At 60.6% G+C, this 54,837-nt stretch carries 57 protein-coding genes and 8 pseudogenes (1 of these 65 only partly in view); 36 read left to right on the plus strand and 29 right to left on the minus strand.

The features are described from left to right. Positions 1-414 precede the first annotated feature (414 nt). Together NKJ94_RS23580 and NKJ94_RS23585 are read right to left on the minus strand one after the other, a co-directional pair. Positions 415-789 carry a hypothetical protein gene (locus tag NKJ94_RS23580; protein ID WP_352528337.1) on the minus strand — a complete coding sequence of 125 codons (375 nt, stop codon included), beginning with the start codon at positions 787-789 and terminating at the stop codon, positions 415-417. A gap of 123 nt (positions 790-912) precedes the next feature. After that, complete coding sequence (locus NKJ94_RS23585; RefSeq protein WP_352528339.1) at positions 913-1,605, minus strand: winged helix-turn-helix transcriptional regulator; 693 nt, start codon at positions 1,603-1,605, stop codon at positions 913-915. 135 nt (positions 1,606-1,740) lie between these two features. Between NKJ94_RS23585 and NKJ94_RS23590 the strand changes: the two genes are divergently transcribed. Beyond that, the gene (locus tag NKJ94_RS23590) at positions 1,741-2,913 is read left to right on the plus strand and encodes an acyl-CoA dehydrogenase family protein (RefSeq protein WP_352528341.1); all 1,173 of its coding nucleotides are present in this window, start codon (positions 1,741-1,743) and stop codon (positions 2,911-2,913) included. A gap of 12 nt (positions 2,914-2,925) precedes the next feature. Then, positions 2,926-3,903, plus strand: coding sequence for a carbon-nitrogen hydrolase family protein (locus tag NKJ94_RS23595; RefSeq protein WP_352528343.1), 978 nt, complete (start codon positions 2,926-2,928; stop codon positions 3,901-3,903). A gap of 651 nt (positions 3,904-4,554) precedes the next feature. Here the strand turns inward: NKJ94_RS23595 and NKJ94_RS23600 are convergent. Continuing rightward, positions 4,555-4,870: pseudogene (locus NKJ94_RS23600) on the minus strand (damage-inducible protein); the annotation flags it as partial. 240 nt (positions 4,871-5,110) lie between these two features. Between NKJ94_RS23600 and NKJ94_RS23605 the strand changes: the two are divergent. From NKJ94_RS23605 to NKJ94_RS23625, 5 genes are all read left to right on the plus strand, one after another. After that, positions 5,111-5,776: a DUF6088 family protein gene (locus NKJ94_RS23605; RefSeq protein WP_352528345.1), complete on the plus strand. Its 666-nt coding sequence runs from the start codon at positions 5,111-5,113 to the stop codon at positions 5,774-5,776. Next, positions 5,773-6,027, plus strand: a complete 255-nt coding sequence (locus tag NKJ94_RS23610; protein ID WP_502904215.1) for a nucleotidyl transferase AbiEii/AbiGii toxin family protein — start codon at positions 5,773-5,775, stop codon at positions 6,025-6,027. The genes NKJ94_RS23605 and NKJ94_RS23610 overlap by 4 nt, the downstream gene beginning before the upstream one ends. Positions 6,028-6,634: 607 nt before the next feature. Next, positions 6,635-8,155, plus strand: a complete 1,521-nt coding sequence (gene ltrA / locus NKJ94_RS23615; protein WP_352528347.1) for a group II intron reverse transcriptase/maturase — start codon at positions 6,635-6,637, stop codon at positions 8,153-8,155. Continuing rightward, positions 8,148-8,861 (plus strand): nucleotidyl transferase AbiEii/AbiGii toxin family protein, encoded by a 714-nt coding sequence (locus tag NKJ94_RS23620; protein ID WP_352528349.1) that lies wholly within the window; start codon positions 8,148-8,150, stop codon positions 8,859-8,861. Before ltrA ends, NKJ94_RS23620 begins: the two co-directional genes overlap by 8 nt. Then, complete coding sequence (locus NKJ94_RS23625) at positions 8,858-9,034, plus strand: hypothetical protein (protein WP_352528351.1); 177 nt, start codon at positions 8,858-8,860, stop codon at positions 9,032-9,034. Before NKJ94_RS23620 ends, NKJ94_RS23625 begins: the two co-directional genes overlap by 4 nt. Here the strand turns inward: NKJ94_RS23625 and NKJ94_RS23630 are convergent. From NKJ94_RS23630 to NKJ94_RS23640, 3 genes are all read right to left on the minus strand, one after another. Beyond that, positions 9,031-9,594, minus strand: a complete 564-nt coding sequence (locus tag NKJ94_RS23630; RefSeq protein WP_352528353.1) for an alpha/beta hydrolase — start codon at positions 9,592-9,594, stop codon at positions 9,031-9,033. The two genes, NKJ94_RS23625 and NKJ94_RS23630, sit on opposite strands and share 4 nt — an antisense overlap. Positions 9,595-9,607: 13 nt before the next feature. Beyond that, the gene (locus NKJ94_RS23635) at positions 9,608-9,982 is read right to left on the minus strand and encodes a hypothetical protein (RefSeq protein WP_352528355.1); all 375 of its coding nucleotides are present in this window, start codon (positions 9,980-9,982) and stop codon (positions 9,608-9,610) included. Between the two features lie 104 nt (positions 9,983-10,086). Next, positions 10,087-10,548, minus strand: a complete 462-nt coding sequence (locus NKJ94_RS23640) for a phasin (RefSeq protein WP_352528357.1) — start codon at positions 10,546-10,548, stop codon at positions 10,087-10,089. Between the two features lie 909 nt (positions 10,549-11,457). On the opposite strand from NKJ94_RS23640, the gene NKJ94_RS23645 reads away from it, so the two are divergent. The 7 genes from NKJ94_RS23645 to NKJ94_RS23675 all read left to right on the plus strand — a co-directional run bounded on the left by NKJ94_RS23645 (position 11,458) and on the right by NKJ94_RS23675 (position 16,740). After that, a complete protein-coding gene (locus NKJ94_RS23645; RefSeq protein WP_352528359.1) occupies positions 11,458-12,501 on the plus strand; it encodes a radical SAM protein in 1,044 nt (347 codons plus the stop codon). A 29-nt stretch (positions 12,502-12,530) separates the two neighbouring features. Continuing rightward, positions 12,531-12,761, plus strand: a complete 231-nt coding sequence (locus tag NKJ94_RS23650) for a hypothetical protein (protein ID WP_352528361.1) — start codon at positions 12,531-12,533, stop codon at positions 12,759-12,761. Between the two features lie 14 nt (positions 12,762-12,775). Then, a complete protein-coding gene (locus NKJ94_RS23655; protein WP_352528363.1) occupies positions 12,776-13,021 on the plus strand; it encodes a hypothetical protein in 246 nt (81 codons plus the stop codon). 90 nt (positions 13,022-13,111) lie between these two features. Continuing rightward, on the plus strand, positions 13,112-13,321 hold the full coding sequence (locus NKJ94_RS23660) for a hypothetical protein (protein ID WP_352528365.1): 210 nt from the start codon (positions 13,112-13,114) through the stop codon (positions 13,319-13,321). 120 nt (positions 13,322-13,441) lie between these two features. Beyond that, the gene (locus tag NKJ94_RS23665) at positions 13,442-14,581 is read left to right on the plus strand and encodes a TOMM precursor leader peptide-binding protein (RefSeq protein WP_352528367.1); all 1,140 of its coding nucleotides are present in this window, start codon (positions 13,442-13,444) and stop codon (positions 14,579-14,581) included. Between the two features lie 26 nt (positions 14,582-14,607). After that, positions 14,608-15,921 carry a YcaO-like family protein gene (locus tag NKJ94_RS23670; protein ID WP_352528369.1) on the plus strand — a complete coding sequence of 438 codons (1,314 nt, stop codon included), beginning with the start codon at positions 14,608-14,610 and terminating at the stop codon, positions 15,919-15,921. A gap of 21 nt (positions 15,922-15,942) precedes the next feature. After that, on the plus strand, positions 15,943-16,740 hold the full coding sequence (locus tag NKJ94_RS23675; protein ID WP_352528371.1) for a SagB/ThcOx family dehydrogenase: 798 nt from the start codon (positions 15,943-15,945) through the stop codon (positions 16,738-16,740). A 52-nt stretch (positions 16,741-16,792) separates the two neighbouring features. Here the strand turns inward: NKJ94_RS23675 and NKJ94_RS23680 are convergent, their stop codons facing one another. Beyond that, the gene (locus NKJ94_RS23680; RefSeq protein WP_352528373.1) at positions 16,793-18,739 is read right to left on the minus strand and encodes a S9 family peptidase; all 1,947 of its coding nucleotides are present in this window, start codon (positions 18,737-18,739) and stop codon (positions 16,793-16,795) included. A gap of 926 nt (positions 18,740-19,665) precedes the next feature. Here NKJ94_RS23680 and NKJ94_RS23685 point away from each other — a divergent pair. After that, a complete protein-coding gene (locus NKJ94_RS23685; RefSeq protein WP_023722567.1) occupies positions 19,666-19,884 on the plus strand; it encodes a KTSC domain-containing protein in 219 nt (72 codons plus the stop codon). 809 nt (positions 19,885-20,693) lie between these two features. On the opposite strand, the gene NKJ94_RS23690 is transcribed toward NKJ94_RS23685, so the two are convergent. Further along, positions 20,694-21,203: a hypothetical protein gene (locus NKJ94_RS23690; protein ID WP_352528456.1), complete on the minus strand. Its 510-nt coding sequence runs from the start codon at positions 21,201-21,203 to the stop codon at positions 20,694-20,696. A gap of 89 nt (positions 21,204-21,292) precedes the next feature. On the opposite strand from NKJ94_RS23690, the gene NKJ94_RS23695 reads away from it, so the two are divergent. Next, positions 21,293-21,511 carry a hypothetical protein gene (locus NKJ94_RS23695; RefSeq protein ID WP_352528375.1) on the plus strand — a complete coding sequence of 73 codons (219 nt, stop codon included), beginning with the start codon at positions 21,293-21,295 and terminating at the stop codon, positions 21,509-21,511. Between the two features lie 30 nt (positions 21,512-21,541). Here NKJ94_RS23695 and NKJ94_RS23700 read toward each other — a convergent pair whose 3' ends face one another. From NKJ94_RS23700 to NKJ94_RS23710, 3 genes are all read right to left on the minus strand, one after another. Continuing rightward, positions 21,542-21,703 (minus strand): hypothetical protein, encoded by a 162-nt coding sequence (locus NKJ94_RS23700; protein ID WP_352528377.1) that lies wholly within the window; start codon positions 21,701-21,703, stop codon positions 21,542-21,544. Between the two features lie 31 nt (positions 21,704-21,734). Then, positions 21,735-21,911, minus strand: a complete 177-nt coding sequence (locus NKJ94_RS23705) for a hypothetical protein (protein ID WP_352528379.1) — start codon at positions 21,909-21,911, stop codon at positions 21,735-21,737. Positions 21,912-22,149: 238 nt separating this feature from the next. After that, positions 22,150-22,362 carry a DUF982 domain-containing protein gene (locus tag NKJ94_RS23710; protein ID WP_352528381.1) on the minus strand — a complete coding sequence of 71 codons (213 nt, stop codon included), beginning with the start codon at positions 22,360-22,362 and terminating at the stop codon, positions 22,150-22,152. 1,074 nt (positions 22,363-23,436) lie between these two features. On the opposite strand from NKJ94_RS23710, the gene NKJ94_RS23715 reads away from it, so the two are divergent. Then, positions 23,437-23,562 carry a hypothetical protein gene (locus NKJ94_RS23715; protein ID WP_352528383.1) on the plus strand — a complete coding sequence of 42 codons (126 nt, stop codon included), beginning with the start codon at positions 23,437-23,439 and terminating at the stop codon, positions 23,560-23,562. Positions 23,563-23,765: 203 nt separating this feature from the next. On the opposite strand, the gene NKJ94_RS23720 is transcribed toward NKJ94_RS23715, so the two are convergent. Then, on the minus strand, positions 23,766-23,966 hold the full coding sequence (locus tag NKJ94_RS23720) for a hypothetical protein (protein WP_352453889.1): 201 nt from the start codon (positions 23,964-23,966) through the stop codon (positions 23,766-23,768). A 92-nt stretch (positions 23,967-24,058) separates the two neighbouring features. On the opposite strand from NKJ94_RS23720, the pseudogene NKJ94_RS23725 reads away from it, so the two are divergent. Beyond that, positions 24,059-24,664, plus strand: a pseudogene (locus tag NKJ94_RS23725) (protein-L-isoaspartate(D-aspartate) O-methyltransferase); the annotation flags it as partial. 664 nt (positions 24,665-25,328) lie between these two features. Here NKJ94_RS23725 and NKJ94_RS23730 read toward each other — a convergent pair. Then, a pseudogene (locus NKJ94_RS23730) lies at positions 25,329-25,680 on the minus strand (transposase); the annotation flags it as partial. Between the two features lie 96 nt (positions 25,681-25,776). Here NKJ94_RS23730 and NKJ94_RS23735 point away from each other — a divergent pair. Then, complete coding sequence (locus NKJ94_RS23735) at positions 25,777-25,962, plus strand: hypothetical protein (RefSeq protein ID WP_352450409.1); 186 nt, start codon at positions 25,777-25,779, stop codon at positions 25,960-25,962. 2 nt (positions 25,963-25,964) lie between these two features. Next, positions 25,965-26,195: an RNA-binding protein gene (locus tag NKJ94_RS23740; RefSeq protein WP_352528385.1), complete on the plus strand. Its 231-nt coding sequence runs from the start codon at positions 25,965-25,967 to the stop codon at positions 26,193-26,195. Between the two features lie 495 nt (positions 26,196-26,690). On the opposite strand, the pseudogene NKJ94_RS23745 reads toward NKJ94_RS23740, so the two are convergent. Beyond that, positions 26,691-27,059: pseudogene (locus NKJ94_RS23745) on the minus strand (transposase); the annotation flags it as partial. A 58-nt stretch (positions 27,060-27,117) separates the two neighbouring features. Here NKJ94_RS23745 and NKJ94_RS23750 point away from each other — a divergent pair. The 4 genes and pseudogenes from NKJ94_RS23750 to NKJ94_RS23765 all read left to right on the plus strand — a co-directional run. Next, a pseudogene (locus tag NKJ94_RS23750) lies at positions 27,118-27,240 on the plus strand (IS6 family transposase); the annotation flags it as partial. Between the two features lie 303 nt (positions 27,241-27,543). Beyond that, complete coding sequence (locus NKJ94_RS23755) at positions 27,544-27,981, plus strand: hypothetical protein (RefSeq protein WP_352528387.1); 438 nt, start codon at positions 27,544-27,546, stop codon at positions 27,979-27,981. A 94-nt stretch (positions 27,982-28,075) separates the two neighbouring features. Next, positions 28,076-28,821 (plus strand): annotated as a pseudogene (locus NKJ94_RS23760) (DUF3363 domain-containing protein); the annotation flags it as partial. A 25-nt stretch (positions 28,822-28,846) separates the two neighbouring features. Then, positions 28,847-29,194, plus strand: coding sequence for a DUF3363 domain-containing protein (locus NKJ94_RS23765; protein ID WP_352528446.1), 348 nt, complete (start codon positions 28,847-28,849; stop codon positions 29,192-29,194). 816 nt (positions 29,195-30,010) lie between these two features. Here the strand turns inward: NKJ94_RS23765 and groL are convergent. The 4 genes from groL to NKJ94_RS23785 form a co-directional block, all read right to left on the minus strand. Next, positions 30,011-31,654: a chaperonin GroEL gene (gene groL / locus NKJ94_RS23770; protein WP_352528389.1), complete on the minus strand. Its 1,644-nt coding sequence runs from the start codon at positions 31,652-31,654 to the stop codon at positions 30,011-30,013. Positions 31,655-31,719: 65 nt separating this feature from the next. Further along, on the minus strand, positions 31,720-32,976 hold the full coding sequence (hemA, locus tag NKJ94_RS23775; RefSeq protein WP_352528448.1) for a 5-aminolevulinate synthase: 1,257 nt from the start codon (positions 32,974-32,976) through the stop codon (positions 31,720-31,722). 173 nt (positions 32,977-33,149) lie between these two features. Next, positions 33,150-33,392 carry a hypothetical protein gene (locus NKJ94_RS23780; RefSeq protein ID WP_352528391.1) on the minus strand — a complete coding sequence of 81 codons (243 nt, stop codon included), beginning with the start codon at positions 33,390-33,392 and terminating at the stop codon, positions 33,150-33,152. A 65-nt stretch (positions 33,393-33,457) separates the two neighbouring features. Next, a complete protein-coding gene (locus NKJ94_RS23785) occupies positions 33,458-34,063 on the minus strand; it encodes an SCO family protein (RefSeq protein WP_352528393.1) in 606 nt (201 codons plus the stop codon). Between the two features lie 196 nt (positions 34,064-34,259). Between NKJ94_RS23785 and NKJ94_RS23790 the strand changes: the two genes are divergently transcribed. The 9 genes from NKJ94_RS23790 (at position 34,260) to NKJ94_RS23830 (ending at position 43,512) form a co-directional block, all read left to right on the plus strand. Beyond that, positions 34,260-34,958: a carboxypeptidase regulatory-like domain-containing protein gene (locus NKJ94_RS23790; protein WP_502904216.1), complete on the plus strand. Its 699-nt coding sequence runs from the start codon at positions 34,260-34,262 to the stop codon at positions 34,956-34,958. A 90-nt stretch (positions 34,959-35,048) separates the two neighbouring features. Beyond that, positions 35,049-36,194: a metallophosphoesterase family protein gene (locus NKJ94_RS23795; protein WP_352450402.1), complete on the plus strand. Its 1,146-nt coding sequence runs from the start codon at positions 35,049-35,051 to the stop codon at positions 36,192-36,194. Between the two features lie 11 nt (positions 36,195-36,205). Beyond that, a complete protein-coding gene (locus NKJ94_RS23800; RefSeq protein ID WP_352450401.1) occupies positions 36,206-36,667 on the plus strand; it encodes a c-type cytochrome in 462 nt (153 codons plus the stop codon). Between the two features lie 146 nt (positions 36,668-36,813). Beyond that, positions 36,814-38,256: a cbb3-type cytochrome c oxidase subunit I gene (locus NKJ94_RS23805; protein WP_352528450.1), complete on the plus strand. Its 1,443-nt coding sequence runs from the start codon at positions 36,814-36,816 to the stop codon at positions 38,254-38,256. Then, positions 38,253-39,917 carry a cbb3-type cytochrome c oxidase subunit II gene (locus NKJ94_RS23810; RefSeq protein ID WP_352528397.1) on the plus strand — a complete coding sequence of 555 codons (1,665 nt, stop codon included), beginning with the start codon at positions 38,253-38,255 and terminating at the stop codon, positions 39,915-39,917. The genes NKJ94_RS23805 and NKJ94_RS23810 overlap by 4 nt, the downstream gene beginning before the upstream one ends. Before the next feature lie 151 nt (positions 39,918-40,068). Then, positions 40,069-40,293, plus strand: a complete 225-nt coding sequence (locus tag NKJ94_RS23815; protein ID WP_352528399.1) for a hypothetical protein — start codon at positions 40,069-40,071, stop codon at positions 40,291-40,293. Positions 40,294-40,447: 154 nt separating this feature from the next. Beyond that, positions 40,448-40,570, plus strand: a complete 123-nt coding sequence (locus NKJ94_RS23820) for a hypothetical protein (RefSeq protein WP_352450399.1) — start codon at positions 40,448-40,450, stop codon at positions 40,568-40,570. A 30-nt stretch (positions 40,571-40,600) separates the two neighbouring features. After that, on the plus strand, positions 40,601-41,329 hold the full coding sequence (locus tag NKJ94_RS23825; RefSeq protein ID WP_352528400.1) for a sulfite exporter TauE/SafE family protein: 729 nt from the start codon (positions 40,601-40,603) through the stop codon (positions 41,327-41,329). A 56-nt stretch (positions 41,330-41,385) separates the two neighbouring features. After that, positions 41,386-43,512: a heavy metal translocating P-type ATPase gene (locus NKJ94_RS23830; RefSeq protein ID WP_352528452.1), complete on the plus strand. Its 2,127-nt coding sequence runs from the start codon at positions 41,386-41,388 to the stop codon at positions 43,510-43,512. A gap of 8 nt (positions 43,513-43,520) precedes the next feature. Here the strand turns inward: NKJ94_RS23830 and NKJ94_RS23835 are convergent, their stop codons facing one another. The 4 genes from NKJ94_RS23835 to NKJ94_RS23850 are packed head-to-tail and all read right to left on the minus strand — an operon-like array spanning position 43,521 to position 45,980. Further along, positions 43,521-44,789, minus strand: coding sequence for an NAD(P)/FAD-dependent oxidoreductase (locus tag NKJ94_RS23835; protein ID WP_352528402.1), 1,269 nt, complete (start codon positions 44,787-44,789; stop codon positions 43,521-43,523). A gap of 6 nt (positions 44,790-44,795) precedes the next feature. After that, positions 44,796-45,137 carry a c-type cytochrome gene (locus NKJ94_RS23840; protein ID WP_352528404.1) on the minus strand — a complete coding sequence of 114 codons (342 nt, stop codon included), beginning with the start codon at positions 45,135-45,137 and terminating at the stop codon, positions 44,796-44,798. A 54-nt stretch (positions 45,138-45,191) separates the two neighbouring features. Beyond that, positions 45,192-45,518 (minus strand): thiosulfate oxidation carrier complex protein SoxZ, encoded by a 327-nt coding sequence (gene soxZ, locus NKJ94_RS23845; protein WP_352528406.1) that lies wholly within the window; start codon positions 45,516-45,518, stop codon positions 45,192-45,194. 15 nt (positions 45,519-45,533) lie between these two features. Beyond that, a complete protein-coding gene (locus NKJ94_RS23850) occupies positions 45,534-45,980 on the minus strand; it encodes a thiosulfate oxidation carrier protein SoxY (protein ID WP_352528408.1) in 447 nt (148 codons plus the stop codon). Between the two features lie 283 nt (positions 45,981-46,263). On the opposite strand from NKJ94_RS23850, the pseudogene NKJ94_RS23855 reads away from it, so the two are divergent. The 3 genes and pseudogenes from NKJ94_RS23855 to NKJ94_RS23865 form a co-directional block, all read left to right on the plus strand. After that, positions 46,264-46,606, plus strand: a pseudogene (locus NKJ94_RS23855) (sulfite exporter TauE/SafE family protein); the annotation flags it as partial. 537 nt (positions 46,607-47,143) lie between these two features. Further along, entirely contained in the window at positions 47,144-48,463 is a 1,320-nt protein-coding gene (locus tag NKJ94_RS23860) for a DUF2130 domain-containing protein (RefSeq protein WP_352528410.1), read from the plus strand. 223 nt (positions 48,464-48,686) lie between these two features. Further along, positions 48,687-49,154, plus strand: coding sequence for a Ros/MucR family transcriptional regulator (locus NKJ94_RS23865; protein ID WP_352528412.1), 468 nt, complete (start codon positions 48,687-48,689; stop codon positions 49,152-49,154). Between the two features lie 102 nt (positions 49,155-49,256). Here NKJ94_RS23865 and NKJ94_RS23870 read toward each other — a convergent pair whose 3' ends face one another. The 7 genes and pseudogenes from NKJ94_RS23870 to NKJ94_RS23900 form a co-directional block, all read right to left on the minus strand. Then, the gene (locus NKJ94_RS23870) at positions 49,257-49,682 is read right to left on the minus strand and encodes a DUF309 domain-containing protein (protein ID WP_352528414.1); all 426 of its coding nucleotides are present in this window, start codon (positions 49,680-49,682) and stop codon (positions 49,257-49,259) included. Between the two features lie 433 nt (positions 49,683-50,115). After that, the gene (locus tag NKJ94_RS23875; RefSeq protein WP_352528416.1) at positions 50,116-51,372 is read right to left on the minus strand and encodes a CapA family protein; all 1,257 of its coding nucleotides are present in this window, start codon (positions 51,370-51,372) and stop codon (positions 50,116-50,118) included. A gap of 69 nt (positions 51,373-51,441) precedes the next feature. Then, on the minus strand, positions 51,442-52,287 hold the full coding sequence (locus NKJ94_RS23880) for a transporter substrate-binding domain-containing protein (protein WP_352528418.1): 846 nt from the start codon (positions 52,285-52,287) through the stop codon (positions 51,442-51,444). A 1-nt stretch (position 52,288) separates the two neighbouring features. After that, on the minus strand, positions 52,289-52,660 hold the full coding sequence (locus NKJ94_RS23885) for an alanine racemase C-terminal domain-containing protein (protein WP_352528420.1): 372 nt from the start codon (positions 52,658-52,660) through the stop codon (positions 52,289-52,291). 107 nt (positions 52,661-52,767) lie between these two features. Next, positions 52,768-53,454, minus strand: a pseudogene (locus NKJ94_RS23890) (alanine racemase); the annotation flags it as partial. Beyond that, positions 53,444-54,175, minus strand: a complete 732-nt coding sequence (locus tag NKJ94_RS23895; protein ID WP_352528422.1) for an ABC transporter permease — start codon at positions 54,173-54,175, stop codon at positions 53,444-53,446. The pseudogene NKJ94_RS23890 and the gene NKJ94_RS23895, both read right to left, overlap by 11 nt. A gap of 11 nt (positions 54,176-54,186) precedes the next feature. Then, positions 54,187-54,837, minus strand: the 3' portion of a protein-coding gene (locus NKJ94_RS23900) for an ABC transporter permease (RefSeq protein ID WP_352528424.1). Its footprint extends 9 nt past the window's final position; only the last 651 of its 660 coding nucleotides appear in the window; the start codon falls outside the window, past its right edge — the gene reads right to left on this strand; its stop codon occupies positions 54,187-54,189.

The raw sequence follows: 54,837 nt of genomic DNA on the forward strand, positions 1-54,837 counted from the left end.
GCCGTAGAACAGCTCCTCCTGCATCACACTTTGCTCGCCCATCATCGACTCAATCTCCTCTTACGACGAAGATTGAATCAGTGCTTCAGGACTGCTGCAACCCAGACTTTTTCAACACAATCGACCCTTCTCTGCCCTTCGTTCGGAGCACTTCTACGGCGAGCTCTGACCCGTTCCAGTCGCTCTCGCCATACATGCTGAACGACTGCTGTACGCCGCCAATCGGTCGCTGAGATCATCGCTGTGTGCGCCAAAAGCTGCCGTCGCCCTCATATAACAGGCCACTTGCTGGCCTGATTTCGGCGATCGGACGGACCTGCCGCCCTTCCTCGAAGTATTCAAAGTCCGTCTGTTGGCCGCTACAGCCGCGCTTGGACGCAATGGGCAAGCATCGCCATATCTTCCGATCCGACGTCACTGACCACGGATGAATTCCAGTGGCATTGGCTTGGGGGGGGTCGAGCCGGGCGTAACGCAGGTTTCGCCGTTGCCTTTGTCGATCCTCAGAAGGCCGTCCACCAAGGTGTAGTAGCAGCTCCAGCGCACACCACCATCAAGCGAGGAGAGCTTGATCTCGCCCTGGCTGCCCAATTCCCAATAGAGGCGCAACGTCGCGAAATAGCGGTAGCCGAAGACGCCGTCATCGTGAAAGGTGATGATCCGACCGGAGCGGTCGGTGGGTGTCCAGATGCCGAGCAGGCTCGCCCGCTCCTCAGCCGTCGCCGACGTGCCACAGCCGCCAAGCGCCGCCGCCAGCGACAGCGACACCAACCACCTGATTGATGCCATAGGTCTCTCCAAGCCCTTCGTTTGCATCATGTCGCATGCCGCCGCGCCTGCATCGAGCGGACGCACGGCCGCTTCGCACTTGGTTGGCCGGGAATTAGCTGAAAGCGCCCCTTTGGCCAATCTCTACGGCACCCGCCGAGGCTCGTGGACGAATGCGCTCAGTCCAAGCCATTGCTGCATTGATTGCGCGAGCGCCGGGTCGCCTTCGATCTGCAACTGGCCGTTGGCGGCTTCCTGCTTGATCGTCGTCAGCCCCATCCAGATTGCCGTCATGGAGCGCAGCGAACTCGTTACGAGAAGATCAAGTTCGTGGCCGGGATCGAAATTGCAGAGGTCAACCGTGCCTCCTTTGGTCACGAGCCACCAGTTTTTTTGGGAGGGTGGAAGCTCGGAATACAGAAACTGTATCATACACCTCCGCTCGGGCAGCAGCTTCACGTTGAGGCTACGACGCATATCCCACATGAGTAGGGACGGGTCGAGGTTCTTCAGCGAAAGCCGGGACTCCATCCAGCGCTGCGCCCATTTGCCGAGCCCCATGATCAAGGGCCGTAGTTCCTCCCCGGCCTCGGACAGCCGATATTCGACGGAGCCGTTGGCCCTCGGCCAGGTGACTACGACGCCGGTGGCCTGCAGTTCCTTGAGGCGCTTGGAGAGCAGGGCGGGGGACATCTTGGGCAGCCCGCGCCGCAAGTCGCTGAAGCGGGTGCTGCCGCAAAGAAGCTCGCGCACCACCAGCGTGGTCCAGCGACTGCACAGGATTTCTGATGCCATCGAGACGGGACAGAACTGGCCGTAACTTCCGCGCTCTTCCATGGGCACCCCGCAACTCGGCCGTTCGAGAAGTTACCGCACATCGAGGCTTTCGGAAATAGCGGGCAGTACAGATGCTGAACTAGAACGTCCGGCCACTACCGACGATCCTTCAGCCTCCTATAGATGGAGGATCTCATGTCACTGCACGCAACACTAAGCACCTCGGCAGGTTCACCTACGGTCGACACGGTCAACGAGGCCAGCGACGTCGTTGCCATAGCGCAAGGCCTTGCGCCCAAGCTCGCCGCCCGCACTGCCGAATTTGACGAGAACGATCGTTTCGTGGCCGAGAATTACGTTCTCCTGAAGGAGGCCGGTCTGGTTGAGGCTGGCGTCCCCCGCGAGTTGGGCGGCAAAGGCGCCGGAATACCGGAACTTGCCAACATGTTGCGCATGCTCGCCCAAGCGTGCGGATCCACCGCTCTTGCCTTTTCGATGCATACCCATCAGGTCGCCATTCCGGTTTGGCGCTGGCGCCACCAGAAGATCGCAGCGATAGAACCCCTTCTGAGACGGGTCGCCGCTGAGCGACTGATCTTGCTCTCAAGCGGCGGCTCCGACTGGATCGGCGGTTCCGGCAGGGCGACCAAGGTCGATGGTGGCTATCGAATATCCGCGCGCAAGGGCTTCACCTCCGGCGCCGAGGCTGGAGATCTGCTGATGACCGGTGCCGTGGTGGAAGGAACTAACACGGTGATCCACTTCGCCGCCCCGATGAAGGCCCCGGAAGTGCGCGTTGAGCAAACGTGGAAGGTGCTGGGAATGCGCGGTACCGGTTCGAATGACGTGGTCATCGACAACCTGTTCATACCCGAAGCGGGTGTTGCATTTTCGCGCAGTGCCGGAGAGTGGCATCCGGTGTTTCAGATAATCGCCACGATCGCATTCCCGCTGATCTACGCCGTCTATCTCGGTGTTGCAGAGCGTGCGCGCGACCTTGCGGTAGATCTGGCGAAACGCAAGGCACCGACACCCCACAGTCTCGACCTCGCAGGTCGAATGGAGACCTCGCTCCGCGCCGCGCGCCTCGCTCACCGCTGGATGCTGGAAACGGTCGACCTGAATGCCCCTTCGGCAGACACCGTCAATGAAGTGATGATCGGCCGTTCTCTCGTCGCCGATCATGCGATACGGACCGTCGAACTCGCGCTGGAACTAGGTGGCGGCATGGGGTTCTACAGACGGAATGGGCTAGAGCGTTGCTTTCGCGACATCCAGGCCGCCCGCTTCCATCCGCTCCAGACTGGGCCGCAGGCTCAGTATGCGGGCGCGATGGCGCTGGGGCACCCCGTCGCCACCATCTTCTAGAGAGTCTATGCGATGGACACCAGGATAGCGATCTCGCAGAAGCCGCCGGTGCTGCTCGACCTCGAAGCGACTTACGAGCGCGCAATCGCATCAATCGCCGAGGCCGCGGCAGAGGGGGCGAAGCTCATCGTTTTTCCCGAAGCCTATCTGCCCGGTTACCCGACCTGGATATGGCGGCTGCGCCCGGGCGGTGACATGGCGCTTGCCAATTCCCTTCATGCAAAGCTCCGCCGCAACGCTGTGGACATCTCCGCCGGAGGCCTCGACCGGCTACGGGAAGCGGCGGCGCAGCACGGGATGATCGTCGTCATGGGACTGAACGAGATCGACTCCCAGTGCAGCGGATCGACCCTCTATAATACGGTCGTGACGATTGGGTCTGACGGCTCGATCCTCAACCGCCATCGCAAGCTGATGCCGACCAATCCCGAGCGGATGGTATGGGGCTTCGGCGACGCCAGCGGCCTTCGCGTCGTCGAAACACCGATCGGCCGCGTCGGCTCGCTGATCTGTTGGGAGAGCTACATGCCGCTCGCTCGCTTCGCGCTTTATGCCCAGAACATCGACATCTATGTTGCGCCCACCTGGGACAGCGGCGAGACTTGGCTTGCAACCATGAAGCATATCGCTCGCGAAGGTGGCTGCTGGGTATTGAGCACCGCGACAGCCCTGGAGGCCACCGATATCCCGGAAGATTTTCCTGATCGCAGCAAGCTCTTTGCCGAGGACGAATGGATCAATCCGGGCGACGCCGTAGTGGTGAAACCTTTCGGCGACGTTGCTGCTGGCCCGCTGCATCGGGTGAAAGGAATTCTCTATGCCGACCTAGACGTAGACGCGGCCCGCGCCGCACGAAGATCGCTCGACGTGGCCGGACACTATGGCCGCCCAGACATCTTCAGACTGGAGGTCGATCGAAAGGCGAGGCTTGCTGTACATTTCGACGATGGCACGCACGATCTTGAGCTTGGACGCCCTCATATGCCCTGATAGCTGATCTTCTCTAACGCTGTGGAAGGTCAGCATCGGGGCCAGTCCACGACCTTTCAGCAGGTTGAATATCTGCAATCTTCGCAGCGTACACAGAAGTTGCCATACCGGCCCCTAACACGTCATTCAGTGATCGATTCAGCGACGGCCGCTGATGGCGCTGCTTGCTCGTTCCGATCGAGCGGGCGTAGGGCAAAAACCACCCGACCCGGTCCTTTGACGGATCGTGTCCGCATGCTGAGAAGCTGAAGCGCACGTCGCCTCGATCGCGCCATTTGCCGAAATTCCGGGCGCTTCTTTGAAGCCGACGTTCGCGGTACGGCCGAAGTCAGATCCATTTGCGACCTTTGACTGCCCTGCTCGGTACGGGGCCCCAACAGGACGAAGCAAGATCACCGATTCGACAAGTCCACGGAGTGATTGATCAAAACGCTTGCCTGTATGGTGTGACGCCGTCAGCCGCATCCGGTCGCTTTCTGACGGCCGCGAGAGGCAATATACAAGGGGAATAATATCGCTTGCGAGGGAGGCTTCATGGACTGGCAAGAGGGACGGATCGATTGGACGTGGGACGGCAAGTGCGTCTCGACCGGAACGACCCGATATGGCGAGGGCCCGGTCATCCTTCTGTTGCCGGCCCTAAGTTCGATCTCGACGCGGCGCGAGATGCGACCGCTCGATCGCAGGCGCGAAAAGATCGGGCCGGGTAACGCACCACAGCACCTTGCCCACCGTGCGCGGCAATACCGGCAGCGAAGAGTGCCGCGGCTGCGCCATCGACGGAGCCATTTCCACCACCCGCGACCTCGTGCAGACCGCCAAAAGCCAACCCGCCTCCCGGCAGAATCCTGTCGATCGCCGCCACTCCAAACGGCAAAACCGTGCGGGCACGCGCGTTGCTGCCTTCGAGGCGCGCGATGCGTTCTCGAAGCTCGGAAATGGCAGCAGGGGGCGCCGATACACTCATCTGACCCTTGAAACGCGGAAAGCCTGTGATATGTTCTACATTTGTTCTCGTCCTGGCTAAGAGTCAACCGGGATGGTGTCGTGCCCCTGCGGAAGGAGGCATTCGATTCTCGGGCCATATCCTCAATGCGAAAATGCGAGTTCCATTTTTGGAGTTTGGGCGCCACGGAGTGTCCGAAAATTGTAGCATATTTCGGACTCATATGTTGTTTTTGTCCGAAACTTGTAGCATATTTCGGACATGCCCATAGTTGAGCTCGATACCGATCTTCGCTCGCGCCTGCTTGCCCGCATTGAGTCCAGACCCGACGAGGTCTGGACTCCCGGCGACTTCGCCGATCTCGGCGCGCGCGCCGCCGTGGACAAAACCCTGCAGCGCCTGGCAGCCGCCGGGGAGCTGCGCCGGATCGACCGAGGCCTCTATGACCGGCCGCGCACGAACAACCTGACTGGCCGCGCCACCGTGCCGGATTATCGCGCTGTGATCCGCGCCGTCACGCGCCGCGATCGGGCGCGCGCCGTCATCGATGGTATGACGGCCGCCAACGACCTCGGCCTGACGACCGCCGTCCCCGCCCGGATAGAAGTGCTGGTCGATGCGCGGTTGAAGCCAATCAAGCTCGGCACGCAGGAAATCCACTTCAAATACGCTGCCCCTAGCCGCCTCTATTGGGCGGATCGGCCGGGGATGCGGGTCGTCCAGGCCTTGCATTGGCTGCAGGACATGCTGACCCAGAAGGGCGAACGGAAGCGTATCCAGGCGACGTTGCGCCGCCTGTTTGCCGACCCCAAGCACGGCGAGGCCATTCGCGAGGATCTGCGCGCCGGTCTCTCCGCCGTGCCGATCTGGATGCAGGAGTTCCTCCGCGAAATCCTGAGGGCGGACCCGCACGAGGCGAAGCCATGAGCACCGATGCTTACCGCCAGATCATCGCGGCATCCCCACGTGACCGGCTCGACCTGTTCCTCGCCACGGCCAATCGGATCGGAGCTCCGGCAGGCAATGTCGAAAAGGATTTCTGGGTCTGCTGGACCCTCAATTCGCTCTACCACGAACGGCCTGCGGGGGAGCCACGGCTGCTTTTCAAGGGCGGGACGTCGCTGTCAAAAGGCCATGGCCTCATCCAGCGTTTTTCCGAGGACATCGGTGCGCCGTGACGGCGCGGGAGGTGAAGTATGACTTAGGGATCACCTCCCAAACTTGCTGATTTTCGACCGGCGGCTGTAACGCCGCCCCTCTACAGAGAACAGTAGATGGAAGGGGGCCGCAAAGCTCGACCGGGTGTCGCCGGTTGGGTGTCATAAGCAGAGCGGCCTTAACTGTACCGGATGCGCCCATCGAGCGCAGGTCGGGCTACCGCAGTGCCCATGGCGAGATAACGAAGTGAGCGTTGGAAGCCTCTATATCCGAGACCGTCTCCAAATCGCGCGATGGCGTGGGAGGCAATATAACGCGAACAGAACTGGCGCGGCTCAATGTTCCTCGCTGGTGAATGCGAACATAGCATTCGAGATGGGAGTGGTTCTCTTTGGCCCATCTCCCGCGTCGCAAGGGGTATAGCTCACCGCCTAACGGCACAAAGGTTGAAGATCGGAACACGGGAACTCAGCTCGCCTGCCCAGATCGGAACTGGGCTAGCCGCGACGACCGGAGAAGGACGAGTCTGAGGGCGGAGCTTTCGTAGTAGTCGGAGCATGGGAAAGCCATGCACATGGCGAAGGGAAGCAGGAAGACGATAGACTTGTATGACGGAGAAAATGGTCCATGGACATGGATCGTCAAGCTGACGAGGCTTGGATACTCAGCGTTCAACGCAAACTCTATCAGTGGAGTCAGGCAAATCCTGACGACAAATGGCGGGACATGTGGGGTTGGTTAACCGACATCCGCACGATCCGCTGTGCTTGGCGGCGCGTGGCCTCTAATCGAGGCGGGCGCACCGCTGGGGTCGACGGGAGGACCGTAGGGCGCATCCGCGCTAAATGGGGTGAAGAGCGCTTTCTGGAAGGATTGCAGGTTGAGTTGCGTCTCGGCGCATATCGGCCCAGCCCTTCGAAGCGCATCCTTATCCCAAAGGCCGGAAAACCAGGACAACACCGACCCCTGGGCATTCCTACGATCAAGGACCGCGTCGTACAGGGCGCGGCCAAACTCTTGTTGGAGCCTATCTTCGAAGCGCAGTTTTGGCATGTTTCCTATGGGTTTCGGCCCGGAAGGAGCAGCCATGGCGCTTTGGAGTACCTCCGCCGAGCCACCCTGCCGTTTAAACGCGATCAGGACAATCGACGGAGCCGGTTGCCGTACCCATGGGTTATCGAAGGCGACATCAAAAGCTGCTTCGACCAGATCTCGCACCACCAATTGATGAATCGGTTGCGCTCTCGCGTAGGTGACCGTCGGGTGACGCGGCTGGTCGGGCGGTTCTTGAAGGCCGGCGTACTGGCAGAGGATCAGTTCCTCCGTACAGACAATGGCACGCCTCAAGGCGGAATCATTTCACCGTTGCTCTCCAATATCGTGCTTAGTGCGATCGAGGAGCGTTACGCGAGGTGGACGGATCACCGCACGAAACTCTATCCTCATCGCAAAATCGACGGGGTTACAGCGGCCCGAAGTGCACGGGGCAGCGACCGGAAAGCCGGTCGATGCATATTCTTACCCGTGCGCTACGCCGACGACTTCATCCTGCTGGTATCAGGAACAAGGGAGGAAGCCTTGGCGGAGAAATCCGCTCTGGCTGAATACCTGCGTGAGACCACGGGACTGGAACTGTCGCCGGAAAAGACAAAGGTCACGGCCTTGATCGAGGGGTTCGATTTTCTCGGATTCCGCCTCGGCGCGTATTGGAACAAATGCTATGGCTTCGGCACACGCGTTCAGGTTCCAAAGCACAAGGTCGCCGATCTGCGTCACCGGATCAAGCAACTGACAAAGCGGAATACCACGCTCGTCAGCCTTGAAGAAAAGCTCCAAGAGATCAATCCCATCCTACGGGGATGGGCGAATTACTACCGCTACTGCGCCTATGCCTGCGATGTATTTACCAGTCTCGACTGGTACGTCGGAGACCGAATATGGCGTTGGCTGCGGTACAAGCGCCCAAAAGCGTCAGCGCATGAACTCCTGGCCTCTCGTGGGCCTAGTCAGTTGCGGTGCACGCGCACGGTCTGGCGGGACGGATTCACCGAGCAATTTCTGCTCGCAATGACCCCGAACTGCCGATACCGCCTCGCCTGGATGGGGACGCCTGAGTTCGCCATGTCTTCTGGAGAGCCGGATGCGTAACGAAAGGCGCAAGTCCGGTTCGGGAAGAGGCGGTGAGAAACCGGTCGCCGAGAGGCGACACGGCGCTTGCCGCCTACTTTTACACGTTACCGTGTTCCGCGACGATCTCGACGAGGCTGCCTCCGTCGAAGAGCTTGAGGGACTGTCGAACAAGAAGCGCCGCGCCAAGCTCGACGCCATCCGGGACGCCTGCCGTGCGTATATCACAGGCCCGCTGCGAGACTTCCTCACCGCTCAATTTGCCGACATCACGAACGGCGCCGGACGGGTGGAGCTCGACGAAGCCGATGCCGATGGTCAGACCCTGCTGCTCTGGTATCCCGAGATCGAGCCGCGTGAGGGCGCCTATGTGCGACCGGCCATACGCCTCGAATCCGGGGCGAAATCGGCGCTCGATCCCAACCGCCCGATCGCGATCACGCCCTATGTCGCGGAGGAAGCAGCAGGCATTGATCTCACTGTCGCCGACGTGACCACGATCGAGGCGACCCGCACCTTTTGGGACGAGGTGGTGATCGCCCATGGATTGCGCCGTTGGTACGAGCGGCGCGGCGAATTGCGGCAGGCAGGTCAGCGGGTGTCCCGGCACTATTACGACCTGCATTGTCTTCTCGGATCCGAGACCGGAAAGGCCGCGCTCGCTGATCTCAACCTTGGCGCCGATTGTGCGGCATGCGCGAATGTTTTTCCACCGTCCCGACTATGACCTCGCCTCAGCAGTCCCGGCAGCTTCGCGATCGCGCCCGCTTCAAGATGGTGGACGCGCTCACGCGCGACTATGCCAACACGGCGGCCATGATCTTCGGCACTCCGCCGAGTTTCGATGACATTCTGGAATCAGCGCGGCAGATTGAGCAGGACATCAACACCCATTCCTAGTCGCCTGGCCACGTCGCCGGGGCATCATCAAGGCGTTGTCGAGCAAATGGTCTGCTACGGCCGCGATGGCTTTCGCCGTCCTCGCGCTCTTGGCTGGTCTGTTCCAGGCACGTGGCGCCAAATCGAGCGCCTCCGCGCCCAACCCGTGTCGGCAGACGGTCCATGACGAAACGGACGACTTCCGCCGCGAGCTCCAAATCCTCCACCGGGGCGCCTCCGAACCCGCCATGCGGCATCGCCTCGAAGACGTGGAGCTCCACCGGGGCTCCCGCGCGTCGTAGCTTGCGGTGAAGTCTCACAGCGTTGGAGAGGAACAGGTCGCGGGTTCCGCTTTTGCAGGAACGTCGGCGGATAAGCCGGGTGAGCAGCCGGCCCCGGCCCGACATGGCGTCGCCCTGTATCTGCTCGGAAAGGCGCTCCGAATCGCGCTGGCGGATGTCCGCGGCTGCCTCCTCGACATCGACCTCGGCAAAACCCAAAGCACAAAGGCCTTCCGCTCCCATCAGATAGGCGATTGTCTCGCGGATCTGATACTCGACGCCCGTACGGATGAGCTCCACGGCATGTCCGCGATCATAGCTTCGCACCAGCAGTCTGGCCTGGAGATTCGTGCTGCGCCACTTCCACGATCTGCATCGCGGCCTTCGGATCGTCGATGCAGACCATAATTGCAGCCGCCTCTCTCGCACCGGGATGGCGCGCAGAACGTCCAGTCGGACGCGCCATCGCCGAAAAAGACCTTGAATCCATATCGGCCCGCATCGCGGATCGCCTGAAAGCGCCGTCAGAATCAAGCCGAGCACGCACCGGGTCAAGATCCAGCCGAACCAGGCACACGCCCCCGCGGACGGCAACTGCCCGTTGCGCGCCGCCACAAACGAGGCCCTGGCCGGGCTCGTTGCTCGCCGCCGTCAGATTGTACGGATGATCGCAGCCGAGGAGAAGCATGCCCGCACTACCATGGCAACTAGGCACCAAACACCAGCCAGCCAAAAGGAAAAAGACCGGCTGGAGAAGCTGTTGTTTCGCGATTTCCGATCGCTTAGACTCAATTAGGCGACTTTGAGATCTTTCATCGCCTTTTCAACGACATCCTTGATCGGCCTCGATACATCTTCGGCAGCCTTGGTCGTCACGGCCTGAAATTCCTTGGCCTGCTCGACGGTCTGTTCGACCTGATTGCGCAAGAAGGCAGTTTGCAGCTCGATGAATTCGGAGAGCGACTTCACGGCAACCAGGGCTTCGAGGTGCGAGAAGCCGGCTTCGGCATTGGCGCGCAGAGCAGCAATTGTCTTCAGCGACAACTCGTTGCCGACGGTCTTGGCGGTTTCGAAGCTCGACTGCAGAGCCTTCTGGGTCGTCTCGGTGCCTGACGCAAATTTCGCATAGGCTTCTTTCGACTGCTCGACGCCCTTTTCGGCGACAGCGCGGACCTGGTCGGCAGCCTTCGACGCGTCGAAGGCGGGGAATGCGGTATTTTCAACGGTGTCAGCGGTCTTGGCCATAGTTTCCATCCTTTCCGGTGGACGGCCTTTCACAAAAGCCGTCTCGTTCATTTACGAAACTGACGTTACGGCATTTATAGTGCATTGCAATATTTTTGTGCGACGCACCATCCCTCGTCCAGCGTTCCGAGGGGGCATGCATGCGGAGGGTAATGGACGCCCCTCGACCCTCGATGAGATTCGTATGTCAGCTTTGCACGATTCAAACGCGACGCTGACCCTAGACAGCGATCCGGAAAGAGAGAAAGCTGCCGACCCGTCCAATCGGCTGTTGCGGGAAAGGATTCGACTGCTCCAGGCCGTCATCGACAAAGTCCCAGGAGGCATATCCCTCTTTGATGATGACCTACGCGCGCACACCGACTACATGGCTTCGGTCACTCCGGTGCGAAGGAAGTCATCCTGTCCAATGCCAGCCATTTCGCCATGCTTCAGGCGCCGGACGAATACAGCCAGGCTGGGCTCGATTTGACTGACGCCAAGTAACGGCGGCGTCTTTATGCCACGAGCATCCGATTTCGGCTGTCGCGGAGGGTGAATCCAGCCTCGTCTAAGGCGACCAGGCGAGACACCTGCGGCGGTAGGCTGACCCGGCGGGGCGCCTCCGACGCGCTTCGCAAATGCGCGGTCCGTGGCGATGACTTCGGGGCCGGCCCTGCCCAGTCAAACTCCGCCTGCTCGAAGTGAATTAACTGCCTGCTTAGCGTTCATGCGCCAGTCGTCGCTCTGAGGGAAGCTGTTAACAATTCCGAAACCATACCGTTAGGCAAGATTTATCTAATATTGATGATTCAAATCTCTTCATGTATCTTGACTTGGCATATTTCTCATTTTTGACGTTGTCTAATGCAACGCCATATGCACCTTTGAAATCCTTATAGAATATTGACGGCGCCGCCTGCCGTTGGAGCGAGTCGTATGACCATCGGCCACGCACACGCGTGCCCCGAAGTCCTGGGGCTATTGTTGACTTCCAAGTGCAACATTTCTTGCAGGCACTGCTGCAACGATTCTCATCCTGCTAAATCGGAATCGGCTTCGTTCGAGCGGATCGCCCGTTTGATCGACGAAGCCGCGGAGGTTCCGTCGATCAGAGAAGTTGGAATAAGCGGAGGTGAACCATTCCTATACCTAAGGCTCTTGAAAGAGATCATCTCCCACGCCCGCACCTGCGGATATACGTCCTCCGTGACCACTAACGGATTTTGGGGCGGCTCGCCAGGAGCGGGCTTGCAATTGGAGGGGCTCAGGGATGCAGGGCTCGGCGCCGTCAACATCAGCACCAGCCAGTTCCATCAGGAATTCCTACCGCTTAGCAGGATTGTCGGCGCGGCAAAGACAGCACTGAATGTCGGACTGAAGGTAACCGTCAACGTGGTTTCAACGTCTACTACGGAGATGGACGACGTCCGCGGCGCATTCTATGAATTGGGACAGATGGTGCGGTTTGTCGTCATGCCTTGCCTGCCGGCTGGCCGCGCGTCGACGAATGTGGAACAACAAGAATTCCCTGCGGATTTCACTTCGCCATTCGGCAACTGCCGGGAGCATTTCAAAAAGCTTGCAGTCGACCTTTCCGGCGATGTGTATCCGTGCTGCTCGCCTGGTGGCTTTACCGAGCCTCTGCGTATGGGAAATGAGCATCGCTCTACGCTTGGCGAGATCGTGAAGGCATCGGACCAGAACAAGCTTCTCGCTGTCCTGGAATCCGTCGGGCCGGGATTTTTCCTGCCCTTCTTGCGTGAGCAAGACATTGGTCACGAGATTCCGGAACGTTTCAGCGATCAGTGTCATCTATGCCATTTCATGCTGTCTTCGCCGAAATACGCCGAGAAGGTGGCCGAGTGGGCGGAGCTGCTGGTGAGCGATCTGGCCGCGCTCCCCGAAACCGAGCGGCCGGCCGACAATTCAAGATTGGCAGGCTTGAAGGAATTGAGGGCGCAATTGGTGCTGCCCAACTAGCATCACGGTCACTATCCGGGGAGGGAGCGATGTCGGATACAAGATCACCTGGAATACTGTCACAGCTGGGCCTTTCGGCAACGGACCGCGAGAAAGTGGCCGAGGTCACCAGCGATCTAATCGCAATCCACGTCTACCGCGAGCTGCAAATCCGCAACGATCTGGCGAAGGTGGCTGGATGCTCGATTATCGGCAACTGCTCCAACGGAAGCTGCGACATCATCGGCAATTGTTCGTCGTCTTCCAAGGACATGCTGTGACGGAGGACCATTGGATGAGCGACACGCGCGCACTGGTCGAGGAGAGCCTTTCGACCATCGAGATTGGTCGCCTTGGCGACGACAAACTCATCGACCTCCTGACGCAAATCATTGATCAGGAGGTTGCGCTGATCGTGCGCGAAAATCTTGACGACCGCAAACCGGCGACACCTGAGAAGGGAGAACCGCCAAGTCGACTGTCCGCCGTCGCTAATCAGCGCGCGCGGTCGAAACCGGGTGGCCGAAGGCCGGGAGGCTGAAGTCATTTTCGCACTCAACAATCAAGGGAGGGCTCGCACAACCATTCTGGAATAACGCTGAAATTTAACTCGTAACATGGGAGACGTAATATGGCTGACAGATCATTGAGCCTTGCAAGTCTGAAACTGAGCGTTGAACAACGGGAGCAGGTCGCCGAAATCGCTGGCGATCTGATCGCGGTTCAAGTCTATCGCGAGTTGCAGCGGGCGGGCGATCGGGCCGCCGATTCCGGCTGCAACATTATAGGCAACTGCTCGAGTTCCTCAAAGAGCGCGCTGCTCGAAACCATCGCAAGATAAGGTGCGTCAGGCGTGTGAAGGCATCCCCTTCGATCGGGATGCCTTCCATTCCGACGCTGACGGGCCCTCGCGTGATCACGCGGCGGTCGCTCGACACCCTTTCCATCTGGGAGCGGCACTATGGACAAGCTTTCATCCATCCCGTCCTTTCCTCGCCTCCAGTATGGCGTCGAGATCGTTCCCGTTGAGGAAGGAAAAGTCCTCCTGCGCTCGTTTACGGGAAGTGTGATGCTCTCTGGTGATTTCGTTGCGGTCGTTCTTCCGTTGCTTCTTCCACTGCTCGACGGAAAGCATGGGATCGAAGACCTGGCGGCCGAATTCGACGAGACATTGCGGCCGGAGATCGAAGACTTCCTGACGTTGATTCAACACAAGGGTTTCCTGGGCAAGGCAGCACGGGACGGGCGAGAAGATGACGCGGTCATGCTGTCTGGTGAGGACCGCGCGTACTGGTCCCTATATGGCGCGAGCGCCAGTGAGGCGGCGAGACGACTGGCCCAATCGACCGTGGTGATTGCGGGCCTTGGGGACGTCGGTAAAATCGTTGCGACCATGCTCGCCGCCTCCGGCGTCGGGACTCTCGTTCTTGTCGAGGGCGCCACGCCTTCCCAATCGAGCGGCCGCGAAGAGGCTGAAGCGTCGGAGACAAGGAAGACCGAACTGTCGCTGCGCAAGCAGTACGCGTCTCGTGTCGTGACGATCCCGACGACTATCGACGACGCGGCCGGCTGGGAGGAGACGGTCGCGGCCGCAAGCGTTGTTGCGGTCATAAGCGACACCATGTCGATGGGCGGCTACGACCGAGCGAACGAAGTATGTATCAAGCATGGCGTGCCATGGGTTTCGGCAAGGATCGATCGACAACGCGCTATCATCGGCCCGTTCGTCATTCCGAACCAGACCGCTTGCTTCGCCTGTTTCGAGGCCCGCAGTCGCGCCAACGCGGATCATCCAGAAGATCACGAGGCACTCTACCGTCACTGGAAAAAACTCAACGGCAGACGCGACATGTGGCCGTCCCTTCTCCCCTTCGCGGGGATCGTAGGAAATTTCGTCGCCTTGGACTTGTTACGTGTCCTTGCGGGCGAGCATCTTTCAGCAGCGGCGGGGCGCATCATCAACATCGACCTTCTGACAATGGAACGCAGCGTCCATGAGGTGCTGAAGTTGCCGAGATGCCCGGCATGCTCGCGGTTGAGGGACCGCAGACCAACCAAGATTTGGGACATCATCCCAACCGAAACGCGGTCAGTCGGCTGAGCACGGCAGCATCCGGAAAAATACGAATGCAGCTTCACCACCACTTGCCATCGCCGATCGAGGATACTCTGCGCAAGGCGCTTAGGCTTGTCGATGATGAGACAGGGATCATCAAGATCCTGCACGAGGCGCCATGCGCCCCTGACTCGCCAAGGATATTTGGTTGCGGAGCGCTGTCCAGCGACTATAGTCGTTTCGGATTTCCCTCCGAAAGCCCGATCAGCGGCTCCACGTCACTCGTGCGCGACCAGGCGCTTGTCGGGGCGATCGGCGAGGCGGTCGAACGTTATTCTGCCGCCTATGTTCCCTACGACGAGATTATTTATCGCCCCACCAGCGCCGTCTCCGCTACTGCGGTTTCACCTTGGTCGCTCTCGCTATACGACGAAGTCCAGTTAGCACGGCCTGGTTTCGGCTATTGCGCCCTGCGGCCCGATGACACGATCGGCTGGGCCATGGGCTTCTCGCTGGCGCGCAAACAGCCGATCCTCGTTCCGGCATTCGCGGTCTATCAGCCGTACATAGGTCGCACCGGAGAAGCGCCGGTGGTGCAACAGATCACGACGGGTTTGGCCTGCGGCAACACGGCGGAGGAAGCGATCCTCTCGGCCATTTGCGAGGTCGTGGAGCGCGACGCCGCGATGCTCATGTGGCTTCAAAGCCGTCGTCCACCGAAGGCTGTCATCGACTTGCGGACCCCACAGCTGGTGCGGGAGACGCTTGACCGCTTCGGATCGATCGCAGATCACGTCACCTTGCTAGACGTCACGACCGATCTTGCGATTCCCGCCTATGTTGCCGTATCCGATATACCCATGGCCGGAAAGCGCGGCGCTACGTTTTCCTCATGCGCTAATCTGGTTGCCAGTCGCGCGGCCGTTGGTGCGCTCACCGAACTGGCGCAATGCCTGTTATGGGTGAACAGCCTTGTCGACAAGGGGGCGCATCTGCCCAGAGCTTCGCTCGAGGAGATTGCGCAAATCGAGGAGCACGTCCTATGGCCTCTCTTGCCGGAAAACCGCCGGGCCTTCGAATTCATCCTTTCCTCCTCGCGTGAGACCGAGATACCGCAAGACCCTGACGGGCCTACCGACATACTCGATTCGATTACACACTGTGTCGAACGCATCGCGCGCGGCGGGCTGGACGTCATTGCAGTCGATGTGACCTCCCCGGATATTAGAGAGTGCGGGCTGCATGTATTCCGGGCGATCATTCCAGGTGCGCAGCCGCTCTATTTTGGCAGCGGCCTGCACAGGATCAGTGTTCGCGCCATTAGCGCCGAGTATGCCGATCGCGCGAACAAGCGGATCAACCTCCACCCGCATCCTTTCCCCTAGTCGATCTCGCAAAGGTGACAAATGCCCGATCCTCATGGGACTGACATATCCAAAATCCGGAACCGGCTTTTAGGTGAACGCAACCTGTTCTCCGTCTCGGAGCTGTTTCATGAGAACAGCAGGATCAGCCGATCCTCGCCGCGGATTGCTCAGAGCGCGCAATCTGCTCTCGTCGCCCCGGCGGGATTCAAGCGATACATCTATGCGCCCCGCATTGCCTTGCCCGATCCACGCACGGCTGAGAGGGACAGCATTTGGGACAACATGGCGTCGCGCCGATCGGTGCGCAGCTACTCGGGTCAGGAGATTGATCTCCAACGTGTATCGGACCTCGCGTTTTACGCGCTGGGCACCACTGAAAAGGGAGCGAGACGCTGCGTACCGTCAGGCGGCGGGCTCTATCCACTCGAACTTTATGTGGTGGTCGCTCGTGTGGAGCAGTTGCCATCCGGTCTTTACCACTACGATCCGCGCTCGCATGCCCTGTGCGAACTTGGCAGAGTGGACTGCATGGCATCGGTGAAGAAAGCAGTGTTCATTCCCGAGGCGGTGGACAACGCTGCGGCCGTCTTCGTTCTAACGGCGGTATTCGGCCGCTCCAAGATCAAATACGGCGAGCGGGCTTATCGTTTTTCGCTATTGGAAGCAGGTCATGTCATGCAGAACATCTGCCTCGCGGCGACCGCGCTTCGCCTTGGCGTATGTCCCGTAGGTGGCTTCATCGACGACGAGATGAACGATCTGCTTGACGTTGACGGCGTTGAGGAAGCGGTCCTCTACGCTGCGCTCGTCGGCTCGCTCGACAAGGTCGGCGGCTGAACATCGCCATCTGTTGTTACGGGCGCTTTGATCTGTTTTGCGCATTCAGGAATTAGAAAAGCGGCCCTAACCACTCGCCGCCGATCTCGATTGTGAGACTTGACGCTTCCAGATCATCACCCAGCATCTCGCGTGAGCCACCCAGATGATAAGCTAGGAATTGCTCCACGACAGCCATCAGAGCGATACGGTTGCGCTGACCTAGCAGGAAATGGCCTTCATCGGGGAAAGTGATCAAGGTCACCGGCACGTTCCTTCGGAGCAGAGCGAGCGCGACGTTCCTTGACTCGGCCGGATTGACGCGAACGTCGCGAAGTCCTTGAGCAATCAACATTGGACGGACCATTTGCTCAACATGAACAAGTGGCGAGCGTTCCTGGAGCCATTTTCGTCCCTCCACGGTCGCGGGGTCCGCTAACCGGCGTAGGATCATGGCGAACCAGTTGTGCCAGTAAGGGGGTATTTTCGCGATGAAAGACAGCAGGTCCGAAGGGCCGCAGATATCGATGAAGCAGTTGTAGAGATCGGGACTCCTCGCTGCAGCCATCAGGGCGGCATAGCCGCCATAGCTTGCTCCAAGAAGCCCGACCCGGTCAGGATCCGCGATACCCTCCTTGACCGCCCATGCCACGCCATCGTCCAGGTCATCTTGCATGCGGCCGCCCCACTCGCGATCAGCCGCATTGGTGAAGGCTTTGCCGAAGCCGGTCGAGCCCCGGAAATTGATGCTCAGTACCGCATAACCGCGGCTCGCCAGCCATTGATGCAGGGGCGAAAACCCCCAGGCGTCGCGGTCGTAAGGCCCGCCATGGACGACGACAACCAGCGGCCGGCGGCGAGCGCGGCCGGCCGGGACTGTGACATAGGCGGGCAGCGTCAGACCATCTCTCGAGCGTATCGCGACGGGCAGCATCGCCCTCAGCGGCATGCCTTCAAGGTCGTCCCGCTCGGGGAAGAGCTGAAGCGTGCGCCGCTTGGCGCGATCGAATATTCGCAACTGTGCGGGAGCGTCGCTCGCCTCGAGGCGGATCAGCATGCGCCGCCTCCCGGCGCTGACGCCCACGATCACCAGATCGAGGCCGGCAGCGTCCTCGAGCTGCCGCGCGAGGTCAGCTGCAAATTTCTCATCGATAGGGTGCCAGCGGCGCCTTGCCGCGAGGGCAGCTGCGGCAAGAGGCCAGCCTGTGTCGGGATCATAGACGACTTCCGCGATATCGGCCTCGCTGTCGGTAGCCAGAACCGTCAATACTGCAGTTCGGGCATCGATCGCGACGAGGGCAGTGCGATCGCGATTGCGCGAATCGAGCAGGAACACCACGTCACCGTCGGCACTCAAGCCATCTATGTGCGTGGTCAAGGAATCCTCTGGAGGGATATCAAGAAAGGGAACCCATCCTCCATCCCCTTGCCGTTTGAGGACTTCGATCGACCCGTCCTGCCGCACCCGCTCGCCGAAGCAGACTTTGAAGTCGGCGTCAGCGTGCAGCCGGCTGAAATCGGGATTCTGGAACACTGTTATGCGCTGACCGGTCGCTACGTTGACCCGAACGAGGTCAAAGCTTTCCGGATCCCTGTCGTTTACACTGAACAGGATGTCGGAAGGAACACGTCGCGAGCTGCGATTGAAAAGCGTTCGCGTACCGCCACCGGGCGTCAGCGTGACCTCCGCTCCCGCGTCCACATCGATGCTGAAAGCCTGATAATTCTCATCACCGGCATGATCGCGAAAGACGACGACATGCCGTTCGTCCGCCGCCCAAAACAGCGCCGGCGAAACTGGGCGAACAGGTCCACCGGTCAGGCGTCTGGCGGAAGCCGGATCGAGCGCATCCGCTACCATCACGCTCAACATCCCGTCCTCGTTCTGGAGCCAAGCGATCCGGGTGCCGTCGTCGCTCAGTCGCAGATGCGATCGCAGTGGGTCGGCAAACGCGACCTTTCGTGTCAGCAAAGCGGTGCGTCGCCTATGACCTGGAGCAATTTCGCGTTTATTGGCCACGCTGCACAGTCGCCGACGCGGGCGGAACCGCACCGGCCCTAAGTGCCCCCTGCCCAATCTGAGTCCATGGATGACCGGTTACGTTCAGGGCCAGTTCCGACAGCAGCCAAAGGATCGTCCGGACAAGCGCCACATCCAGAACGGGAGTCGCGAGATCCGCCAACGGCTCCGGGATGGTGAAATGGCCGTTGAGGCGGTGTAGGAAGGTTGCGGTCCCGGTGTCGATCATGAAATGGCGTGGCCGACCGTGGTTGAAGAACAAGAGGACAGATGCACCGCGCACAGCAACGTACGCGATAGCCATAGGCCCTCGGGAACGGCCGGCAAAAGCGATGCGGATATCTCCACTTAAGCCTGTATATGAGCATAAATTCGATGCGGACGATAGTCGAAGATCGCAACTCTAGTCGGCTGCTCCGATCGCCGTTTGCGCAATGTGAGCATCCGGTTAGGGAAACGCGCTGGTTCACGAGCCCGATCCGTTTCATGATCTATTCACCGTCCTCAACAAGGCCTCGTACAGTTCTGGGGGCGATCAACGGGTTTGTGTCGGCATCTGGCTGGCTGAATTCCACATACAGATGCAGTTCGTCCGGCACGAAGACGACCTCCACGATCCTTTGATACCATTGGCAAGGTTGTAGGCGAGGACGGTCATGGCGGGGCACTCCTTTCGCCGTGGAGCGTGCCTATCTCACGGGAAATTCCATCACCAGAGTAGTATTGACGCTCGCCCTTTCTCAGAAATCCAACGTCTACGTGATGCCGAAAGGTGCAGCTACCTTTTTGTGCATCTCGATGGAACACGGGACCGCCGCGAACGTTCGGTGCACGCAGCGAATCCTCCCCCTCCAGGTATTGCTGCAGATCGGTATCCCGATCGGCCCGCGCTCCCCGCAAGGCGCGGGCCTCGGCCTGTGGTGCTCATGCCATCTACTTCGATCCGCAAGATGGAATATGATCTGGATAGAAGGACCCTCTCGGTGTGGTTTGTCGCCAGCGGCAAGCGGTACGAGTTTGAGGGGGTACCGCCGGAAACCTTTGCCGCGTTCCGGGCCGCGTTCGCCAAGGGCCGCTATTTCAACGACCATATCCGCAACAATTTCCGCTACCGTCTGGTTGCGAGCGATAGCGACCCGGGATGACCTGACCTGCCGGCGGCTCAATCGTCCTGTCGCTCCAACCGGCGGTTGGTGGACGCGTTGCCGCTGTTGCGCTTAGGGTTGGTTACGGTCCGCGCTCACTTGGCAAGCCCACCCCCCGCATCCCCCCGCCTGGTGCAAAGCGTTTGATCGGTCCCGCCGTTCTGGCAGTGCGGCGGGACTTTTTTGCGGTCCAGGTGGAGCATCGGCGCGCGGGGAAGGCGCGGTGCACGCAGCACCCTTTTCTCATCCAACGTACGTCGGTGGCGCGCTGAAGGGTCTCAAACGTCGGTCTGCCGCCGGAGCTCAACTAGCTGGACTATTGCTCGACCGGAAGCGGCTCGTGCTGCGGCTCAGCGTGATGGAACACCTGTCCAAGATCGCGCGCGTCGAACGTTTGGCCGCAGACTGGGCAGTAGACGAAGTGCTTCGATTCGTCCTCTACCGGCCCGTCATGCGGCCTGCCCTCATAGCCTGTCGCGATGTTGTCGGTTCTAATCCGGGGCAACGACAAGTCACAGGAGCGGAAGAAGCTCGAACGCCGAGGCTTTACCCCAAGCCAGATCAACGCCGAGATCAGCCGCTATGCGACGGCGATCAGCCGCATCCTTCGCTCTCAAAAGCAATATGGCTCAACACCGGATAGTGCCGCATGAGCGAGGGAGCGAGCATATCCGTCCGCGAAGCGGAACGGAGTGGGGGTGTGGGGCCTCAGCCCCCACGTCTTCCTTATGTTGGCGCTAACGCCGCGCGCGCAATGGCAGCAACATGCAGCGACCAGTAGCGCTGTCCGCCTTGGTAGGTGCGAGCGTTCAGCGCGGTTGGTATGCTGCGAAGACGTAACCTTGCACCTCGACTAAGGCGATCGGTCCTTTGGGAACAGTGCCGTCGGTATGGAAGATCGCATCGGCACTGTCCTTCCAGCCCTGATTGAAGAGGCCCGTACGCGCAACGATCGCCTTCAAAGCCAAATCGTAGGTGATAGGCTGGTCGCGCAGCCACGGTCCGAACTCGCGATGAGGCACTGACGGCGTCCGGGTGCTCGCGACGTCCTGCCTCAACCGCGCAAGCGCGTCATCATCGCCGGCGAGCGCCATAGCCAAACCGGGAGCGCTTATTCTCCACGGAGCACCGGGCATTGTCTGGTTTTGAAGACGGTGCTTGATCACCAGCCGCCTGAGTGTGTCTTCGCTTACGTTGTAGTCGTGCCTGAACAGATCAATGGCCCTCTGGACCGTGATCGCCTCTGCCCGTGGGACGTAGAGCGGCCGAAGCCGTTCGCCTGTTTCTGGCGCTGTTTTGACAGGGAGCGCATTGGTCATTCGGCCCATCGCGCTTTTCTGCGGCCCGCCGTTTCGCCCGACATCAGGGAACGATATCGCCCCCCATGTATTAGAAACCCATGGACACTATGGAAACCCACGGCCACGGGATGGCGGCCGATCTTTTGACATCGGAAGTTGCCAATGCCAGGCAGCGCATCCACCGGACCGAGCTCGCGCTTCAACGCAGTGAAGAAATGCTGGCCGAAAATCTCGCGCTGTGCAGCAGGATACGAACTGCGGTCGAGGCCGCAGACCGCTTGGTGAAGATCGATCCCGCCAGCTTTGAAGGACGTCGTGCGGGTTGAACTGGGCCGGCGTTTCATTCGTCGCGACCTTCAGGCCACCCGGCGCCACCGCTCGCGCTCAAGCACGGCGGCAACCAGGTCGACAGACGGCGAGCGCGGCTCATCGTGCGCGGCCTGGTGCTCGGCGAGGAACCTGTCATCGGGCATGCGCTCCACTGCCTCGGCGACATGCGCTTCGACTGGTCGATCCAAGCGGCGGCGGAACGAAATGCGTCAGCTTTGGTCATCCGGGACCGAATAGTCTCATTTGCCGATAGCGATCCCTCGTGAGGCGCCGGAGGTGCACATAGAGGATGCCGGCAAGGGCATGCCCCTGATGAACGCGGCCGCGCAGCTCATTGACGATTGCCATGTATGCGCCGAGCGGGATCGCGTCGAAAACCTCGAGCACAGCAGCCATGTCTTGCTACACCAGATCCGGACAGGCCCGCGGCTAGTCCGAGACGGCCGGTCAAGCTGCTTTCCTCAATCAGGGCATGGTTGCCGCGGCCGTCAGATCTCTACGTCGAACTCGCCATAGAGCGAGTCAACTCGCGTCGGCGTCTCCGCATGATCGACGCACGATGTTTGCACAAATGTAACGGCCGCTGCAAGAGTGATGCACGATGGACAGTGGTGGGGCACGCATTGACGAGATGTCAAGCGTTCAGGATTTTCGCTTCCTTGGCGGCGCTGAGAAATGCCACGCGCGCTATCTCCGGTGCGCTGCCGCCGCCGAGCACTTTCATGCACGCCATGCGAGTCTGGATGCGGCGCCCGGTTTCTCCAATGGGCCAGCGGTAAAGCAGCATTTCGGCGGCTTCGCGGGTGCTCGAAACACTGACTTTGCCCGAGGACAGCAAAACGGTCACGGGCTCTTCGAACGTGCCGACGTCTCGTTCGCAGGTCATATGCTGGTCTCCTTTCGCAATCGCCCCAAGACCTTACGGGTGAACCATCCGTTCCGTTGCGTCACGTTTGTCCCGGTGGGCGAACATTCTGTGAGGATGGGACCTCGTCCAGAGCGCGGGCTTGATCGCTCAGACTAGACTCGCCAACGCGTTGCGGTCCTCAAATGGCGAGAACCGTCCTTATCGTTACGAGCCCGCTATGCCTTGGTCAGTTGCCGGCGCTGAGATCGGAGACCGAAGTCAATACTCATTTCTGGGGATGTCCCTTTGCAGTTAATTATGAGAATCGCATGTCAATCATTTCAGTTGGTTAGCTGTGCGCTTAGTTTGAAAACGTGCACTTAATTTGATAATCATACCGGGCCATTCGCATTTAATGTGAGAAGCAGCGTCGGCAACGTAACGGGGTCGAATTTCCCAAGACAGGGTATGAAAATTCAAAGAATTCATGACCTTCACGCTGATGCGATTGCAGTTAAATTGAGAATCCGGGCTGCCCCATTCTCGCAATTAATTGCCAAACCTAACCGAAGCGACCGCATTCTCATCATTAACTGCCAAGCGACACTACGTTGCAGTATCGTCGGTTGAAGTCGGAGCGTTGAAAATTTATCCCTCACGCACAGTTCTCGAATTTACGATCCTCGTTCTTTTGCTACTCATGGCGTATCGGATCGCCTATCTTGTTGCGCGGAGTATATAAGCGCGTCCAAGAAATGCAGGGCCGGCGCCAAGGGGCAAGCGCCCATAGGAAAGCCCGCTGCCGGTTCGACAGCGGGCTTACAGGACACCCTTGGAGTGTGCGGCTACATCCACGACCACACACGATCATAATCCACGATGAGCGGATAGTTCCCGACAATCTCCACCGGCCCGACTGCATCAGTGATTTCTAATAGTTGATGCTTGCGGCAGGTGGTGCCCTCCATCGCCTGCCGAAGATCGGTGTCCTCCGATCGGCCCGCGTGAAGTCATGTCGAAAAGGCTGTAGGCCAGCGCAGAAAGCAAATCGTTGGCGACTGTTGGCAGCTTCGCATGGATGCTGATCACTACAGCGACGCTCATCCCGGCGAAGAGCGAATCCAACTTGTCTTGGATTTCAACGATGACGTTGAAGAGGTGATGATCGCTGCCGGTATCGATGAAGAGAAAGCGGCTTAGCTACATTTCTTCCAGCGCGCCGCAGCTGCCGTTCTGGCAATCTCAGAGCGCTGTTCTGGCGTGAGTGCTTTGAGGCGGCCTTGCCACCGATAAGCCCGCCCTTGCGGGCACTGGCGAGTGGCTTTTTGTCCTCAGTCTCGCCTGTCGCCAGATCGACAATCGACTTCGCCAATTGGTTTGGGTCGCGCGGGCGCTTGGGGGGGTTAGGTCCGGTTGGCAACGTCATCCCCCTCCACGGCACGCTCAAGATCATACAGTTCGGTCAAAGTGCCGTCGCTGGCGTAAATGCTGAATTTGATATTGCCCGCTTTGAGTTCGCGCGCTTGGCTTACGACCTGCCTGCTGGACAAGTCGTTGATCACTAGGACGTTCGGCTCCTTGCCAAGTTTTATGGAATAACTCACCGTCCTGCTTCCCATGCGTTTCGCTAAGCATATAGGAGTTCGGCCCGAACCGCGACAAGCGCGGCGTCAAATTTCAAACTGACCCACTACCCGATCTTGCAAGCGAAGAACTCGGCAAGGCGACGCTCGATGAGCGGGTGATGGCCGCGATGCGGCGGGTGCCGCGGCATCTCTTCGTTCCAGCCCCGGTCGCCCCTTATGCCTACCAGGACATGCCGCTGCCGATCGGCTTTGATAAAACCGTCTCGCAGCCCTTCATCGTCGCTCTCATGACCGATTTCCTTGCACCGCAACCGCACGAGGCGGTACTCGAGATCGGCACCGGCCTGGGCTACCAAACCGCAATTCTCGCGGAGCTCGCCGGGCAAGTTTGGAGCGTCGAAATCATCGAGGAATTCGCAAGCCATGCCGAGGCTCTCCTGCAGGGCCTCGGTTTATCCAATGTCGGCATTCGTGTCGGAGACGGGTCGCGCGGCTGGCCCGAGCACGCCCCATTCGACAAGATCCTGGTCACGGCGGCGGCTGAGCAGACACCGCCGGCTTTTCTGAAGCAACTCAAGCCGGGGGGACGGCTGGTTCTGCCTTTGGGATCTAAAGAAGCACAGTTTCTGACTGTCATCGACAAGGATGCGGCAGGGCAGCTCGAGACCCGGAAACTCATCCCGGTTCGGTTCAGCCGGCTCGAAACGGTCACATGAGGGGTGCGGCTGCGCGGAGCCGTGGCGGAAGATCAGGATAACGCGCGCCGCATCGATCACACGGGCGCTGGATGGCATCGCCGATCTTTTGACGTCCATGCCGCAACGCTAACTCGTGGAGCACGCCTGCAGCCACCGGTCGCAGCCGCTGGCGATCATGCCGGCGCGGTCGTATTGCGCGCTTCTCAAAGACCCTTATCCAGCCTACTGTGTGCCTACCAGAGGGCAAATGGGTCGCTGATCTGGGAAATGACGGCCAAAGGCTCAAGGAATTCGCCCAGTGGCCAACACGTGGCGGGCAGGAGGTAACGATGGATCTCAAGGACAGGCGCATCTGGTACGGCGTGGTAGCCGTGATCGTGGTATTGGTCGTGATTGCGTATGCGGCTGGTTGGTTTGGCGGCACACCGATACCAGCGCCGCAGCAGTGAGAGCGATCGTCATTCTCGCTTGGTGGCAGCTGACTGGTCAGTCTCTAAAGGTCGAAGGAAGGGATCCGTGATCGGCTGTTACGCTGGTTCGGCTACCATCCTGACGACGCACAGCCTGGACCGTTTTTGAGCGCAATCCGCAACACTCCGCCATCGGGCCGGGTAACTTCGACAATGGTTTCGACGCGGACAAACTGGGGACTGTCAGGATTCTGTGCGCGAGGCCGGTTTCGTCATTGGCTGACGAACCTTTCGCCGAAGACGACGGCGAACTGGACCTTTGCCTCGAACCATTCGCGCGGCGGTCGTTTCCATTCCTCGGCCGCATGGTTCAAGACCAGATATAGCAGCTTCATGGCCGCGTCGTCGTTGGGGAAGTGTCCACGTGTTCGAACGGCGCGGCGCAGCTTCGAAATCAGGCTTGTCGATGTCATCCGTCGTGTAGATGATGCGGCGCACGCTTTCGGGATAGGCGAAGAATGGCACGACGTGTTGCCAGTTGCGCCGCCAGCTCTGAGTGATCGCAGGATATCGCTGGCGCCAGAAGCCGACCTCGAACTCCTCCAGCGCCTTCATGCCGGCTTCGGGTAGTGTCTCAGTTTGAAATATGCGGAAACGCCTATCGCGTTTTGATCCTCTAGGCGAAAGCGCCTATGCTTAGCGCAAAGCATGGGAGCAACAATGGCCTACACTGTCATCTGGTACGGAAGACAGAGCATTGTGGACAAGGAGTTTTTCGACTCCGAGAAGGCCGCGAAAGACCATGCAATCTCCATGTTCCAGACTCGAAAGGGCGACGATGGGATCGTATCCGTTGAAGTTCGCAAGGACGATGGAACTGTCGTTTTTAGCCATGCGGAGAACTAGGAATGCCTAAAGGCCAGAAGCGCCCCGCCGACGTGATCGGCAATGCCGTCCGCGTCATGCGCATTGCGACTGGCGAGGAAGCCGACGACCTGATTGACGACGGCAAAGACCCTGCCGCGAAGGCACTCGGTGCGAAGGGCGGAAAGAAGCGCGCCGAGAACATGACGCCAGAGCGGCGGGCCGAGATCGCGAAGAAGGCGGCGGAAAGTCGCTGGCGGCACCGCTCCGAATAATTTCCGGAATATTTTTCTTGATTTTGTCGTCGAGGCGTGAAGCGCGCATTGCTCGGGACGTAGAGGCGAAACTCAAAGAGCAGGAAAAATCTATGCGCCTTCGGGAGAGAATCCCGATTGGTGGCGTTCGATTAGGCGTGGGTATCGCCGACGAAAAGCAGGTTCGCACAGGCTGGGTCCGTGTTCTCTACGAAAATGACTTTGACATGCGAGAAACCGGATCGGAAACATTCGTGGTCATGGGGTGTCCCTCGGGATTGGTCCGATGGCGATTGGGACGGCCTTATTCTTCCAAAACTAGCTGAATGGGCCAAGCTGACTTGGGGGGAGATTGACCGCCCATCCTCGGATTCCGGCCATAAGATGTATCACAACATGGACACGGCAGAGATTTGCGACGAAGCCCAATATCGAATGGTTGAAATCGAGCGTTATGCAGACGTGATTTTCCGGTTCCGCCTTGGGAACAAACGTCGGCTGTGGGGCCATCGCATAGTCCAGATGGCCGCGGATCTCGCGCACGCTCATGCCGCGTGCATACATTGACACGATCTTGGCGTCGAAATCGGGAAAGCGGCGCTGATACCTGGCGATCAGCTTCGGGTCGAAGGTTCCCGCCCGGTCGCGCGGAATCGACAGCGTCATCTTCGATGTGCCGGTCAGCACCGTCTTCGTCGAATGGCCGTTGCGTCGATTGGCGCCGCCCTCGGCGCGTTCGTCCTTGAGGTGCTCGTCAAGCTCGGCCTTCAATATCCGCTCCGACAGCGCCTTCTTCAGGTCGTCCAGCAACCCGTCCTTGGCAAATACCTCATTCGGATCGCGGCCCGCAAGCAGCTGGTCCAGAAGTTCCTTCTCGATAGCCATGTGATGATTCTCTCCTTTCCATCATCATGACCTCGCGCACAGAATTCCTGACAGTCCAGACAAACTGCGATCCTGCGGAGTAGCCAGGCGCCAGGTCATGCCGGAAGTCGTACACTGGAGCCACAAGGGCCCCAACGACCGGGCGGAGAACTCGCATCGGCCCGGCCTTCGGCGGTTTCGAAGCTCATCTGCCACTCGCTTGATCCCGCTGCCCCGGCCAGCAATGGGGCTGGGGCAGTCCAGTACAGACTCTGCCCATCGATCACCTCGATCGGCACGGACTCCAGACCGACATCGTCGAACAGCCGCGCATTTGACCGCGTTCGCAAATTAATGGCCGGATCTTTGCGAAGCCTCCGCATTTTCGTGGGGGAAGCCCTCCCAGCCTCATCGTGATTGGACTTCACGATCGGTCGGAGTCACTCTGGCCGCAGGTATAAGAAGGATATGGGTGGGCCAACTATCGTCCGAATAGGAGGCTAAAATGAAGCACCAGACGCTTGAGCAACTGCAGATCGTCGCCGAGATCGATCAGGACTACCTGCGCCAAACCATGTCGCGCAGCGAACGTCTTGAACGCTGGGCGGAGCTCCTTGAACGGAACCCTGACCGGCGCCTCTCGACGCTGCACCAAACCGAGTATCAGCCGGTTAGAGCACGCGCGGCCATGCGCGGCGACGGCTCGCCGATCGCAGTCGCTTTCGAGGATCCTGTCCTCCGCGCCGCCGGGTTGGAAAACGACAACTACGGCGAAGCGAAGCGGTTCTTCGAGCTGACCGACGGGCAATTGCATGAGATCATCTGCTATTGTCATTTCGGCGCGACGGTGAGCGCCGCAACGGCCGCCCGTCACATCCGTGCGGCGGTTGCCGGGAGACAGCCCGGCATGTTCGCTCGGATGCGTGAGGCGTTCGTCGGATAAACCCGGCGCCGTTTCGCAGCATCATTTTTGAAGCGGCTCGCATGGAAAGCCGCCGCCGTAGCGCAGGCAAGCGCTCCCCACACCGGGCCGGTGGGTGATCTCCGACAGGACCGAAAGCACGTTGCGAGGACTTGGCGAGCGCAACGACATTATCAAGACCATGCACCGGGCGCTGGAAGAGCACGGCCTTGCCCAGGAGCGAGGCGCGGCGCAATACGAAATGCACCGGCGGACCATCACCGAGCCGGTCGTCGGCCGTGTGCTCGCCAAGCGCCTCGCCGGCGACGAGATGAGCGATAAGCTGTCGCTCGTCATCGATGGCATCGACGGTCGCACGCATTATGTCGAGACCGCGGATGCGGCAAAGCTCGACGACATCCAGCGCGGCCATATCGTGGCGCTTGATCCCATCCTGCCGAAGGAGGAGCCGCGTGCGGCCGACCGCAACATCGGCAGCGTAGCCGGCGAGGACGGTGTCTATCGGCCGAGCAGACACCTGGAGGCGATCCGCGAGACATTTTTGGAGCAGGGCAAGGACCCGGATGCCTTCGTCCGTTTCCATGTTCGCCGTCTCGGAGCACTGCGCCGGGCCGGCCACGTCGAACGCACCGACGAAGACCACTGGCGCGTTCCGCAAGACCTGTCCGAGCGCGGCATCGCCTACGATGCCCGCAACCGCGGCAAGGACTTCTCCGTCCGCGTGCTCTCGATGCTCGATCTGACGCGCACATCGGCAGCGACGGTGCCACCTGGCTCGACCGGGAGCTTACGGCCAGGACCCCTGTGCCGCTGGTGAGGTCAGGCTTTGGTCTCGACGTCGACAACGCTCTCGACAGACGGGCTGCCCAGCTCGTCAGGATGGGCCATGCCGAACACGATGCGACCAGTGGGACGATCACCTTCTCGCGAGACCTTGTTGCCACGCTGGAGCGCCAGGAGGGTCGCGCGCGTCGGCAAGCAAATGGCCGCTGCGTGCGGCCTCACCTTCGCGCCCGTCCGGCCCGGCAACCATGTCAGCGGCACGCTCCTCGGCCCGATCAGTCTTGCCAGCGGGCGCTTTGCCATGCTGGACGATGGGCTCGGCTTTCGGCTCGTTCCCTGGCAGCCAATGCTGGAAGGGCGCATCGGCCAGCACATCACCGGCGTCGTGCAAAACAGCGGCGGCATCGACTGGAGTTTCGGCAGAAAACGCGGCCTGGGGATCGGGATGTGAGGGCCGGTCCAGCCAAACGCCGCAGGTGGGGCGAGAGCGGTAACTCTTGTCTGGCCCGCAATGAGAAGTTCGCGCCATCTGCAGATCTTCGTTGAGGACTGCGGCGATATGGGAAAGAGGATACAAAGCGGCCCTTGTGGGAGGCGTCCACGGCGTGACGGCCGGATTGAGGTGCGCGCCCGAGACGGCCCAACCGCGTAAGCTAGGGCGGTTACAGCGACGCCGAAGCTGAGGCCGATGCCCAGCGACCGCGCCGGCAGCAGCCCGCCAAAGCCGCCTGTCACCACTGACGCGCAGCCGATGAAGACAAGACAGAAGGTGCCGAAAAGCTCGGCGGCGAACGCTTTCATGATCGTATCCCTTGGAATTCTGAGGCCGCACTCTTCACGACTCGAGCCGAATTCAATGCGCCGCTACGGCCATGGACCGGCGGTGTGCAGCTAGATTTCTACCCTACACGGACGGATAGAATACCAAGCGACGCGCTCGCAGGGTGGCGTCAGACGCTGTGGGGGATTTTATCGATCGAGACCCGATGATCCTGAACTTCGCGCAGGCCCGGGATATTCTCGGCCAGAACGCGCGATGCAGCCCGGTCCTCTTTGGACCGATAGGTACCCCAAAATGAACCGCCCCGACTGTCACTGTCACGTCGGAATCGCCGACCGATGACCACGGCGCAGCCCGGAGCGCCTCCAGGAGTTGATCCCGAATACTGCTGTTGTTGGCCGCGGTTCGGACGAGTGGGCTTTCTCTAGCAGTCGCCAGCGGCGATCCAGTCCGGACACTTCGGTGCTTCCGCCGCCCGCAATGCGCTCAGAAATCCATATCCATGTCGTGATGATGATGCTCGTGACCGGGAAGCTCCGGCGGCGGCGGGCCAGGCCCTTCGGCCACCATGACTTCCGTTGTAAGGAGAAGGCCCGCAACCGAGGCCGCGCCCTGGAGCGCCGTGCGCACCACCTTGGCCGGGTCGATGATGCCCTTTGACACCAGATCCCCGTACACGCCCGATTGGGCATCGTAGCCATAGGCGTTGTCGTCGTTTTCGAGGATCCCGGCGATGACGACCGAGCCTTCCAGGCCGGCATTGATCGCGATCTGCCGAGCCGGCCAAGTGATCGCCTTCCTGACGATCGCGATGCCGACCTGCTGGTCCTCGTTGCCGCCCTTGAGCTTCTTGAGCGCCCTGCCGGCGCGCAGCAAGGCGACCCCGCCGCCCGGGAGAATGCCCTCGGCGACCGCGGCTCTTGTCGCGTTCATCGCGTCATCGATGCGATCCTTCTTCTCCCTGACCTCGACTTCGGTGGCACCGCCGACCCGGATCACGGCGACGCCACCGGCGAGCCTGGCCAGCCGCTCCTGGAGCTCCTCGCGGTCGTAATCGGAGGTGGTTTCCGCAAGCTCGAGCTTGATCTCAGCGATGCGGGCCTCGATGCTTGCACGCTTGCCGGCGCCGCCGACGATCGTGGTGTTTGCCTTGTCGATCATCACCTTCTTGGTGCACCCGAGCATATCAAGGGAAGCATGCTCCAGCTTGATGCCCAAATCCTCCGAGATCACCGTTCCGCCGGTCATCAGCGCGAGATCCTGCAGCATCGCCTTGCGGCGGTTTCCGTAGGCCGGCGCCTTCACGGCTGCAACCTTGAGAGCGCCGCTCAACTTGTTGACCACCAGCGCAGCAATCACCTCACCCTCGACATCCTCGGCGATGATGAGCAGCGGCTTGCCGGCCTGCACCACCTTCTCCAGCAGCGGCAGTATTTCGTTCAGGCTGGACAGTTTCTTCTCGCTGATGAGGACATAGGCATCCTGCATCTCGACCTGCATCTTTGCGCGATTGGTGATGAAATGGGGCGAGATATAGCCGCGGTCGAACTGCATGCCCTCGACGAATTCGAGTTCGGTTTCGAGCGACGTCCCGTCCTCGACAGTGATCAGGCCGTCATTGCCGACCCTCTTCATGGCGTCGGCTAGGCAGCGACCAATCTCCCTATCGCCGTTGGCCGAGATGGTGCCGACTTGCGCAATCTCGACGTTCGAAGTGACCTTCGTGGCGTTGTTCTTGAGTTCCGCGACGACGGCTTCGACCGCTAGATCGATGCCGCGCTTCAGGTCCATGGGATTCATGCCAGCGGCCACCGCCTTGGCGCCCTCCCGGACGATCGCATGCGCGAGCACGACGGCGGTGGTCGTGCCGTCGCCGGCCTGATAGGAGGTTCTTGTTGCGATCTCGCGCACCATCTGGGCGCCCATGTTCTCGAACTTGTTGTCGAGTTCGATTTCCCTGGCGACGGTCACGCCGTCCTTCGTGACCCGCGGCGCGCCGTGCTCCCTACCGATCGCGACGTTGCGCCCTAGCGGGCCAAGCGTGACGCTCACCGCATTCGCCAGGGTGTCAATGCCGCGCAGCATTCTGTCGCGAGCCTCGAACGAGAACATGATTTCCTTGGCAGCCATTTCCTTGAACCTTAAGACCCAATCTTCGGGGAACGTCCGGGCAACGGCGAAGCTTCATTCGCCACTCAGGCGAGATTGTCGCGTGGCAGCCCGAGCCGATTCCAGACATCGAACAGAGCTGCCGCGAGCCGATCAATCATGATGTCCTCATGACAGGGTGTCGGCGTGATGCGCAGCAGCTCAGTTCCCTTCGCCACGGTCGGATAATTGATCGGCTGGATATAGATGTCGTGCTCGCTCAGCAGCAGGTCGCTCGCCGCTTTGCAATGCGCCGGACCGCCGACTGCCACCGGAACGATATGGGTGTCGCCCAGCATGACCGGCAGCGCAGCGGCCCCCAGCGCCGCCTTTACCCGCCGGACGCGGTCCTGCTGGCGCTTGCGCTCCCACTGCGAGGTTTTCAGATGCCTGATCGCCGCTGTGGCCGCGGCGCAGATCGCCGGCGGCAACGCGGTGGTGAAGATGAAACCCGGAGCATAGGAACGAACCGCATCGATCAGCACAGCACTTCCCGTGATATAGCCGCCGAGGCAGCCGAAGGCCTTGGCGAGCGTGCCTTCGATTACATCGATCCGGTTCATGGCGCCGTCGCGCGCAGCGATGCCGGCGCCGCGAGGGCCGTAAATGCCCACAGCATGGACCTCGTCGAGATAGGTCATTGCGCCGTAACGATCGGCGATATCGCAAATGCGATTGATTGGCGCGACGTCGCCGCCCATCGAATAGAGACTTTCGAAGACGATGAGTTTTGGCCGATCCGGACCCGCCGCCTTCAACAATTCCGCGAGATGATCGACGTCGTTGTGGCGGAAGATGCTCTTCTCCTTACCGGACCGGCGGATGCCCTCGATCATCGAATTGTGGTTGAGCGCATCGGACAGGATCAGACAACCGGGGATCAGCTTGGCGATGGTCGAGATGCCAGTCTGGTTCGACACATAGCCGGACGTGAAGACCAGTGCCGCCTCCTTGCCGTGGAGATCGGCAAGCTCGCCCTCGAGCTCTACGAGCGGATGGCTGGTGCCGGAGATATTGCGCGTCCCGCCGGCCCCCGTTCCCAGGCGGGTAGCAGTCTCCACCATGGCGACGACCACATCTGGGTGTTGTCCCATCCCGAGATAGTCGTTGGAGCACCAGATCACGACGTCCTTCGGTCCACGCGGGGAATGCCACACGGCATTGGGAAAGCGTCCGGCGATGCGCTCAACGTCCGCGAACACACGGCAGCGCCGTTCCCCCTGCAGACGCGCGATCGCATCCGCAAAGAAACTGTCATAACTCCTAATGCCTGGCTCCAAGATACTGCCTTGCCCATCGGCCATATTGCCCGCACCTCCGGTCATCGGAGGTCCAAATCGCCGCGGCGCAATGACGTTCTTTGCGCCGCCAGGTTTGCCGGTGTGCAACGCTGTGGGTTCCGCCATCGCCCGATTCCCCTGCTTGCACACGAATTATCTCGAAGCGCGATGCGCGCCGATCCCGCTCGCATCGTTCCTCACGACCCGCGTTCAGGAAGGTCGAAGTTGAGCTGCAACATTCGCGCTATGTTTATCAGAATCGTCTCGCAGACCTTATCTTGATTAGGATCCAGATATTTGACAGTCCAGTTTGCCCCGTTCTCCTTGGTTTCGAGCCGCTGAATCACAAAATCGGTGACGTCCCCGCATCCCGGCTCCTTATGAAGATCCGCGAGGATCAATGCCTTAAGCTCCGAAGCTTTCTTTGTATGTCTTTGCATGGCCGCTCTCCTTCCGGAAGACAACTTTCTATGGATCGATCAACTGCGTCATCCCAGGGATCGTGTCATCGCACCAGTTCACGCAGCCTGGCGGCAATGCCGCTGCTTGGTGTGTCAGAGTCTAGCCCCTCCACGAATTGCCCCTGTGGGTTCATGATGTAGATGTGGGTGCCGTGATCCATTAGGTGGTCGCCGCCGCCCGCTTCGCCCTGGCGCGCCACCCCGTAGGCGCCATATGCCTCCGAAACCGAAGCGATTTGTTGTGGGCTGCCGGTCAGTCCGACGATGCGCGGATCGAACGCCGCGGTAAAGCTTCCCATCACCTCAGGCGTGTCGCGTTCGGGATCGACGGTGATGAAGAGCGGTTGCAGTTTTGCGGCGTCGGGGCCGAGTTCCTCAATCGCCGCGGCGATTTCGGACAGAGTCGTCGGACAGATGTCGGGACAAGACGTATAGCCGAAGAAAACCAGCAGCCATTTGCCGCGATAAGTCTCATCGGTGACCGTCGTTCCGTCCGGCGCCGTGAGCGTGAAGGGGCCACCGACCGTCACAGGCGCCGTGTCAGCTCGCACGAGCGGGTGACAGATCGACAGGGCCGCTGCGAATATGATGCAGAAGAGGGTATGCGGACCGTGGGCCCAGGGGCGGAGGAGTCGATGCCGTCGCTTCATCAAGGACCTCCGGCACTTCGAGAATGACGCGCCAAAACCCCCGCGTGTGTTTGTGATTAACAAACTCGCCTAAACCAACCCACTTTATCATATTTTGTTGCTGAATGGCTAGACATGGCACTGGTTTGGCTCTATTTTTAAGAGTTGCCCCTCATCTCTCTTGAAGGAGGTGGCTTTTATGACGATTCGCGAATTGATGAGCGGACTAGCGGCGATCTCTTTCGTTGCGACAATGTCCGCGCCCGCGCAAGCCTACGAAGTGGGTCCGGTCACGGGAGGCGGAACGATCGAGGGTACGATCGTCTACCGTGGCGACGTGCCGACAACAAAGATCATCCCCACCAAGAATATCGAGGTGTGCGGCGACCCCCGCGAGGAGCCGCTGATCGAAGTCGGCAGCGATCAGGCCGTGCTGAACGCGGCGGTGCAGCTGGTCGACGTGGCACAGGGAAAGGCCTGGCCGCAGCCCGGAAAGCTGCCTGAGCTTAACAACCTCAAATGTCGCTTTGAGCCCGCGGTGCAGATGATACCGGCCGGATCGTTGGAGGTGGTCAACAGCGACCCAGTGCTCCACAACACCCACGGCTATTATGGCAAGCGCACCGCCTTCAACGTGGCGTTGCCCAATAAGGGCCAGCGTATACCGGTCGAACTGAAGCGTGCCGGCACTGTCCGCATCGATTGCGACGCGCATGGCTGGATGGAGGGCTGGGTCTATGTGGTGGACAATCCCTACTACGCGGTCACCGGCGCCGATGGCAAATTCAGCATAACCGATGTTCCGCCGGGGGAATACAAGCTCGTGGCGATCCATCCCTTCACCGGGCCCATCGAGCAGTCTGTAACGGTAGAGGAGAATAAGGCCACCAGTCTGACGATTGAACTGAAAAAATAACAAAATGGGCGACCCACTGATTCAACAGGGTCGCGTTCCTGCGAGAAGACCGACGCTTTAAGAAACGGTCTGCACTGAGGAGGAACCCTGATGTCTGACGAGCTTGACCGCATTCGGCGCGAAATGCATGCGGTGCTGCAGCAGCCTGGCGTACGCCCCGACGACTCGCTCCAAATCACCCGCCGCACCTTCATTCACAGATCGCTGCTGTTCGGCGCTGCTTCCGTCGGCCAGACCTTCGCGTGGTGGCCGCTGCTCAACACCATCGACGTCGCTCACGCCGCCGAAGCGCCCTTCAAGTTTGCCTGGATTTCGGACACCCATCTCTACGAGAGATCCCTCAACACACGCTTCGTCGACAAGGTGGTGCGCGCCGTGCAAGAGGTCCAGGCCATGGATCCGCCGGCCGACTTTCTGATCTTCGGCGGCGACCTGGCCCAGCTCGGAAAGATCGAGGAACTTGAGCTTGGCGTTGAGCTCCTCAAGGATCTGACGATCAAGAAATACTACATCCCGGGCGAGCATGACTGGTATCTGGATATGGGCAAGAAGTGGGGCGAGTTGTTCGGCCAACCCAACTGGACCTTCGATCACAAGGGCGTGCGCTTCATTGGGCTCGATACGGTCAGCCGGGGACCGGACTACTGGACAGCGAAGAAGATGACGCCAGAGGAACGCATGGGCCATATGGCTACCCTCGACGGCACGGTTGCCGGCGCGTGGGCCGGCGTCGGCCGCGACCAGCTCGACTGGATGCAGAAGACACTCGCCGACTGGGATAAGTCCAAACCGATCGTCATCTTCAGCCATAATCCGCTGTACGAGTACTACCCGCCCTGGAACTTCTGGGTGCGCGACTGGCGCGAAGTGAATGACGTGCTGAAGCCTTATACCAAAGTCACCAACATCCACGGTCATGTGCACCAGGTGCTCTACAACGAGATCGGCAGCATGCGCTCGATCGGCATGCTGGCGACCTCCTGGCCGTGGCCGTATGCGCCGGAAGGCCTGCCCAAGCTTACCAAGCCGATGATCCGTGTCGATCCGGGCGATCCCTTCGACGGGGTCGGTTGGGAAACCGTGAACGTCAACGCCGACGATAAGGTCGATGTCGAGTACATCATGTGGGGCCGCAAGGAGGTGTTCGTCCAGTCGCCGGAGGACCACGACAAGAGCATTGCGGAGGTCATACGGTCACGCATCGCCGACAAACAGTACCCATGGGCAAATCCATAAGGGTGGTGGCTATGATAAACACATCGACATTCCTGTGCATTCTGAGGCGTTCCACCGTCGCCGGAGCAGTCGTCGCAGCTGCCGTCGTCGGGCCGGCCAGTGCCAACAAGGATCCGGTGACGCCAAAGCAGCTGAAACTCTATCAAGAAGCGTTCATGGAGGAGGTCAGGAAAGGAGACCTCCTGTTCCATGGTGATGCGGCGATGAAGGAGCAATTGGGCGTCAAGCTGTCGAACACCGGGTGGGCCTGCGCCATGTGCCATCCGATGGCCTCCGATACCCACCCGCAGGCGTTCCCGAAGTTCCAGGCGTCGATGGCCAAGTTCGCGACACTGCGCGACATGATCAACTGGTGCATCGAGAAACCGAGCCAGGGCGAGAAGATCGATCCCGAATCGGAGGCGATGAAGGCGCTCGAGGCGTACATCACCTGGTCGAACAGCGGCTCGGTGTTGGTGCCAGGCAAATACTAGTCTCGTCGATAGCCGGGGGCACCGGCTTCAGGGAGCGCGAAGCGAGTCCGCCATCGGAGTGATACCTCGATGGGGAACGGTGGGCTTAAAGCAGTCGTGCGGCCCGGGAACCGCGCGGGAAGGGCTATGCGTTGGCAGAGACTGCGATGGTGCTGCGCGGCAAGTTCGCGAATGTGGACCTGGATGCGCTGGTCGACAACCGGGTCGTGCGGACCTGGCTTTATTTCGGCATGTTCTGGCTGATGGTGACGCCATCCGTCGGCGTCATGATTTCGGGCACCTTCAACTACCCCGACTATCTCGGATCGGGGAACCTCGAGCTCACCTTCGGCCGGCTGCGCCCGGTCCACGTCAACGGTGTCATCTTCGGCGCCTTCTCGACGCTTTTCATCGGCCTTTGCTACTATCTCGTGCCGCGTCTGTCGGGGGTGCGGGTGATATGGTCGGAGTGGTCGGTTCTTCTCGCATGGGTCTGGAACGTCGCAACGCTTGCCGGTTTGGTCGGCTTGCTGCTCGGCGACAGTGACGGTTTGGAAGCCGGAGAGCTTCCGCTCTACGCGAAGGTCGCATTCTTCATCGTGGTGGCTGTTGCTACCGCGCAGTTCCTGATCACGATCAGTCGAAGGCTCGAGCCGGCGATCTATGTCGCGCTATGGTACCTGATCGCCACTTTCGTGTGGACGACAATGAACTTCGTGCTTGGAAGCTTCATCCTGCCATACACGATCTCGGGCATCAACAGCGCCGCCTTCCATGGCCTCTATCTCCACTACATCGTCGGGCTGTGGATAACGCCCGCGGGCTACGTGATCATCTACTATTTCCTGCCGGTCAGCGCGCGAAATCCGCTCTATGCCCATAAGCTCTCGCTGGTAGGCTTCTGGTCCCTGGCACTGTTCTACCCGTTCGTCGGCATTCACCATTACCTCTACAGCCCGATCGCGGACTGGGCCGAGACCTTGGCCATCGTCACGTCGATGCTGCTGATCATTCCGGTGTGGACGGTGCTGGTGAACTTCTTCGGCACCATGATGGGCAGGTGGCATGAGTTCGGCAGGAACTTGCCGGCGAAGTTCCTGATCATGGGCTCGCTCATGTATCTCGTCGGCTGCTTCCAGGGCTCGACCGAGGCGCTGCGGCAGCTGCAGCAGCCGACCCATTTCACCGATTTCGTCATCTCGCATTCGCATCTCACCGTGTTCGGCACCTTCGTCGTCTGGGCGATGGGGGGCCTCCTCTATACTTGGCCGCGGCTGTTCGGGCGCGAACTCTGGTCCTTCAAGCTCGGCAACTGGTCGTTCTGGCTGATCACCGTCGGCATCACGACCATGGGCCTGGTCCTCACAGCGGGCGGGCTGCAGCAGGGTTATCAATGGATGAATGGGGTCGAATGGCTCGACTCGCTCGTCTGGATGAAGCCCTACTGGCTGGCGCGGACCCTGGCAGGCATCAGCATGGATTTCGGTATGTCGCTGCTGGTGGTGAATCTGATGCTGACCGCACTGACCAGCCCGGCGACTGAGGCGCGACGCGCCCGCGGGCCGGTGGAGGCGCCTATCCCGGCCCCGGCGGGAGGGCCCGCGCAGTGAACGTTCGCTTCTTCGCGCTGTTCGCCGGCGTCTTCTGTATCACCCTTGCGGTGATCACGCAGGGCGTGCTGCCCTTCGTGGAGCCGTCCTCGCGAACTACGCGCGTGACCTCGGTGGTGCGCACGGATTTCGGCCAGCTGAAATGGACGGTTTCAGAGGCGGCGGACTACACCGAGCAGCAGCGTCGCGGCCGCAACATTTACCTGCGCGAAGGCTGCTGGTACTGCCATTCGCAATTCGTGCGGCCGGTGACCGGCGAGATCCGCCGCTGGGGACCGGTCAGCGAGGCGGGCGAATACGCCTATGACGTGCCGCACCTGTTAGGCACACGCCGGATCGGACCGGACCTGACGCGCGTCGGCCTGAAATACAGCGACGAATGGCACCTGGCGCACTTCTACAATCCGCGGATGCTGGTGCCGGACTCGATAATGGCGCCGTATCGCGGCCTCTTCCACGAGCCCGATGCAGCCGTCCGTATCGTTGACGACGGAGCTGGCAATCGGACCCTGGAAAGGACAGAGGCCACCAAAGGCCTGTTCGACTTCGACAGCAAGCAAGCGATCCAGCTGACGCCCAATGCGTACGGGTTGCTGTTCGTGCCGCTGAAGGCGCGCGAAAGAAAGCCGATCATCCTGACGCCGAACGACGAATACACAGGCGAAACCGTCAGCATCGCGGCGGAGACGGAATCGCTGGCGGCGCTTGTTTCCTACGTCCAGAAGCTCGGCACGAACCGGGGTAAATGGCGCGATCTTTTCGAGCCGCAAAGCCTGGAGGTCATGGATGCGACGATGCCGCGCTCCGAGGAATGGATTGCTTATGGCAAGGAAGTCTATGAGCGCCGCTGCATCGGTTGCCACGGTGCCAAAGGCGACGGCAACGGGCCGGCCGCCACCTTTATGTTTAACCAGCGGCCCAGGAACTTCACGTCCGCAGTCTTCAAGTTCAGATTGACAAAGGAGCCCCTGCCCACGGACGGCGACATGCTGCGCACCATTACCCGCGGCATCCGCGGCACGGCAATGCCCCCTTGGTACGAACTGCCGCTCAACGATCGGCTGGCGGTGATCCAGTACATCAAGTATGAGCTAGCGGTTGACCGTTCCAATCCCGCCAGTCCTTACGCTTTCTTCGTCGAGGAACCGCCTGGCCCACCGTTGTATATCGGGCGCCCGCCGACCCCGTCCCAGACGATGCTGGACCGTGGCAAGGAGGTTTGGCAGGTGGCGAAGTGCTGGGAGTGCCACGGCCAAGGTGGCAAGGGCGACGGCGAGAAGGCGGCCGGCCTCAAGGATGATATCGGGTTCGCCACCGTGCCGGCCGACCTCACCAGCGGCCAGTTCAAGTCTGGCCCGGCCGTCGAAGACATCTTCCGGACGATAACTACCGGCCTCAGCGGCACGCCGATGCCGTCCTATCGGGATGCCTTTCCGGACGAGGACCGGTGGGCGCTTTCCTATTTCGTGGTGGCGCTTTCCGCCTATAAAGACCCGCTCTCGCTGCAGCCGCTGTCGATCAAGAAGGAGGCCCGCGCGGCGCTGAACGATCTGGAACTGGTCGCTGACAAGCCGGAGCGAGCCTATGTGCCCGATCCGTCGGTGCCGGCGTCCGGCCCGCCAGCTCCGCCTGGCGAGGAACAGGCGCCCGCCGGAGGTTAGCGCATGCTCGGTTTTGAAGTCACCGGACCCTATGCGGGCGCCATGCTGATGAGCCTGGCGGCCCTGTTCTTGTTCATCTGGGGCGTCCTGTCCGGCGCGTTGAGCGGCACCGATAAAGCCGCCAACGGGTTTTTTGAAAGGGAAATGGAGAATGAGCGATCTGCAGAGCAGCGATCCGGAGAGCCCGACGCATCCGGAACTGGATGTGCGTCAAAGCTCGCACCCTGAACTGGAGGACTATGCCGGCGGCCTGATACAGGCGCGTGTGGGATTCATTCCGCTATGGCTTCTCGTCGTGTACGTGCTGCTGTTCGCCTGGGGGCTGTACTACATGTATGCTTATTGGGGCGGGCTCGGGCCCGGCCGTCTGTTCTAAGTAGGCGGTCCGCAAAGGCTGGTAAGACAGGAGTGATGGAGACCATGATAGCCAAAATTCTCCTTGGGGTCGCCGCATTGAACCTCCTTTTCCTGTGCTTCGAGCTGGCGATAAACGTGCTTCGTCTTTATTTCGGCTGACATAGGAGCAGCGGATGCTACAGGACACCGTCTTCAAGCTTGCTGACGCCGGCTTGCCGCAGATGCTTGGCTTCCTCATCTATGGCGGCTGCACCGTCGGCTTTATCCTCTTTCTTTTATATCTTGTGCGGCAATAGCGCCGCGTCCGCGCCACTGCGCAAACGCCAATGATCTACTACCTCGTGATCTTCACCGCTGGATTTGCAGGCAGCTTTCATTGCATCGGCATGTGCGGCGGCTTTGCCTGCGCGCTGGGCCGCGATCAGCGAGGGGGAGGCGCAACCGTCCTTCGCCACCTGCTCTATAATACCGGCCGATTGACAACCTATTGCTTTCTGGGCGGGCTCGCGGGCGCGATCGGTCAGGTCATCTGCAGCACGCAAGGTCTAACGGCGGCGCCGCTCTTGAACGGCTCCCTCGACATCGCCCAACGAATTCTCGCAATCGTCGCTGGCCTGCTCATGATTGCCATGGCGTTGCAGTTCTTCGGCTTGCTGCAGGTCTTTCATCGCCTTGCGATCGGATTTGGCGGCAGCACATTTGCATTGTCCCTGCGCGGTCTGTTGACGGCCCGGAGCAGCGCCGCACCGCTCGCCTTTGGCGTTTTCAACGGCTTCCTGCCATGTCCCCTGGTCTATGCCTTCGCCGCCCAGGCGGCGAGCACCGCCGGAGCGCTTCCCGGGTTTCTCGTCATGGCATCGTTCGGACTGGGAACCTTCCCCGCGATGTTGATGATGGGCGGCGTTGGCCGGATACTCGGGCCAGCCTGGCGGCGGCGCGGCGTGCGGCTGGCTGGTGGCTTTATTCTTTTGCTCGGCGTCATCACGCTCGGCCGTGGTCTCCTGCCTTCCGACGCGCATATCGGCCTTGCCTGGCTGGGCGGACATCCCGCATGACTGCGCATGGCAATATCCTCTGTAGCCATTGTTCGCTGCCCGTCGGCCTGCGCCCGATGGAGCGCAGGCTCAACGGTGAGGCTTGCGCGTTCTGCTGCTACGGCTGCTGCATCGCCTTTCAGGTGAAGAGCGGCAGACACGAAGAGTGGGAAGCCGCCTGGCTTCTGATCCAGCTCGGCGTGGGAGGCTTTCTCTCCATGAATATCATGATGTTCAGCCTCCTCCTCTATTCGGACGCGTTCACCGGCGTCGATGCGGGCGTGCTGCCGTGGATTCACTTTTTGCTCTGGATCTTCGCCACGCCGGCGGTGGTGATTCTCGGCGGACCCTATCTGCGCGACATGTGGCTCAATGGCATTCAGGGACGAGTGACGTCGTCGGCACTCATCGTGCTTGGCGTCGCTGCCGCTTACCTCTATTCGGCATTTGCCGTGTTCGAGGGCAGCACGCATGTCTATTTCGACACCGCCGTGATGGTGCTGATGCTATTCACAGTTGGCCGCTATCTCGAGGCTGTTGGCCGCGCCAGGGCGGCGCGCGACCTCGAACCACTTCTGGCCGCAGAAAGCGAGAGCGCGACCGCGGTCGATGGCGCGGCAGAGATCCGCCGTCCGGTGCGGGAGGTGACGGCCGGCATGCTGGTGCGGGTCCGGCCGGGCGAGCGCATTCCGGTCGACGGCGTGGTTGTCGAGGGGGAATCGAACACCGATGAAGCCGTGATTACCGGAGAAAGCCGGCAAGTGACAAAGCGCGCCGGCTCCAAGGTGATTGCCGGTAGTATCAATATCGACGGCCCGCTCCTGATCCAAAGCAGCGGTGACGGAACCGCAACCCGCTGGGCACGGATTTGCCGGTCGGTGCGCGAAGCGCTGGGCCGTCGCAGTCCAACCCAGCGCCTTGCCGATCGCGTCGTTGGCGTGTCCGTGCCGCTCGTCCTCGCCCTCGGCGGGCTGACGATCGTTTACTGGGCCCAGTCATTGCCGTTCGATCGGGCGTTGCTGACTGGCCTCTCGGTGCTGGTGGTTGCCTGTCCTTGTGCCGTCGGCCTCGCTGCTCCGATGGCGATATCGCTCGGCATCGGCCGGCTGGCGCGGCACGGCTGCCTCGTCCGCGACCCCGGCGTGCTCGAGACCCTCGCGCGTGTACGGTTGCTCGCCTTCGACAAGACCGGCACTCTGACGGCGGGCAAAGCGCGTCTCGTCGGCGTCGACCGCGAGGAGGTCGGCATCGACGAAGTACTGGCGCGCGCCGCCGGTCTGGAGCGCCATTCCGAGCATGGTCTGGCGCGGGCCATCGCGGCAGCCGCCGCTCAGCGGTGCATCTCGCCGCTCGTCACCCGCGAGGTCCGGACGGTTCCCGGCCGTGGCATCCGCGGCAGCGCCGAAGGCCGGCCCGTGGCGGCAGGGAACGGCAGATTGATGAATGATCTGGGCTGGCCGCTTCCCCCCTCGCTGGCCGAGCGTGCGCGGTCGCTGGAGGCGAGCGGTCATTCGGTGGTCTATGTCGGTTGGGGCGAGCGGGTTCACGCCGTGCTGTCGCTCGATGATTCGCCGCTTCCCGAGGCGCAGGCCGCGATCGCGGCCCTGCGTGAGCGCGGGCTCGACGCCACGCTGTTGACCGGCGACTTGGCGCAAGCGGCGGAGCGGATCGCGGCCCTGGTCGGGATCAAGGACGTCCAAGCGGGCCTTTCGCCGGAGGCCAAACGGCTGGCCCTGGATCGACTCCGCCATGACCACGATTCGGTGGCGATGGTCGGCGATGGACTGAATGACGGGCCGGTTCTGGCCGCCGCAGATGTCGGTATTGCCGTCGGCTCCGCCACCGATCTCGCCCGCGAGACTGCGGCGCTCGTGCTGCCTGCGGACGGGTTGTGGATGCTGCCCTGGATCGTCGACGTGGCCCGCGCGGTCCGCAGGACCATCTTGACCAACCTTATGTGGGCGTTCGGCTACAACCTCGTCGCCCTGACGTTCGCAGCATTCGGACTTCTGCAGCCAATACTTGCGGCGGCGGTCATGGCCGGCTCGAGCATCCTCGTGGTGGTGAATTCGCTGCGGCTGGAGCGGCTGCCCGATCCTGTTGCAACGCTGATCCCGGAGCAACGATCCGGCGCCGAGGCGGAGCGCGCCCAGGATGGTGCCGGCATTTCCGCAATGGCCGGCCCGGCCGTCGAGCGGAGTTGAGTTACGTTTCAGCCAAACACGTCGTGCGTGAAGGCGTCGTACCAGCCTTCCGCGGCGCGCGCAGCCTGCCGGCGGATATCGGCGCTCTCGCCCACCTTGCTGACGAAGCTGATGACGCTCTTGAGCTTCCCGTCGACGGGCTTGAAGCTGATGGCGTTGCTGAACGCATCGTCGGGCGCGAGATAGGTGTAGCAGGTGTTGAACAAATGCGCCGGGAAACGCGCTGATCCGGTGAGATCGGCCGCGATGGCAAAGGCGCAGGCTTTGGCCTGGCTGTTGGCGCAGAAGGCGGATTTCGGCATATCTCCGCCGATGATCGCGTCGCCGACCAGATGGACGCCGGGCTGCAGCGCCGATTCGAAGGTGACCGGATCGACCGGACACCAGCCCGACTGATTGGCGAGCCCTGCCTGCTGCGCCAAGCGCCCGGCCATTTGCGCCGGGATGACATTGGCCACCGCGGCCTTGAATGTTGCTCCCGCGGTGATCACCGACCGGGTCTTCGCGTCGATCGCCGTGACCCCGCCGGTGAACTGGGCCGGTAGCCATTCGATCATTCCCGGATAGTGGCGGTTCCAAGCGTCCTGGAACAGGTCCTGCGCGTTGAAGCTGTCTTTCGAATCGAGGATCAGAATTTTGGCCTTGGGTTTGCTGCGCTGGAAATAGGAGGCGATGAGCGAAGCGCGCTCATAGGGGGCGGGCGGACAGCGAAACGGATTCGGCGGGACGACGATGACGAATAGGCCGCCCTCCTCCATGCTTTCCAGTTGCTGGCGCAACAGCTTGGTTTGCGGCCCTGCATTCCAGCCGTGCGGCATGATCTCCATCGCAGCTTCGTCATAGCCCCTAAGCGCCCGATCCCTGAATGCGATGCCCGGCGCAACAACGAGACGGTCGTAGCTGAGCTTCGAACCGTTGTTCAGCGCAACGGTTTTCGCCGCCGGGTCAATTGCTTCAGCGGACTCATGAACGACGGTGATGCCGTATTGCCTTGCCAGCGCTTCATAACCATGGCTGAGCGATTTGAACGGGCGGAGCCCGGCGAGATAGAGATTGCTGAAGAAGCAGGTCGTGTAGCTCTGCCGCGGTTCGACCAGGATCACCTCGATAGCCGTGGCGCTGACGGCGAGATATCTGGCGACCGTTGCGCCGCCGATACCGCCGCCGATCACGACGACACGCGCCTTGGCCTGGCCCCGCGCCTTCGGCTGGTTGAGCGCCGTTAGCAACGCTGCTCCAGTCAGGCGGCCGAACTCGCGACGCGTCCAGAATTTCATGGCGCGCTACTTTCCCTGCGCTGCGACATAGCGCGCGACGCTCGCGATCTCCTCGTCGCTGAGCGACAGCGCGATAGCGTGCATGATGTGATTTGGACTCTCGCTCGCCCGGTAGGCAAGCAGGGCGTTGGTGAGCCTCTCCTCACCAAGCCGGATGATGCTGGGAACGCCTGTGCCGCCGCCATCGAGGCGATGGCAGGACGCACAGGTCGCGGCGAGTTGAGCGCCTTGATCGGCCCCCGCCGCCGCGCCGGATTGGCTGACGAGAAGCACGAGGCCCGTGGCAATCGCAGATCTCGCGACGGGGCGCATGCTGAATACCCGTCTGTTTCGGAGTTTTCCGGTCACGCTCCCACTCAACTTGTCACGCCATAATTCGCGCAGCTCGATTGCGTCGCCACCTCAACCGACCGTGAGCCGGTGCGACAACGTGTAGACGGCACCACCGTCCTCCTCCCAGACGAAATCGAGCCGGCCGCTCTCCGTCGCGCGCAGGGAAAATTCGAAGAACGGGTTAGCCGAAATCGCCTCGTGGAGATCGACGCTGAACACCACGGATTGGTTGTAGCGGCAGACAAACCTGTTGATGATCTTGCGCGGGATTACATTGCCTTGATCATCATGGCGTAGCCCTGTTTCCATCTCATGGCTGATGATGGTCTTGACCTGAAAAAACTCTCCCTTCGCGGCAGCGCTCGGCACGATCACGCGTGGTGTCGGGGTAGTCACTGTCTCTCTCCGATCTCAGGCACAGCCATCCGTGGCGACACGGACCCACGTCGTGGTCATCAGCAAATTGCCGTCATTCATTTCGGCGACAGCGACGACATGTTGCGGTTTGGCAAGACGGATGCGTGTCGACACGCGAGGTAGACTGCGTTGTGGGACGAAATGGAAACTGGCGACTTCGATAAGCGGGTTTCGCGGCGCGAACACGCGCATTTGCCTCACATGGTCGGCCTCAGTCATGGGGCTGTCGATGTAAAGACTCGTGGGTACGGTATAGCCGGTCGGGAAGTCCCTCGGCATTATCAGGTGAAGGCGATCCGATACCGTGGCCGTCCGTCCGGTGAGCTGTTCGACGAGATCCAGCGCTTCATCGTTCGCACGCGCGCTCTGCGGCGAGAAGAGCGCGACTCCGGCAAAGCCTGCACTCCCTGCGATCAACACATCGCGGCGCGTCAAGCTCATCGTCCCGGTCTCCAAACCCTGCCACCTCTTTAGGCCACCTTAAGAACACATCGGCGGCCGCAGGCAGCGCACTCGGACACATGAGTGCGGCAGCTTCTGCTAAATTTAGCACCGACAACCGCTGGGAGCAATCTCGCGGAAGTGCCCATGGACGTCCTTTAAACCAATGCATTCTGTTCAATAACGATATTCAACTATTCAACTTGCACGATGGAGTTTGCGGCGGCCTAAAACCAATAGAAGCGTTGGAAGTTCCTGCTCGACCGCTTCCAGCGAGAGATATCTCGCCGCCATCGGCCTGCTTGGCACAAGTGGATAGCCTCGGTACGTCATCGGAACCGGTCAATGCGAGCGAGTTCCTGATTGCCCTTTCGGTCTCGTTTAGATTCCTCGCCGCGATTCTTACCGGCCGTTGGGAGCACGCCGGCGGTTTCTGCGACTACCTAACTTCGTTTGCCGGCCTGATCGCTGGAGGCGTTTTTGCGGACCGCAGTCGGGATAGATGGTCACAGGCATTGCGGGAAAGAACGCTCTTGCGGGTTGTCGGATCTCTGATCACACTCTTGGCCTGCTATCAGATGCTCGAATTAACTGGAGCGCTCGAACCGCGCCAGCGCAATGTCTGATTTACAAGCATGCGCGACATTCATGATAAGGCTGAAAAAGGACGGGTTAGGGTCATGGACGCCGGTTCCGCCGAACGCCCGGTTTCTGGAAAGGAAATCGGCTCCCGAAGGTCTCGAGTGGGTCAAAGGCGTGAATTTGACGACATCACGGTCTCAATCAGCGCGGATAGAGATTTCAGTTTCGAACGGAAACGGGAAGCTGAAAGAGCTGGCGGAATTGCCGGTGCAATGAAAGAATCAGCCCAGCGAACTTTCAGCTCCGTCCAGGCGAAAAGGACGGAATTCGGCATTTGCATGCGATCTCGACATTTCGGAAATACACGTCGAGGGTAATCGACCTGCCTGGCAATCGAGTCATGCTGAGGTTGCCGCCGCTCGCGCAGGCGATCATTCCACAAAACAAGTTTAAGAAGCGGCTCCCCTAGCTTTGCGGCGGGGATAACCCATAAGTTCACTCTTTGTTCTTTTCCGAAAACGCGTGACGAGATATAGTCTGGCGTGGTCCTAAAACAGATTCCTCAGGGAGGCAGCGCGCAGATGACCATCCAGCCCACCAATACCATGCTGCAGGGGGACAGGATTCTCAATGAACCGACGATCAGCTGCCCAAGCTGCAAGACGGAAATCAAGCTCAATGAGTCGCTCGCCGCCCCTTTGATTGCCGCCACGCGTGAAGAATACGAAATGCGCCTGACGCAGAGCAAGGCATCGATGGCTGCCAGAGAAGAGGAGCTCAAGCGCCAGCAGGCCGAGATCGCCGCCGCCAAAGAGGAGATTGCCAACCAGGTGGCAGAGCAAATCAAGCTTGAGCGTGCCGGGATCGCGGTCGAGGAAGCCCGCAAGGCAAAATTGCTGCTTTCGGTAGACCTGGAGGACAAGGATAAGAAGCTTGCCGAGCTGGAGGCGACGTTGAAGGCGCGCGACGAAAAGCTCACCGAGGCCCAGCAGCAACAGGCGGAATTCCTGAAAAAGCAGCGTGCGCTTGACGATGAAAAGCGAGAGATGGCGCTGACCATCGAAAGGAAGATCCAGGAAGGATTGGACGCCGTTCGCGTCAAGGCGAGGTCGGAAGCCGAAGACGGCCTTAAAATGAAGGTTGCGGAAAAAGAAGAACAGATCGCCGGCATGCAGCGTCAGATTGAGGAGCTGAAGCGCCGTGCGGAACAGGGTTCCCAGCAGCTGCAGGGTGAAGTGCTGGAGCTCGAGCTGGAAGCCCTCATTGCCAGCCGGTTCCCGATGGACATCATTGAACCGGTTGCCAAGGGTGAGTTCGGCGGAGATGTTCTGCACCGCGTGGTCGGTCCGGCCGGCCAGCCATGCGGCGCCATTTTATGGGAGTCGAAACGCACCAAGAACTGGAGCCAGGGTTGGCTGGGGAAGCTCAGGGCCGATCAGCGGGCCGCAAAGGCGGATATCGCGCTTATGATCTCGGAAGCGCTGCCTCCCGGTGTGGAAACCTTCGATCTTCTGGACGGGGTCTATGTCGCCCATCCCAAATGCGCGATGCCGATCGCCATCCTGCTCCGGCAATCCCTTATCGAGCTGGCGAACTCCCGCCTCGCCCAGGACGGCCAGGCTACCAAAATGGAGCAGGTCTATGGCTATCTGACCGGTCCGCGGTTTCGCCATCGCGTCGAGGCCATCGTCGAAAAGTTCTCTGATATGCAGGAGGACCTGGCAAAGGAACGCAAGGCCACAACACGCCTGTGGGCCAAGCGGGAGGCTCAAATACAAGGCGTAATCGAGTCGACCGTCGGGATGTACGGCGATTTGCAAGGTATCGCTGGAAAGGTGATGCAAGAAATTGAGGGCTTGGAGGTTCTGGCCATCGAAGCATCTCTGCCCGATGCCGAATAGGCAATCGGCATGGAGCCAACAGAAAAACGATTGGCAATCTGGAACGGCTTGCCAGACGAACAGGGGACGGACCAACACGCGCACGACGCGGGATGCGTTGCCATGACCGCTGTGCAGAACAGGCATCGCAATAGTGCCCAATGCATTCGTTGCGTTTGGCGCCAACCGCCACTATGAAACGGACAATTTCGCCGACTGTCTTTCAAGCCGCCAGGAGAGTTTCGTGACAGAAGAAGCTGAAAGCAATGCCGACAACCTGATCGAACTCACTGCCGACGTCGTCTCGGCCTATGTCTCGAACAATCCGGTTCCGGTCGGTGACTTGCCGGCCCTCATCAGTCAGATCCACGCCGCATTGAAGGGCACCGGCGGCGGCGGTGCTGCGCCGGATAAGTCCGGGGCTCTCAAGCCTGCCGTGCCGATCAAGAAATCGGTCACTCCGGACTACATCGTCAGCCTTGAGGACGGGAAGAAGTTCAAGTCGTTGAAACGCCATCTCGCGACCCACTACAACCTGACGCCCGACGAATATCGCACCAAATGGGCCCTGCCAGCGGACTACCCGATGGTCGCGCCGAACTATGCCGCAGCGCGCTCGGCATTGGCCAAGACGATGGGGCTCGGCCGAAAGCCGAAAGAACCGGAAAAGGCGGCGCCGGTGAAGCGGACGCGCAAGAAGACCGCGGCCTGATTGCTGCAGATCCGTCGGCCTATGTAGCCCGGACACAAAATAGGCGGGAGTAACCAGCCTTCCACAGGCGAAGCTGGGCTGAACGGTACCAAGGGTTGCCGATCAGACACTCTCAAGTTTTGGTGCGAGAATAAAATCGAAAACGGGCTCGGGCTGGTCAGGCTTTGGCTCTGGCAAAATGGCCCGGGTAGTTACGGCCGCTTCGGCATATTCTGCAAGCGCGGCAGGTGTCATCCCGAGCGCAGTCTCAAAGAGCCGGCTCGGCACCGTCACCACCTGACGAAAAAGCGCGGCAGCTTTTGTCGCATGGCGCACGGCAGCGACCCGCTTTCCCTCGCGGATTTTCACCCCGGCTGCGGCCAGCAGGATCAGTCCTTTGAACAACAGGCGGTGCTGCGTGCTTCGTTTCGCAGCGTGCCAAAGAGGCTCCCAAGCCTCATGGGCTTCCCAGTAATAGCCGTGGTTGAAAAGGTCGATTCCCCATCGAAAGACATCCGAGCCCAGTGCTTTCGCAAGGGCGATGGTCACGGGCTCGTTTCGGTAGCTATGGCCCAAGGGGTCACGTACCGGATGTGGATGTTTGCCAGGCAGGTACGCATAGGTCGGAAAACTCTTTTCGGGCAGCAGGCGAGGACGAGACATCGGCCCAGCAAGCATGAAAGCGCGTTGATGGCAATTCATGTCACATGGAGCTGACGGCATAGGCTTCGTATGTCAGAGCTGAGGCCGTGGATGGGGCTGAGTTCCGGTTTCTGGAGATTTTCCTCCCAATTTCAGACTGCCTTTTTATGCGACTTTCGAAGCACAAATGAGGAACGTAGCCTGTCGCCATTGGTGGTTTGGAGAAGAATCGGACCACGGAGGCCGATAAAGGTCTGATGTCCAACAGGAGCGGTTAAGAGACGCCTGGATGTGAACGACATCGGAGTCCCCGCTCGGTTGTGCACCGAATTCCGGGAGATCAAAGCGAGCCTTCCGCTCGCAAGCAGCCACCTATCATTTCGTGACCCCTTTCGACTGCGATTGACACGCCGTGCGACCGTGAGCGGGCTGCCAAGTCCTCGATCATCTCCGTTGCTAGCCCTTTCGGGGCTGGAACCGGAACGATCCGCTCATGATAGTTGTCAGCGTCCAGCCTTTCGCCGCCGATGACAATGGGATGGAGATCGATCGACTGAAGGCGAGAGCTAGCATCGAAGCGGCACGTCGCGACAACGCTCTTCCAAACGTCCAGCGCACTCCACACCACCTCGCCCTCATTGAGATGGAAGAGAAAATTACCCAGCCCGAAGAAGATTGGTGCGCCGCGATAGATTTCCACAGGCTGCAGGACAGGAGCACCATGACTGACGAACACCCCTGCCCCGGCATCGACGCAGGCGCGCGCGAGCGACTGAACCCATTCTGGAACCTCCCGCCAGTTGGGCTCCCAATGATGATGGTGGAGGTAGGCGATGACGAAGGCACCCTCCGCGGCGGCCCGACGGATCGTCGAGAGGTGACTTTGCAGGCTCGCCTCGTCCACCAGGATCTGGCGCCTGTTCTTCGAGGAGCAGCAAAAGATCGTTCCGTAAAAATCGATCTCGTCAGTCGATTGAAGGTCAGGCGGATCGTGCGGCTGGGCATAGTTGCCCCGTTCCATTGGACTGCTTTGGAAGATGTCCTGAATGCCGGTCAGGCTCGCAAACACCTTGGGATCGACCTCAAATCGCCTCGAGACGTCAAGCCCGTTCACGCCGGGCCTCGCAGGACGTCGGTCCGTCGCGTCGGCTGCGTACATAGTCGCTGGGCCGGGTCCCGCGTCCATGGCAACAAGCGCCACCCGTCTCGTGCCGAAGGTTTTCATTCCCGGCCGACGCGCATCCGCGGCATCGACACCGATGCCAGCGTGAAGGAATCCTCTCTCCGCCACCTCTTCGAGCGTCGACAGAACGCCGGGGGGGCCGAGGTCGAAGGCATGGTTGTTGGAAAGCGCCAGGGCGTTGAACCCGATGTCCTTCAGCGCATCCAGCACGGCAGGTGCCGAACAGCCGAAGTAGGAACCCTTCATCGGCCATCCACCATGCCGGCCGAACACCGTCGTCTCGAAATTTGTAAAGGCGATATCAGCTTGCCGGATCAGCGCCTTGATCGCGGCAAATCCGTCGTCCGAGACCTGCCGAACATCATGATGAATGAGAGATTGCCCGGTCAGGACGAGCGTGAACGGTAAAGACATAGTGGCGTACCTTGGAGATGAATTTAGGAAGTGGCGGCCCAAAGGCCGCCGGAAGTCGCTGGGGAGCGGTCACTTTGCGAGCTGCGGGGAAATATCCACGCCGAACCACTTCTGGCTGATCCTGCCGAGCGCGCCGTCCTTGACGCTCGCTTCGATGGCCTTGTCGAAGGCTTCGACGAGATCGGCGTCCTCCTTGCGAAGACCGACACCGACGCCGGGGCCCCAAGTGCCGCCTGAAAGCTGCGGGCCGAAAAATTCGACCGCCTTCCCCTCCGGCGTGTCGAGGAACCGCTTCCACACCAAACGGTCTCCCAAGCCTCCGTCGATACGTTCGGATGTGAGGTCGAGCTTGATATTCTCCTGGCTGTCATAGCTGCGCACCTCCGCAAGATCGCCGAAGAGTTCCTGGACGACCGCCTCCGAATTGGACGAGCGAAGGACACCGAGGGTCCTGCCCTTCAGGTTTTCCCTCAGTTTTTCGATGATCTCCTTCTTCGCCGCGTCGATGTCCGTCAGGTTCAGTTTCGCATTGATGTCGCTGGGGGGCAGGCCGAGCCCCCGGCGCATGACGATTTGGTTCGGCGCCGCCGCATAGGGAATGGAGAAGGCGATCGATTTCTTGCGCTTTTCCGTGATCGACATGCCGGCGATGATCGCGTCGTATTTCTTCACGAGAAGGCCGGGGATGATCCCATCCCAGTCCTGGGCGACGAAGGTGCATTGCAGCTTCATCCGAGCGCAGAGCTCGTTGCCGACGTCGATGTCGAAGCCGACGAGCGCGCCGTTCTCGTCGATATAGTCCCACGGCGGTGAGGCTCCTTCCGAGGCAATGGTGATCCCTGTGCGCTCTCCGGCATGGGCGAGGCTGGCAACCAGCAGGAAAGCCGCGAGGGCGCAACTCAGATGTCGTTTCATGTTATTCCCCTTCTTCTTGGTTCGGTTTCGATTGTGGTGCGACGTCTATCCGTCGCAGGCTCTCCCGCAGGCCGCAGGCGACGCCCGTTTCGTCCGTGTTCCAGGCTTCGGCGAGTTCCGGCAGCGTGATGCGGTCCGCGCAGGAAGAGCCGAGCAGGACCGCTTCGTCCCCGAGCATCGCTTCGGGAATATCCGTGACATCGATGCGAAGATGTTCGAGATGGATGGGCGGCACGATGGGCGCGCGCCGTCGCTTGACGAGCACCGAAGCCGAGGAACCGAGGTATCGCGGCACCCCATGCCCCCAACCGATCCCCAGCACCGCCAGACGCATGGCCGGGTGGTATCCCGGCAGGCCCGGAGGCGCCCCCATGCTGTCGTGGCACGTTTTGACGCGACGATACGCGCCTTGATCGCCGACAGGGCCGGGCGGATGGGCAGGGTTCGGCTCCCGGTGCGAGAACGGGTCATTCCGAAGAGGAGCGCACCGGGATCGACCGCATCCATGTCGAATTCCGGGTGGTGAAGCAGGCTTTCGCTGCTTGAGACCATGACGGTTGCGGGAAGGCGCCCCTTTGCCTTCAGCTCTTCGAGAAGCGGCGTCAGGCGTGCAACCTGCGCCAGCGCCGAGGAGCCGGCGTCGCCGAACTCGTTGAGATGGGCATAAAGACCGTCAACGGCGACATTGCCTTCAGAAGCGCACAGATCGATCAGACGTTGGAGGTCGGAAGGAGCCACACCAGCGCGCCAAAAGCCCAGATCGACCTTCACGAAAACCTTGAGCGACGCGCCGGTCGCAAGCCAGCCGGCCAAGTCCTCCTCACCGGAAATCGAAATCGTCAAATCGAGATCCCGGGCAAGATCGACAGCGTTCGGCCCAATGCCCGGATACATGAGGATGGGTTTTCCCGGCGCCGCTTTTCGTACGGCCAGAGCGTCGGCGATCGACACCACGCCGAAGGCGTCGGCGCCCGCCGCGGACAAGAGAGACGCGACCTTCCCCGCCCCGCATCCATAAGCGTCCTGTTTCAGGCAGGCGAAGACTTTTGCGTCGGGGTCGATCACCGCCCGGATGGCGCGATAGTTGGAGGCGATGGCCGACAAGTCGATTTCACGCCATGCAGTCTCGCAGAGCGGCAATGGGTTTTGACGAGGACTATTGTTCATGGGCCACCTGCTGCAGGGCGACCCGACAAGGGTGTATTTTTACCCGTGGCGCGCCATTCAACCGGGCTTCCAGCGCATGGAAGAAGCTGGTCAGGAGGAATGTTAGGCCGAGATAGAGCACGCCGGCGGCAATGAAGATCTCGTAGGGTGCAAAGGTTTCCGAAACCAGTTTTCGCGAAAGGCCGGTGATCTCCAGCAAGGTCACGGTGCTGGCGAGCGACGTCGCTTTCACGAGGCTGATAACCTCATTGGCATAGGAGGGAAGCACGCTTCGAAAGGCGATTGGGAAGATGATCCGGCGCTTGATCTGCAACGGCGACATGCCCACCGCTTGCGCCGCCTCGATCATCCCAGTGGCCACGGCCTGGATCCCGCCGCGAAAAATCTCCGCCGTGTAAGCAGCGCCGTTCAGGGAAAAGGCAAGCAGGCAGCACCAGAAAGGATCGCGCAGCAGGACCCACAGGACGCTCGAGCGAATGGCCCCGATCTGGCCGAGGGCGTAATAAATGATGAAAAGCTGGACGAGCAGCGGCGTGCCGCGAAACACATAGGTATAGGCGAGTACAGGCAGGGACAACCACCGCCGAGACGACGCGCGCATGAAGGCCAGAGGTACAGCAAGGACGAGGCCCGCAAGGAGCGATGCGAATGTCAGGAGGAGCGTCAGCGGAATGCCGCGGGCTAGAGTGACCGTGCTGGCGAGGAGAAGCGTAATATCCATGATAACGTTCCTCAGTGTCCGGGAAGGGCAAAACGCCGTTCGAGCAGGTTGAAGACCAACAACGCAAGACTCGTCAGCGCGAGATAGAGGGCCGACGCGGCGAGATAGAACGTCAGCGGCGCCCGCAACGAGCCCGCGCCGATGGCGGCGACTCGCATGATGTCCGTCAGCCCGACGATCGAGATCAGCGACGTTTCCTTGACAAGAGAGATCGACTGGTTAGCAAGTGCCGGCAGAGCGATGCGCAGCATCTGTGGAAGGATGACCAACAGCCAGTTCTGCCACGGATGCAGCCCGAGCGAGCGGGCCGCCTCGATCTGTCCCGTCGGTATGCTGAGCACCGCTCCTCGGAAAATTTCTGCCGTATAGGCGCCGAAGACGACGGTGAGGGAAACGACCCCGGCGAGGAACGCGTTGACCTCGACATAACGACCGAAGAAGGCGCTGATGGCGACCGTTCCGCCGAAATAAATCAGCAGGATGATGATGAGTTCGGGCACGCCGCGAATGATCGTCGTGTAGAAACCGACCACGAGGCTTAACGCCCTCCACCGCGACAATCGCCCAGCCGCGGCAAGCAATCCGAGCGCCATGCCGAGCACGCCGCTGACAAGCGCCAGCAGTACGGTAGTCTTCAGTCCGCTGACGAACTGCACCACGAA

It is taken from the genome of Mesorhizobium sp. M0060, assembly GCF_040323155.1.
In the GTDB taxonomy this organism is placed as follows: Bacteria; Pseudomonadota; Alphaproteobacteria; order Rhizobiales; family Rhizobiaceae; genus Mesorhizobium.

What these genes read in the sequence shown, in the direction of transcription:
- NKJ94_RS23580 (WP_352528337.1), bottom strand. Translation starts at nt 789, where the DNA reads ATGGCATCAATCAGGTGGTTGGTGTCGCTGTCGCTGGCGGCGGCGCTT.
- NKJ94_RS23585 (WP_352528339.1), bottom strand. Translation starts at nt 1,605, where the DNA reads ATGGAAGAGCGCGGAAGTTACGGCCAGTTCTGTCCCGTCTCGATGGCA.
- NKJ94_RS23590 (WP_352528341.1), top strand. Translation starts at nt 1,741, where the DNA reads ATGTCACTGCACGCAACACTAAGCACCTCGGCAGGTTCACCTACGGTC.
- NKJ94_RS23595 (WP_352528343.1), top strand. Translation starts at nt 2,926, where the DNA reads ATGGACACCAGGATAGCGATCTCGCAGAAGCCGCCGGTGCTGCTCGAC.
- NKJ94_RS23605 (WP_352528345.1), top strand. Translation starts at nt 5,111, where the DNA reads ATGCCCATAGTTGAGCTCGATACCGATCTTCGCTCGCGCCTGCTTGCC.
- NKJ94_RS23610 (WP_502904215.1), top strand. Translation starts at nt 5,773, where the DNA reads ATGAGCACCGATGCTTACCGCCAGATCATCGCGGCATCCCCACGTGAC.
- ltrA (WP_352528347.1), top strand. Translation starts at nt 6,635, where the DNA reads ATGGACATGGATCGTCAAGCTGACGAGGCTTGGATACTCAGCGTTCAA.
- NKJ94_RS23620 (WP_352528349.1), top strand. Translation starts at nt 8,148, where the DNA reads ATGCGTAACGAAAGGCGCAAGTCCGGTTCGGGAAGAGGCGGTGAGAAA.
- NKJ94_RS23625 (WP_352528351.1), top strand. Translation starts at nt 8,858, where the DNA reads ATGACCTCGCCTCAGCAGTCCCGGCAGCTTCGCGATCGCGCCCGCTTC.
- NKJ94_RS23635 (WP_352528355.1), bottom strand. Translation starts at nt 9,982, where the DNA reads ATGCTTCTCCTCGGCTGCGATCATCCGTACAATCTGACGGCGGCGAGC.
- NKJ94_RS23640 (WP_352528357.1), bottom strand. Translation starts at nt 10,548, where the DNA reads ATGGAAACTATGGCCAAGACCGCTGACACCGTTGAAAATACCGCATTC.
- NKJ94_RS23645 (WP_352528359.1), top strand. Translation starts at nt 11,458, where the DNA reads ATGACCATCGGCCACGCACACGCGTGCCCCGAAGTCCTGGGGCTATTG.
- NKJ94_RS23650 (WP_352528361.1), top strand. Translation starts at nt 12,531, where the DNA reads ATGTCGGATACAAGATCACCTGGAATACTGTCACAGCTGGGCCTTTCG.
- NKJ94_RS23655 (WP_352528363.1), top strand. Translation starts at nt 12,776, where the DNA reads ATGAGCGACACGCGCGCACTGGTCGAGGAGAGCCTTTCGACCATCGAG.
- NKJ94_RS23660 (WP_352528365.1), top strand. Translation starts at nt 13,112, where the DNA reads ATGGCTGACAGATCATTGAGCCTTGCAAGTCTGAAACTGAGCGTTGAA.
- NKJ94_RS23665 (WP_352528367.1), top strand. Translation starts at nt 13,442, where the DNA reads ATGGACAAGCTTTCATCCATCCCGTCCTTTCCTCGCCTCCAGTATGGC.
- NKJ94_RS23670 (WP_352528369.1), top strand. Translation starts at nt 14,608, where the DNA reads ATGCAGCTTCACCACCACTTGCCATCGCCGATCGAGGATACTCTGCGC.
- NKJ94_RS23675 (WP_352528371.1), top strand. Translation starts at nt 15,943, where the DNA reads ATGCCCGATCCTCATGGGACTGACATATCCAAAATCCGGAACCGGCTT.
- NKJ94_RS23685 (WP_023722567.1), top strand. Translation starts at nt 19,666, where the DNA reads ATGCCATCTACTTCGATCCGCAAGATGGAATATGATCTGGATAGAAGG.
- NKJ94_RS23690 (WP_352528456.1), bottom strand. Translation starts at nt 21,203, where the DNA reads ATGACCAATGCGCTCCCTGTCAAAACAGCGCCAGAAACAGGCGAACGG.
- NKJ94_RS23695 (WP_352528375.1), top strand. Translation starts at nt 21,293, where the DNA reads ATGGAAACCCACGGCCACGGGATGGCGGCCGATCTTTTGACATCGGAA.
- NKJ94_RS23705 (WP_352528379.1), bottom strand. Translation starts at nt 21,911, where the DNA reads ATGGCTGCTGTGCTCGAGGTTTTCGACGCGATCCCGCTCGGCGCATAC.
- NKJ94_RS23715 (WP_352528383.1), top strand. Translation starts at nt 23,437, where the DNA reads ATGGATGCTGATCACTACAGCGACGCTCATCCCGGCGAAGAGCGAATC.
- NKJ94_RS23735 (WP_352450409.1), top strand. Translation starts at nt 25,777, where the DNA reads ATGGCCTACACTGTCATCTGGTACGGAAGACAGAGCATTGTGGACAAG.
- NKJ94_RS23740 (WP_352528385.1), top strand. Translation starts at nt 25,965, where the DNA reads ATGCCTAAAGGCCAGAAGCGCCCCGCCGACGTGATCGGCAATGCCGTC.
- NKJ94_RS23755 (WP_352528387.1), top strand. Translation starts at nt 27,544, where the DNA reads ATGAAGCACCAGACGCTTGAGCAACTGCAGATCGTCGCCGAGATCGAT.
- NKJ94_RS23765 (WP_352528446.1), top strand. Translation starts at nt 28,847, where the DNA reads ATGCCGAACACGATGCGACCAGTGGGACGATCACCTTCTCGCGAGACC.
- groL (WP_352528389.1), bottom strand. Translation starts at nt 31,654, where the DNA reads ATGGCTGCCAAGGAAATCATGTTCTCGTTCGAGGCTCGCGACAGAATG.
- hemA (WP_352528448.1), bottom strand. Translation starts at nt 32,976, where the DNA reads ATGGCCGATGGGCAAGGCAGTATCTTGGAGCCAGGCATTAGGAGTTAT.
- NKJ94_RS23780 (WP_352528391.1), bottom strand. Translation starts at nt 33,392, where the DNA reads ATGCAAAGACATACAAAGAAAGCTTCGGAGCTTAAGGCATTGATCCTC.
- NKJ94_RS23785 (WP_352528393.1), bottom strand. Translation starts at nt 34,063, where the DNA reads ATGAAGCGACGGCATCGACTCCTCCGCCCCTGGGCCCACGGTCCGCAT.
- NKJ94_RS23790 (WP_502904216.1), top strand. Translation starts at nt 34,260, where the DNA reads ATGAGCGGACTAGCGGCGATCTCTTTCGTTGCGACAATGTCCGCGCCC.
- NKJ94_RS23795 (WP_352450402.1), top strand. Translation starts at nt 35,049, where the DNA reads ATGTCTGACGAGCTTGACCGCATTCGGCGCGAAATGCATGCGGTGCTG.
- NKJ94_RS23800 (WP_352450401.1), top strand. Translation starts at nt 36,206, where the DNA reads ATGATAAACACATCGACATTCCTGTGCATTCTGAGGCGTTCCACCGTC.
- NKJ94_RS23805 (WP_352528450.1), top strand. Translation starts at nt 36,814, where the DNA reads ATGGTGCTGCGCGGCAAGTTCGCGAATGTGGACCTGGATGCGCTGGTC.
- NKJ94_RS23815 (WP_352528399.1), top strand. Translation starts at nt 40,069, where the DNA reads ATGAGCGATCTGCAGAGCAGCGATCCGGAGAGCCCGACGCATCCGGAA.
- NKJ94_RS23820 (WP_352450399.1), top strand. Translation starts at nt 40,448, where the DNA reads ATGCTACAGGACACCGTCTTCAAGCTTGCTGACGCCGGCTTGCCGCAG.
- NKJ94_RS23825 (WP_352528400.1), top strand. Translation starts at nt 40,601, where the DNA reads ATGATCTACTACCTCGTGATCTTCACCGCTGGATTTGCAGGCAGCTTT.
- NKJ94_RS23830 (WP_352528452.1), top strand. Translation starts at nt 41,386, where the DNA reads ATGGAGCGCAGGCTCAACGGTGAGGCTTGCGCGTTCTGCTGCTACGGC.
- NKJ94_RS23835 (WP_352528402.1), bottom strand. Translation starts at nt 44,789, where the DNA reads ATGAAATTCTGGACGCGTCGCGAGTTCGGCCGCCTGACTGGAGCAGCG.
- NKJ94_RS23850 (WP_352528408.1), bottom strand. Translation starts at nt 45,980, where the DNA reads ATGAGCTTGACGCGCCGCGATGTGTTGATCGCAGGGAGTGCAGGCTTT.
- NKJ94_RS23860 (WP_352528410.1), top strand. Translation starts at nt 47,144, where the DNA reads ATGACCATCCAGCCCACCAATACCATGCTGCAGGGGGACAGGATTCTC.
- NKJ94_RS23875 (WP_352528416.1), bottom strand. Translation starts at nt 51,372, where the DNA reads ATGTCTTTACCGTTCACGCTCGTCCTGACCGGGCAATCTCTCATTCAT.
- NKJ94_RS23880 (WP_352528418.1), bottom strand. Translation starts at nt 52,287, where the DNA reads ATGAAACGACATCTGAGTTGCGCCCTCGCGGCTTTCCTGCTGGTTGCC.
- NKJ94_RS23885 (WP_352528420.1), bottom strand. Translation starts at nt 52,660, where the DNA reads ATGGGGGCGCCTCCGGGCCTGCCGGGATACCACCCGGCCATGCGTCTG.
- NKJ94_RS23895 (WP_352528422.1), bottom strand. Translation starts at nt 54,175, where the DNA reads ATGGATATTACGCTTCTCCTCGCCAGCACGGTCACTCTAGCCCGCGGC.